The 54,532-nt window shown below is 71.9% G+C and carries 60 protein-coding genes and 4 tRNA genes; 32 read left to right on the top strand and 32 right to left on the bottom strand.

The features are described 5' to 3' along the window. Nucleotides 1–71: 71 nt before the first annotated feature. The 5 genes from rplA to IF73_RS0118690 form a co-directional block, all read right to left on the bottom strand. A complete protein-coding gene (rplA, locus tag IF73_RS0118710) occupies nucleotides 72–800 on the bottom strand; it encodes a 50S ribosomal protein L1 (protein WP_031009362.1) in 729 nt (242 codons plus the stop codon). Nucleotides 801–882: 82 nt separating this feature from the next. Beyond that, on the bottom strand, nucleotides 883–1,317 hold the full coding sequence (gene rplK / locus IF73_RS0118705) for a 50S ribosomal protein L11 (protein ID WP_030494213.1): 435 nt from the start codon (nucleotides 1,315–1,317) through the stop codon (nucleotides 883–885). A 173-nt stretch (nucleotides 1,318–1,490) separates the two neighbouring features. Then, a complete protein-coding gene (gene nusG / locus IF73_RS0118700) occupies nucleotides 1,491–2,381 on the bottom strand; it encodes a transcription termination/antitermination protein NusG (protein WP_031009359.1) in 891 nt (296 codons plus the stop codon). A gap of 44 nt (nucleotides 2,382–2,425) precedes the next feature. Continuing rightward, the gene (gene secE, locus IF73_RS0118695) at nucleotides 2,426–2,713 is read right to left on the bottom strand and encodes a preprotein translocase subunit SecE (RefSeq protein ID WP_031009357.1); all 288 of its coding nucleotides are present in this window, start codon (nucleotides 2,711–2,713) and stop codon (nucleotides 2,426–2,428) included. Between the two features lie 103 nt (nucleotides 2,714–2,816). Continuing rightward, nucleotides 2,817–2,889: transfer RNA gene (locus IF73_RS0118690), tRNA-Trp, on the bottom strand. A 203-nt stretch (nucleotides 2,890–3,092) separates the two neighbouring features. Between IF73_RS0118690 and IF73_RS0118685 the strand changes: the two genes are divergently transcribed. Both IF73_RS0118685 and IF73_RS0118680 read left to right on the top strand, forming a co-directional pair. Then, a complete protein-coding gene (locus IF73_RS0118685) occupies nucleotides 3,093–4,319 on the top strand; it encodes a pyridoxal phosphate-dependent aminotransferase (protein ID WP_031009354.1) in 1,227 nt (408 codons plus the stop codon). Nucleotides 4,320–4,436: 117 nt separating this feature from the next. Beyond that, entirely contained in the window at nucleotides 4,437–5,465 is a 1,029-nt protein-coding gene (locus tag IF73_RS0118680; protein ID WP_031009351.1) for an adenosine deaminase, read from the top strand. Here the strand turns inward: IF73_RS0118680 and IF73_RS0118675 are convergent, their stop codons facing one another. The 6 genes from IF73_RS0118675 to IF73_RS0118650 all read right to left on the bottom strand — a co-directional run bounded on the left by IF73_RS0118675 (nucleotide 5,466) and on the right by IF73_RS0118650 (nucleotide 8,013). Then, nucleotides 5,466–6,539: a UDP-N-acetylmuramate dehydrogenase gene (locus IF73_RS0118675; RefSeq protein ID WP_078868128.1), complete on the bottom strand. Its 1,074-nt coding sequence runs from the start codon at nucleotides 6,537–6,539 to the stop codon at nucleotides 5,466–5,468. 36 nt (nucleotides 6,540–6,575) lie between these two features. Beyond that, nucleotides 6,576–7,004 carry a MaoC family dehydratase gene (locus IF73_RS0118670; RefSeq protein ID WP_031009344.1) on the bottom strand — a complete coding sequence of 143 codons (429 nt, stop codon included), beginning with the start codon at nucleotides 7,002–7,004 and terminating at the stop codon, nucleotides 6,576–6,578. 2 nt (nucleotides 7,005–7,006) lie between these two features. Beyond that, the gene (locus IF73_RS0118665) at nucleotides 7,007–7,459 is read right to left on the bottom strand and encodes a MaoC family dehydratase N-terminal domain-containing protein (protein ID WP_031009341.1); all 453 of its coding nucleotides are present in this window, start codon (nucleotides 7,457–7,459) and stop codon (nucleotides 7,007–7,009) included. 83 nt (nucleotides 7,460–7,542) lie between these two features. After that, entirely contained in the window at nucleotides 7,543–7,707 is a 165-nt protein-coding gene (gene rpmG, locus IF73_RS41040) for a 50S ribosomal protein L33 (RefSeq protein WP_003956487.1), read from the bottom strand. A gap of 116 nt (nucleotides 7,708–7,823) precedes the next feature. Beyond that, a tRNA-Met gene (locus IF73_RS0118655) sits at nucleotides 7,824–7,896 on the bottom strand. Nucleotides 7,897–7,940: 44 nt separating this feature from the next. Then, a tRNA-Thr gene (locus IF73_RS0118650) sits at nucleotides 7,941–8,013 on the bottom strand. A gap of 207 nt (nucleotides 8,014–8,220) precedes the next feature. On the opposite strand from IF73_RS0118650, the gene IF73_RS0118645 reads away from it, so the two are divergent. After that, nucleotides 8,221–9,480, top strand: a complete 1,260-nt coding sequence (locus IF73_RS0118645; protein WP_031009338.1) for an amidohydrolase family protein — start codon at nucleotides 8,221–8,223, stop codon at nucleotides 9,478–9,480. A gap of 16 nt (nucleotides 9,481–9,496) precedes the next feature. Beyond that, complete coding sequence (locus IF73_RS0118640) at nucleotides 9,497–10,153, top strand: NAD(P)H-binding protein (protein WP_031009336.1); 657 nt, start codon at nucleotides 9,497–9,499, stop codon at nucleotides 10,151–10,153. Nucleotides 10,154–10,373: 220 nt separating this feature from the next. On the opposite strand, the gene IF73_RS41035 is transcribed toward IF73_RS0118640, so the two are convergent. Next, on the bottom strand, nucleotides 10,374–11,954 hold the full coding sequence (locus IF73_RS41035) for a HEPN domain-containing protein (RefSeq protein ID WP_158822042.1): 1,581 nt from the start codon (nucleotides 11,952–11,954) through the stop codon (nucleotides 10,374–10,376). A 140-nt stretch (nucleotides 11,955–12,094) separates the two neighbouring features. On the opposite strand from IF73_RS41035, the gene IF73_RS39580 reads away from it, so the two are divergent. Continuing rightward, nucleotides 12,095–12,541: a FadR/GntR family transcriptional regulator gene (locus tag IF73_RS39580; RefSeq protein ID WP_078868126.1), complete on the top strand. Its 447-nt coding sequence runs from the start codon at nucleotides 12,095–12,097 to the stop codon at nucleotides 12,539–12,541. Nucleotides 12,542–12,552: 11 nt separating this feature from the next. Continuing rightward, nucleotides 12,553–13,119 (top strand): HD domain-containing protein, encoded by a 567-nt coding sequence (locus IF73_RS0118635; RefSeq protein ID WP_031009334.1) that lies wholly within the window; start codon nucleotides 12,553–12,555, stop codon nucleotides 13,117–13,119. Here the strand turns inward: IF73_RS0118635 and IF73_RS0118630 are convergent. Together IF73_RS0118630 and IF73_RS0118625 are read right to left on the bottom strand one after the other, a co-directional pair. Further along, complete coding sequence (locus tag IF73_RS0118630) at nucleotides 13,107–13,580, bottom strand: NUDIX hydrolase (RefSeq protein WP_031009331.1); 474 nt, start codon at nucleotides 13,578–13,580, stop codon at nucleotides 13,107–13,109. The genes IF73_RS0118635 and IF73_RS0118630 overlap by 13 nt on opposite strands. Beyond that, on the bottom strand, nucleotides 13,577–14,347 hold the full coding sequence (locus IF73_RS0118625) for a helix-turn-helix domain-containing protein (protein WP_031009329.1): 771 nt from the start codon (nucleotides 14,345–14,347) through the stop codon (nucleotides 13,577–13,579). The genes IF73_RS0118630 and IF73_RS0118625 overlap by 4 nt, the downstream gene beginning before the upstream one ends. 738 nt (nucleotides 14,348–15,085) lie before the next feature. Here IF73_RS0118625 and IF73_RS0118620 point away from each other — a divergent pair. The 17 genes from IF73_RS0118620 to IF73_RS0118540 all read left to right on the top strand — a co-directional run bounded on the left by IF73_RS0118620 (nucleotide 15,086) and on the right by IF73_RS0118540 (nucleotide 26,553). Continuing rightward, nucleotides 15,086–15,352: a DUF6284 family protein gene (locus IF73_RS0118620; protein WP_031009326.1), complete on the top strand. Its 267-nt coding sequence runs from the start codon at nucleotides 15,086–15,088 to the stop codon at nucleotides 15,350–15,352. Then, a complete protein-coding gene (locus IF73_RS0118615) occupies nucleotides 15,349–15,633 on the top strand; it encodes a hypothetical protein (RefSeq protein ID WP_031009323.1) in 285 nt (94 codons plus the stop codon). The genes IF73_RS0118620 and IF73_RS0118615 overlap by 4 nt, the downstream gene beginning before the upstream one ends. Continuing rightward, nucleotides 15,630–16,769, top strand: coding sequence for a conjugal transfer protein (locus IF73_RS0118610; RefSeq protein ID WP_234338267.1), 1,140 nt, complete (start codon nucleotides 15,630–15,632; stop codon nucleotides 16,767–16,769). The genes IF73_RS0118615 and IF73_RS0118610 overlap by 4 nt, the downstream gene beginning before the upstream one ends. After that, a complete protein-coding gene (locus IF73_RS0118605) occupies nucleotides 16,766–17,101 on the top strand; it encodes an RRQRL motif-containing zinc-binding protein (protein ID WP_031009319.1) in 336 nt (111 codons plus the stop codon). The genes IF73_RS0118610 and IF73_RS0118605 overlap by 4 nt, the downstream gene beginning before the upstream one ends. A gap of 212 nt (nucleotides 17,102–17,313) precedes the next feature. Continuing rightward, on the top strand, nucleotides 17,314–17,700 hold the full coding sequence (locus IF73_RS0118600; RefSeq protein WP_031009317.1) for a DUF6251 family protein: 387 nt from the start codon (nucleotides 17,314–17,316) through the stop codon (nucleotides 17,698–17,700). Between the two features lie 4 nt (nucleotides 17,701–17,704). Then, nucleotides 17,705–17,896: a hypothetical protein gene (locus tag IF73_RS0118595; protein ID WP_031009315.1), complete on the top strand. Its 192-nt coding sequence runs from the start codon at nucleotides 17,705–17,707 to the stop codon at nucleotides 17,894–17,896. Between the two features lie 81 nt (nucleotides 17,897–17,977). Then, the gene (locus IF73_RS0118590; protein WP_031009313.1) at nucleotides 17,978–18,190 is read left to right on the top strand and encodes a DUF6257 family protein; all 213 of its coding nucleotides are present in this window, start codon (nucleotides 17,978–17,980) and stop codon (nucleotides 18,188–18,190) included. Between the two features lie 85 nt (nucleotides 18,191–18,275). Continuing rightward, complete coding sequence (locus IF73_RS0118585; RefSeq protein WP_031009311.1) at nucleotides 18,276–20,465, top strand: cell division protein FtsK; 2,190 nt, start codon at nucleotides 18,276–18,278, stop codon at nucleotides 20,463–20,465. Nucleotides 20,466–20,606: 141 nt separating this feature from the next. After that, on the top strand, nucleotides 20,607–20,858 hold the full coding sequence (locus IF73_RS0118580; protein ID WP_031009309.1) for a hypothetical protein: 252 nt from the start codon (nucleotides 20,607–20,609) through the stop codon (nucleotides 20,856–20,858). 158 nt (nucleotides 20,859–21,016) lie between these two features. After that, nucleotides 21,017–21,205: a hypothetical protein gene (locus IF73_RS0118575; RefSeq protein WP_031009307.1), complete on the top strand. Its 189-nt coding sequence runs from the start codon at nucleotides 21,017–21,019 to the stop codon at nucleotides 21,203–21,205. Between the two features lie 10 nt (nucleotides 21,206–21,215). Further along, nucleotides 21,216–21,497: a hypothetical protein gene (locus IF73_RS0118570; protein WP_031009304.1), complete on the top strand. Its 282-nt coding sequence runs from the start codon at nucleotides 21,216–21,218 to the stop codon at nucleotides 21,495–21,497. An 87-nt stretch (nucleotides 21,498–21,584) separates the two neighbouring features. Continuing rightward, nucleotides 21,585–22,310 (top strand): class I SAM-dependent methyltransferase, encoded by a 726-nt coding sequence (locus tag IF73_RS0118565; protein WP_031009302.1) that lies wholly within the window; start codon nucleotides 21,585–21,587, stop codon nucleotides 22,308–22,310. Next, nucleotides 22,307–23,170 (top strand): bifunctional DNA primase/polymerase, encoded by an 864-nt coding sequence (locus IF73_RS0118560; protein ID WP_031009300.1) that lies wholly within the window; start codon nucleotides 22,307–22,309, stop codon nucleotides 23,168–23,170. The genes IF73_RS0118565 and IF73_RS0118560 overlap by 4 nt, the downstream gene beginning before the upstream one ends. Next, the gene (locus tag IF73_RS42025; RefSeq protein ID WP_107049283.1) at nucleotides 23,167–23,457 is read left to right on the top strand and encodes a hypothetical protein; all 291 of its coding nucleotides are present in this window, start codon (nucleotides 23,167–23,169) and stop codon (nucleotides 23,455–23,457) included. The genes IF73_RS0118560 and IF73_RS42025 overlap by 4 nt, the downstream gene beginning before the upstream one ends. Further along, nucleotides 23,454–24,845 carry a DNA primase family protein gene (locus tag IF73_RS0118550; protein ID WP_037879649.1) on the top strand — a complete coding sequence of 464 codons (1,392 nt, stop codon included), beginning with the start codon at nucleotides 23,454–23,456 and terminating at the stop codon, nucleotides 24,843–24,845. The genes IF73_RS42025 and IF73_RS0118550 overlap by 4 nt, the downstream gene beginning before the upstream one ends. A gap of 119 nt (nucleotides 24,846–24,964) precedes the next feature. After that, the gene (locus IF73_RS0118545) at nucleotides 24,965–25,171 is read left to right on the top strand and encodes a helix-turn-helix transcriptional regulator (RefSeq protein ID WP_031009294.1); all 207 of its coding nucleotides are present in this window, start codon (nucleotides 24,965–24,967) and stop codon (nucleotides 25,169–25,171) included. After that, nucleotides 25,168–26,553, top strand: a complete 1,386-nt coding sequence (locus IF73_RS0118540) for a tyrosine-type recombinase/integrase (RefSeq protein ID WP_031009292.1) — start codon at nucleotides 25,168–25,170, stop codon at nucleotides 26,551–26,553. Before IF73_RS0118545 ends, IF73_RS0118540 begins: the two co-directional genes overlap by 4 nt. 152 nt (nucleotides 26,554–26,705) lie before the next feature. On the opposite strand, the gene IF73_RS0118535 is transcribed toward IF73_RS0118540, so the two are convergent. Then, nucleotides 26,706–26,787: transfer RNA gene (locus tag IF73_RS0118535), tRNA-Tyr, on the bottom strand. 182 nt (nucleotides 26,788–26,969) lie between these two features. Here IF73_RS0118535 and IF73_RS0118530 point away from each other — a divergent pair. The 4 genes from IF73_RS0118530 (at nucleotide 26,970) to IF73_RS0118515 (ending at nucleotide 29,900) form a co-directional block, all read left to right on the top strand. Continuing rightward, nucleotides 26,970–27,461, top strand: coding sequence for a YajQ family cyclic di-GMP-binding protein (locus IF73_RS0118530; protein ID WP_031009290.1), 492 nt, complete (start codon nucleotides 26,970–26,972; stop codon nucleotides 27,459–27,461). Between the two features lie 74 nt (nucleotides 27,462–27,535). Beyond that, the gene (locus IF73_RS0118525; RefSeq protein ID WP_199806667.1) at nucleotides 27,536–28,042 is read left to right on the top strand and encodes a methylated-DNA--[protein]-cysteine S-methyltransferase; all 507 of its coding nucleotides are present in this window, start codon (nucleotides 27,536–27,538) and stop codon (nucleotides 28,040–28,042) included. After that, nucleotides 28,039–28,665 (top strand): alpha-ketoglutarate-dependent dioxygenase AlkB family protein, encoded by a 627-nt coding sequence (locus IF73_RS0118520; RefSeq protein ID WP_031009286.1) that lies wholly within the window; start codon nucleotides 28,039–28,041, stop codon nucleotides 28,663–28,665. The genes IF73_RS0118525 and IF73_RS0118520 overlap by 4 nt, the downstream gene beginning before the upstream one ends. A gap of 8 nt (nucleotides 28,666–28,673) precedes the next feature. Continuing rightward, the gene (locus IF73_RS0118515) at nucleotides 28,674–29,900 is read left to right on the top strand and encodes an APC family permease (RefSeq protein WP_031009284.1); all 1,227 of its coding nucleotides are present in this window, start codon (nucleotides 28,674–28,676) and stop codon (nucleotides 29,898–29,900) included. Here the strand turns inward: IF73_RS0118515 and IF73_RS0118510 are convergent. From IF73_RS0118510 to IF73_RS0118445, 14 genes are all read right to left on the bottom strand, one after another. Beyond that, nucleotides 29,866–30,882, bottom strand: coding sequence for a hypothetical protein (locus IF73_RS0118510; RefSeq protein ID WP_031009282.1), 1,017 nt, complete (start codon nucleotides 30,880–30,882; stop codon nucleotides 29,866–29,868). The two genes, IF73_RS0118515 and IF73_RS0118510, sit on opposite strands and share 35 nt — an antisense overlap. A gap of 3 nt (nucleotides 30,883–30,885) precedes the next feature. Continuing rightward, complete coding sequence (locus IF73_RS0118505) at nucleotides 30,886–31,290, bottom strand: YccF domain-containing protein (protein ID WP_031009280.1); 405 nt, start codon at nucleotides 31,288–31,290, stop codon at nucleotides 30,886–30,888. Next, a complete protein-coding gene (htpX, locus tag IF73_RS0118500) occupies nucleotides 31,287–32,150 on the bottom strand; it encodes a zinc metalloprotease HtpX (protein ID WP_031009278.1) in 864 nt (287 codons plus the stop codon). The genes IF73_RS0118505 and htpX overlap by 4 nt, the downstream gene beginning before the upstream one ends. Nucleotides 32,151–32,305: 155 nt before the next feature. Beyond that, nucleotides 32,306–32,761 carry a large conductance mechanosensitive channel protein MscL gene (gene mscL / locus IF73_RS0118495; RefSeq protein ID WP_031009276.1) on the bottom strand — a complete coding sequence of 152 codons (456 nt, stop codon included), beginning with the start codon at nucleotides 32,759–32,761 and terminating at the stop codon, nucleotides 32,306–32,308. 34 nt (nucleotides 32,762–32,795) lie between these two features. Continuing rightward, the gene (locus tag IF73_RS0118490; protein WP_031009274.1) at nucleotides 32,796–34,328 is read right to left on the bottom strand and encodes an NADH-quinone oxidoreductase subunit N; all 1,533 of its coding nucleotides are present in this window, start codon (nucleotides 34,326–34,328) and stop codon (nucleotides 32,796–32,798) included. Continuing rightward, nucleotides 34,328–35,905: a complex I subunit 4 family protein gene (locus IF73_RS0118485; protein WP_078868124.1), complete on the bottom strand. Its 1,578-nt coding sequence runs from the start codon at nucleotides 35,903–35,905 to the stop codon at nucleotides 34,328–34,330. The genes IF73_RS0118490 and IF73_RS0118485 overlap by 1 nt, the downstream gene beginning before the upstream one ends. A 3-nt stretch (nucleotides 35,906–35,908) precedes the next feature. Beyond that, nucleotides 35,909–37,888, bottom strand: coding sequence for an NADH-quinone oxidoreductase subunit L (locus IF73_RS0118480; RefSeq protein ID WP_031009269.1), 1,980 nt, complete (start codon nucleotides 37,886–37,888; stop codon nucleotides 35,909–35,911). Continuing rightward, complete coding sequence (gene nuoK / locus IF73_RS0118475) at nucleotides 37,885–38,229, bottom strand: NADH-quinone oxidoreductase subunit NuoK (RefSeq protein WP_031009267.1); 345 nt, start codon at nucleotides 38,227–38,229, stop codon at nucleotides 37,885–37,887. The genes IF73_RS0118480 and nuoK overlap by 4 nt, the downstream gene beginning before the upstream one ends. After that, the gene (locus IF73_RS0118470) at nucleotides 38,229–38,780 is read right to left on the bottom strand and encodes an NADH-quinone oxidoreductase subunit J (protein ID WP_031009266.1); all 552 of its coding nucleotides are present in this window, start codon (nucleotides 38,778–38,780) and stop codon (nucleotides 38,229–38,231) included. Before IF73_RS0118470 ends, nuoK begins: the two co-directional genes overlap by 1 nt. Further along, nucleotides 38,777–39,358 carry a NuoI/complex I 23 kDa subunit family protein gene (locus IF73_RS0118465; RefSeq protein WP_031009263.1) on the bottom strand — a complete coding sequence of 194 codons (582 nt, stop codon included), beginning with the start codon at nucleotides 39,356–39,358 and terminating at the stop codon, nucleotides 38,777–38,779. Before IF73_RS0118465 ends, IF73_RS0118470 begins: the two co-directional genes overlap by 4 nt. Next, nucleotides 39,358–40,326, bottom strand: coding sequence for a complex I subunit 1/NuoH family protein (locus IF73_RS0118460; protein WP_031009261.1), 969 nt, complete (start codon nucleotides 40,324–40,326; stop codon nucleotides 39,358–39,360). Before IF73_RS0118460 ends, IF73_RS0118465 begins: the two co-directional genes overlap by 1 nt. Beyond that, the gene (locus tag IF73_RS0118455; RefSeq protein WP_037879642.1) at nucleotides 40,323–41,765 is read right to left on the bottom strand and encodes an NADH-quinone oxidoreductase subunit C; all 1,443 of its coding nucleotides are present in this window, start codon (nucleotides 41,763–41,765) and stop codon (nucleotides 40,323–40,325) included. Before IF73_RS0118455 ends, IF73_RS0118460 begins: the two co-directional genes overlap by 4 nt. Continuing rightward, a complete protein-coding gene (locus IF73_RS0118450; protein WP_031009256.1) occupies nucleotides 41,762–42,355 on the bottom strand; it encodes an NADH-quinone oxidoreductase subunit B in 594 nt (197 codons plus the stop codon). The genes IF73_RS0118455 and IF73_RS0118450 overlap by 4 nt, the downstream gene beginning before the upstream one ends. Beyond that, nucleotides 42,346–42,738 carry an NADH-quinone oxidoreductase subunit A gene (locus IF73_RS0118445; RefSeq protein ID WP_031009254.1) on the bottom strand — a complete coding sequence of 131 codons (393 nt, stop codon included), beginning with the start codon at nucleotides 42,736–42,738 and terminating at the stop codon, nucleotides 42,346–42,348. Before IF73_RS0118445 ends, IF73_RS0118450 begins: the two co-directional genes overlap by 10 nt. Nucleotides 42,739–42,893: 155 nt before the next feature. On the opposite strand from IF73_RS0118445, the gene IF73_RS0118440 reads away from it, so the two are divergent. Further along, entirely contained in the window at nucleotides 42,894–44,078 is a 1,185-nt protein-coding gene (locus IF73_RS0118440; protein WP_031009252.1) for a sensor histidine kinase, read from the top strand. Between the two features lie 168 nt (nucleotides 44,079–44,246). Then, nucleotides 44,247–45,533: a sensor histidine kinase gene (locus IF73_RS0118435; protein ID WP_031009250.1), complete on the top strand. Its 1,287-nt coding sequence runs from the start codon at nucleotides 44,247–44,249 to the stop codon at nucleotides 45,531–45,533. Between the two features lie 159 nt (nucleotides 45,534–45,692). Here the strand turns inward: IF73_RS0118435 and IF73_RS0118430 are convergent, their stop codons facing one another. Beyond that, nucleotides 45,693–46,037, bottom strand: coding sequence for a hypothetical protein (locus IF73_RS0118430; protein ID WP_199806666.1), 345 nt, complete (start codon nucleotides 46,035–46,037; stop codon nucleotides 45,693–45,695). Nucleotides 46,038–46,118: 81 nt separating this feature from the next. Between IF73_RS0118430 and IF73_RS0118425 the strand changes: the two genes are divergently transcribed. The 3 genes from IF73_RS0118425 (at nucleotide 46,119) to IF73_RS0118415 (ending at nucleotide 50,067) form a co-directional block, all read left to right on the top strand. Beyond that, nucleotides 46,119–46,778, top strand: a complete 660-nt coding sequence (locus tag IF73_RS0118425; RefSeq protein WP_031009246.1) for a response regulator transcription factor — start codon at nucleotides 46,119–46,121, stop codon at nucleotides 46,776–46,778. A gap of 306 nt (nucleotides 46,779–47,084) precedes the next feature. Further along, a complete protein-coding gene (locus IF73_RS0118420; protein WP_031009244.1) occupies nucleotides 47,085–49,022 on the top strand; it encodes a 2-oxoacid:acceptor oxidoreductase subunit alpha in 1,938 nt (645 codons plus the stop codon). After that, nucleotides 49,015–50,067: a 2-oxoacid:ferredoxin oxidoreductase subunit beta gene (locus tag IF73_RS0118415; protein ID WP_031009241.1), complete on the top strand. Its 1,053-nt coding sequence runs from the start codon at nucleotides 49,015–49,017 to the stop codon at nucleotides 50,065–50,067. The genes IF73_RS0118420 and IF73_RS0118415 overlap by 8 nt, the downstream gene beginning before the upstream one ends. A gap of 41 nt (nucleotides 50,068–50,108) precedes the next feature. Here the strand turns inward: IF73_RS0118415 and IF73_RS0118410 are convergent, their stop codons facing one another. Both IF73_RS0118410 and IF73_RS0118405 read right to left on the bottom strand, forming a co-directional pair. Beyond that, nucleotides 50,109–52,328 carry a bifunctional serine/threonine-protein kinase/ABC transporter substrate-binding protein gene (locus IF73_RS0118410; protein ID WP_031009239.1) on the bottom strand — a complete coding sequence of 740 codons (2,220 nt, stop codon included), beginning with the start codon at nucleotides 52,326–52,328 and terminating at the stop codon, nucleotides 50,109–50,111. Between the two features lie 3 nt (nucleotides 52,329–52,331). Beyond that, nucleotides 52,332–54,506: a bifunctional serine/threonine-protein kinase/ABC transporter substrate-binding protein gene (locus IF73_RS0118405; protein WP_031009237.1), complete on the bottom strand. Its 2,175-nt coding sequence runs from the start codon at nucleotides 54,504–54,506 to the stop codon at nucleotides 52,332–52,334. Nucleotides 54,507–54,532: the final 26 nt, after the last annotated feature.

The following is a 54,532-nucleotide window of genomic DNA, read 5'->3' as shown; positions in this document are numbered from 1 at the left end:
AGCCGCCCCCCGTTCCTCCGGAGAGGAAAGGGGGGCGGCTTCAGGACTGACTGCCTCTAAGCCGGAAGGGCTCAGACCGCGGCCGGGTCCTCCTCGACGAGGAGGTTACGGGTGCGGTTCGAGTCGACCGGGATGCCGGGGCCCATCGTGGTGCTGATGGCGGCCTTCTTGATGTAGCGGCCCTTGGCGGCGGACGGCTTCAGACGGAGGATCTCCTCCAGGGCCGCGCCGTAGTTCTCCACCAGCTGCGTGTCGTCGAAGGACGTCTTGCCGATGATGAAGTGCAGGTTCGAGTGCTTGTCGACGCGGAACTCGATCTTGCCGCCCTTGATGTCGTTGACAGCCTTGGCGACATCGGGGGTCACGGTGCCGGTCTTCGGGTTCGGCATGAGACCACGCGGACCGAGCACGCGGCCGAGGCGGCCGACCTTGCCCATGAGGTCCGGGGTGGCGACCACGGCGTCGAACTCGTTCAGGCGGTTGCCCTTGGCGATCTCGTCGATCAGCTCGTCGGAGCCGACGATGTCGGCGCCCGCGGCGACCGCGGCCTCGGCACGCTCACCGGTCGCGAAGACCAGGACCCGGGCGGTCTTGCCGGTGCCGTGCGGGAGGTTCACGGTGCCACGGACCATCTGGTCGGCCTTGCGCGGGTCGACACCCAGGCGGAAGGCGACCTCGACGGTGCCGTCGAACTTCGTGGTGGAGGTCTCCTTGGCAAGGCGGACGGCCTCGAGGGGAGCGTAGAGCTTCTCCCGGTCGACCTTGGCGTCCGCAGCGCGGAGGGACTTGCTGCGCTTCACTTCTGCTCCTGTGTGTTTCAGGTTGTGGAGTCGTGGTGCGGGCCAAGCGCTGGCCCTACCACTGAGGTCACGAGGGGGGTGATCAGCCCTCGACCGTGATGCCCATGGAACGGGCGGTGCCGGCGATGATCTTCGACGCGGCGTCCAGGTCGTTCGCGTTGAGGTCGGGCATCTTGGTGGTGGCGATCTCGCGGACCTGCGCCTCGGTGATCTTGGCGACCTTGGTCTTGTGCGGCTCGCCGGAGCCCTTCTCCACGCCCGCGGCCTTGAGGATCATCTTGGCGGCCGGCGGGGTCTTGGTGATGAAGGTGAAGGAACGGTCCTCGTAGACCGTGATCTCCACCGGGATCACCCAGCCACGCTGCGACTCGGTCGCGGCGTTGTAGGCCTTGCAGAACTCCATGATGTTGACGCCGTGCTGGCCGAGCGCGGGGCCGACCGGCGGGGCCGGGTTGGCCGCACCGGCGTTGATCTGGAGCTTGATAAGCCCCGTGACCTTCTTCTTCTTGGGAGGCATAGCTCTCTCCGGGTCCTAGTGAGAGTTTTCAGCCGATCCATCCGGTCATCCGGATGGAGGCATACCGCACAACGATAACGGGTATAGCTGCGCGTCCAAAAACCGAGCAGGTCAGAGGGGCTGTGGCAGCCCCTCTGACCTGTCCGGAAATCTGTGCTGGATCCCGAGAACGATCAGTTCTTCTGGATCTGGTCGAAGCTGAGCTCGACCGGGGTCTCGCGACCGAAGATCTCGACGAGACCCTTGACCTTCTTCGAGTCCGGGTTGATCTCGTTGATCGTGGCCTGGAGGGTGGCGAAGGGGCCGTCGGTGACGGTGACCGAGTCGCCGACCTCGAAGTCGAGGACCTGGACCTCCAGCTTGCGGGCCGGAGCCGGCTTGCCCTCGGCCTCGGCGGCCTCGCGGGCGGCCTTCTCCTCGGCCTCCGGGGCGAGCATCTTGACGATCTCGTCCAGGGTCAGCGGGTACGGGTCGTAGGCGTTGCCCACGAAGCCGGTGACGCCGGGGGTGTTGCGGACGACGCCCCAGGACTCGTTCGTCAGGTCCATGCGGACGAGGACGTAGCCGGGGAGCTTGTTCTGCTTGACGTTCTTCCGCTCGCCGCCCTTGATCTGGACGATCTCTTCCTCGGGCACCTCGGCCTGGTAGATGAAGTCCTCGACGTTGAGCGAGACGGCGCGCTGCTCCAGGTTGGCCTTCACGCGCTTCTCGTAGCCCGCGTAGGTGTGGATGACGTACCACTCGCCGGGCAGGGTGCGCAGTTCCTCGCGGAGCGCGGCGACGGGGTCGACCGGGGCGGCCGGCTCGGCCTCCTCCTCGGTCTCCTCGACGTCGGCCTCGGCCTCGGTCTCGGCGGCCTCGTCCTCGTCGGTCTCCTCGACCTCGTCGGCGGGCTCGGACTCGTCGTCCTCGGCGTCCTCGACGGCGGAGTCCTCGGCGGCCTCTTCCGCCGCGGCGTCCGCAGCCTCGGCCTGGTCCTCGTCCTCGTCGGCGGCCTCGATGGCGTCCAGCTCGTCCTCGACGGGCTCGGACTCGAAGGCGTCGTTCAGGTTCGCGTCAGACACGGTGGCTGCTTCTTCCTGCGATACAGATGGGGTGGAACAAAAAGTCAGCCGAAGACGTACTTGACTGCTTCCTGGAAGCCAAAGTCAATCACGGTGACCAGGCCGATCATCACGACCACGAAGACGATCACGACGGTGGTGTACGAGGTCAGCTGGCTGCGCGTGGGCCAGACGACCTTGCGGAGCTCCGCGACGATCTGGCGGTAGAAAACGGCGAGACGGCCCAGGGGGCCCTTCTTCCCGCGCTTGCCGCCCTTGCGGCCCTTCTTCTTCGACTCCGACGCGTCGTCTTCGGCATCAGGCATGTCGATGGAGCCTACGGCGTCCGTCACGATCTCTCACCTGATTCCGGGTCGGCCGTGCCGCGCCCGGGTGGAGCCGCACGGCGGTGCAATGAAGTACGTACATGCGCACAACACCTGGCGGTGTGTGTAGCAGGGCCGGAGGGACTTGAACCCCCAACCGCCGGTTTTGGAGACCGGTGCTCTACCAATTGAGCTACGACCCTTTGCGGTGTCCCCCAACCTACCCCATCAGTGATCGGGTCGGTGCGGGCCAACGAGGAGTGAGTGTACGTGGTCTTGGGGCCTCTCGTCGAACAGGAACCCCGACGACCTGCCGACGGGTCTGTTCCCGACCGCTGTCGACCGCTCCTGTCCGCTCCCTGAAACCTGTGTGCCGGGCCGGGAAACGGTCTGGGACGATGGCCGTATGAGCGCTGCTACCCCTCCCACCGAGCGTCGGGTCTCCGCCCGGATCGGTGCGATCTCCGAGTCCGCCACCCTCGCCGTCGACGCCAAGGCCAAGGCCCTCAAGGCCGCCGGGCGTCCGGTGATCGGTTTCGGCGCCGGTGAGCCCGATTTCCCGACCCCCGACTACATCGTCGACGCGGCCGTCGAGGCGTGCAAGGACCCGAAGTACCACCGCTACACGCCGGCCGGCGGCCTGCCCGAGCTGAAGGCCGCGATCGCCGCCAAGACGCTCCGCGACTCCGGCTACGAGGTCGACGCCTCGCAGGTCCTGGTGACCAACGGCGGCAAGCAGGCGATCTACGAGGCGTTCGCCGCGATCCTCGACCCGGGCGACGAGGTCATCGTCCCCGCCCCGTACTGGACCACCTACCCGGAGTCGATCCGCCTCGCCGGCGGTGTCCCGGTGGAGGTCGTCGCCGACGAGACCACCGGCTACCGCGTCTCGGTGGAGCAGCTGGAGGCGGCCCGCACGGAGCGGACGAAGGTCGTCCTCTTCGTCTCGCCGTCGAACCCGACCGGCGCCGTCTACAGCGAGGCCGAGACCGAGGCGATCGGCCGCTGGGCCGTCGAGCACGGCCTGTGGGTCCTCACCGACGAGATCTACGAGCACCTGGTCTACGGCGGTGCCACCGCCGCCTCGCTGCCGGCCGTCCTGCCGGAGCTGCGCGACAAGTGCATCGTGGTCAACGGCGTCGCCAAGACGTACGCGATGACGGGCTGGCGCGTGGGCTGGATCATCGGCCCGAAGGACGTCGTGAAGGCCGCGACCAACCTGCAGTCGCACGCCACCTCCAACGTCTCCAACGTGGCCCAGGTCGCCGCGCTGGCCGCCGTCTCCGGGAACCTGGACGCGGTGGAGGAGATGGGCCGGGCGTTCGACCGCCGCCGCCAGACCATCGTGCGGATGCTCAACGAGATCGAGGGCGTCGTCTGCCCGACCCCCGAGGGCGCGTTCTACGTGTACCCGTCGGTGAAGGGGCTGCTCGGCAAGGAGATCCGCGGCAAGCGCCCGGAGACCTCGGTCGAGCTGGCCGCGCTGATCCTGGACGAGGCCGAGGTCGCGGTCGTCCCCGGCGAGGCGTTCGGCACCCCCGGCTACCTGCGTCTTTCGTACGCGCTCGGTGACGAGGACCTGGTCGAGGGCGTGTCCCGGATCCAGAAGCTGCTGGCCGAGGCCCGCGACTGACCTTCCCCACGAGACGGGCCCCGGTTCCCCGGAACCGGGGCCCGTTTCTACGTTCGGTCGGGTATCGATCGGGGAATCGCCGTGCATACCGCCATTCGGGTAAGGCAGGATCGGCCAATGGAGCACCCCCGCGATCTCACCCTGCTGCCCAAGGCCCACCTGCACCTGCACTTCACCGGTTCGATGCGGCCCTCGACCCTCCTCGAACTGGCCGACAAGTACGGGGTGCACCTGCCCGAGGCGTTGAAGAGCGGTACGCCCCCGCAGCTGCGGGCGACCGACGAGCGCGGCTGGTTCCGCTTCCAGCGGCTGTACGACATCGCCCGCTCCTGCCTGCGGTCCCCGGAGGACATCCAGCGGCTGGTGCGGGAGGCGGCGCAGGAGGACGTGCGGGACGGCTCCGGGTGGCTGGAGATCCAGGTCGACCCGACCTCGTACGCGCCGCACCTGGGCGGTCTCATCCCGGCCCTGGAGATCATCCTGGACGCGGTCGACTCGGCCGCCCGGGAGACAGGGCTCGGGATGCGGGTGCTGGTCGCCGCCAACCGCATGAAGCACCCGCTGGAGGCGCGCACGCTGGCGCGGCTCGCGGTGCGGTACGCGGACCGGGGCGTGGTGGGCTTCGGGCTCTCCAACGACGAACGCCGGGGCATGGCCCGCGACTTCGACCGGGCCTTCGCGATCGCCCGCGAGGGCGGTCTGCTGGCGGCCCCGCACGGCGGCGAGCTGACCGGCCCGTCCTCGGTCCGGGACTGCCTGGACGACCTGCGGGCGGCCCGCGTCGGGCACGGCGTACGGGCGGCGGAGGACGAGCGGCTGCTGCGGAAGCTGGCCGAGCGGGGCGTGACCTGCGAGGTGTGCCCGGCGTCGAACGTGGCGCTGGGCGTGTACGAGAAGCACGAGGACGTCCCGCTGCGGACCCTCTTCGAGGCGGGCGTGCCGATGGCGCTGGGCGCCGACGACCCGCTGCTCTTCGGCTCCCGGCTGGCGGCCCAGTACGAGCTCGCCCGCCGCCATCACGGCTTCACGGACGCGGAGCTGGCGGAGCTGGCCCGCCAGTCGATCCGGGGTTCGGCGGCCCCGGAGGACGTCCGGGGGAAGCTGCTGTCCGGGGTGGACGACTGGCTGGCCGCGCCGGTGGCGTGACTAGAGGCTGACGCCGACGGTCACCGGCTCGTTGACGAGGGTGACGCCGAAGGCGGCGTGGACGCCGGCGACGACCTCGCGGGCGAGGGCCAGCAGGTCCTCCGTGGTCGCCTCGCCGCGGTTGGTGAGGGCGAGGGTGTGCTTGGTGGAGATCCGGGCGGGCCCGGAGCCGTACCCCTTGGTGAAGCCCGCCTTGTCGATGAGCCAGGCGGCCGAGGTCTTGGTGTGGCCGTCGCCGGCCGGGTAGGCGGGCGGGGCGACGTCGGGGCCGAGCCGGTCGGCGACGCGGGTGAGGAAGGTCTCGTACTCCGCCGCCGTGAGGATCGGGTTGGTGAAGAAGGAGCCGGCGGACCAGGTGTCGTGGTCCTCGGGGTCGAGGACCATGCCCTTGCCTGCGCGGAGCCTCAGCACGGTCTCGCGGGCGTGGGCGAGCGGCACCCGCTCGCCGGCCTCGACGCCGAGGGCGCGGGCGGTCTCCGGGTAGGCGATCGGCGCGGAGAGCCCTCCGGCGTCCTCCAGCACGAAGCGGACGCGCAGCACGACGTACCGGTCGGGGTGCTCCTTGAAGAGGCTGTGGCGGTACGAGAAGGCGCACTGGGCGTTGGTGAGGGTGACGGTCTCCTCGGCCCGGCGGTCGTAGGCGACGACCTCGGTGATGGTGGCGGAGACGTCCTGGCCGTAGGCGCCGACGTTCTGGATCGGGGTGGCGCCGGCCGAGCCGGGGATGCCGGCGAGGCACTCGACGCCGGCGAGCCCGGCCTCGACGGTGCGGGCGACGGCGTCCGTCCAGACCTCGCCGGCGGCGAGCTCCAGGCGGGTCCCGTCGAGGGAGAAGCCGGTGGTGGCGATGTGCAGGGCGGTGCCCTCGAAGCCCTTGTCGCCGATGACCAGGTTGGAGCCGCCGCCGATGACGAGCAGCGGGGTCCCGGTCGCGTCGGCCTCGCGGACCGCGGCGATCACCTCGTCGTCGGTGGTGGCCGTGACGAGCCGGGTGGCGGGGCCGCCGAGCCGGAAGGTGGTCAGGGGGGCGAGGGGGGCGTCCTTGAGCTGCTGCACGGGCTCAAGGGTACTCACGTGAGTACGTCGCCCCCCCCTGACCGAAGGCGTCGGTCAGGCCAGGCGTACGACGGCCCGGCTCATCCCCAGCACCTTCTGGCCCGCGCTGGTCGCGGTGAGGTCCACCCGGACCCGGCCGTCGTCCAGCTTCGCGGCCACCTTGGCGGAGACCTCGATCACGGCGCCGACGCCGTCGTTGGGGACGACGACGGGCTTGGTGAAGCGGACGCCGTACTCGACGACGGCGGCGGGGTCGCCGGCCCAGTCGGTGACGACGCGGATCGCCTCGGCCATGGTGAACATGCCGTGGGCGATGACGTCCGGAAGCCCGACCTCGACGGCGAACTTCTCGTTCCAGTGGATCGGGTTGAAGTCCCCGGAGGCGCCCGCGTACTGGACGAGGGTGGCGCGGGTCACGGGGAAGGTCTGCGCGGGCAGCTCGGTGCCGACCTCGACCTCGTCGTAGGCGATCTTCGCGGTCATGGTCATGCCTCCTCGGGGGCGCGGGAGACGAGCTTGGTCCAGGCGGTGACGACGTGCTCGCCGCTCTCGTCGTGGACCTCGCCGCGGATGTCCAGGATGTCGTTGCCGGCCAGCGACTTGATCGCCTCGATGGTGGAGGTGACCGAGAGGCGGTCGCCGGCGCGGACGGGCCGGGTGTAGGCGAACTTCTGGTCGCCGTGGACGACCCGGCTGTAGTCGAGACCGAGCTGCGGGTCCTCGATCACCTGGCCGGCGGCCTTGAAGGTGATGGCGAACACGAAGGTCGGCGGGGCGATCACGTCGGGGTGGCCGAGTTCCTTGGCCGCCTCGGAATCGGTGTAGGCGGGATTCGCGTCGCCGATCGCCTCGGCGAATTCGCGGATCTTCTCGCGGCCGACCTCGTAGGGCGCGGTGGGCGGATAGGTCCGGCCCACGAAGGACTGGTCGAGCGCCATGGACTCGATACCTCCTGTGATTTGTTGCCGACAAACGCCACGAGGCCGCCCCCGGGTGGGGACGGCCTCGTGAACGAGCCTGATTAGCGCGTCTCGCGGTGCGCGGTGTGCGAGTTGCAGCGGGGGCAGTGCTTCTTCATCTCAAGACGGTCCGGGTTGTTACGCCGGTTCTTCTTGGTGATGTAGTTCCGCTCCTTGCACTCCACGCAGGCCAGCGTGATCTTCGGGCGGACGTCGGTGGCAGCCACGTGAGTGCTCCTTGACGGACGGATGGATGGATGGTCGCACCCCCGCCCTCGAAAGTTTGGGGGAGCATGAAAGAGTAGCCGATCGCAGGACCGACCCCACAATCGGCTACCGTGTGTAGCGGTGACCGGACTTGAACCGGTGACACAGCGATTATGAGCCGCTTGCTCTACCGACTGAGCTACACCGCTTTGATGTCAGGAGGCCCGCCCGAAGGCGGGATTCCCGGCACCAGAGCCCCAATACGGAATCGAACCGTAGACCTTCTCCTTACCATGGAGACGCTCTGCCGACTGAGCTATTGGGGCGAGCGAGGAAGACATTACACGGTCTGCGGCCCATCACCCAAATCCGTTTCGCCCGGGCGACCTGGCAGGCCGCCACCCCCGCCCCGTACGCCACTCGTGGACTCATCGGTACGACTATTGCGCTCCTCCTCGAAGGCGGCGGCGCCCACCCCTAGGCTCTCCCCCACGCTGCGTGATCTCGATCTTGGTGACTTGGTGAGGAGCCCGATGTCGGCCGACAGCAAGCAGCCCCGTCAGCCCTCGGACGACGGGGGGCGCGCGGCCACCGAGGACGCGCACTCGCTCCTGCTGTCGAACGCGCGGCTGACCGACGGACGGACCGTGGACGTGCGGCTGGTCCGGGGCCGGATCGAGGCCGTCGGCACCGCGGGGAGCCTGAGCACCGCCGGCGCCCGGGTGGACCTGGCCGGCCATCTGCTGCTGCCGGCGCCGGCCGAGCCGCACGCCCACGCCGACACGGCCCTCTCCGCCGAGAGCCCGGGCCCGGTCTCGTACGCCCCCGAGGAGGTGCAGCGGCGGGCCACCGAGGCGGCGCTGCTCCAGCTCGGGCACGGGGCGACCGCGCTGCGGGCGCATGTGCGGATCGGCGGCGTGGACGCGCTCGGCCCGCTGGAGGCGGTCCTCCAGGCCCGGCGCTCGCTGCGCGGCCTGGCGGACCTGACGGCCGTGGCGGTGCCCCGGCTGCTCACCGGGGCGGCGGGCGCGGACGGGCTCGCGATGCTGCGGGACGCGGTGAAGATGGGCGCCGGGGTGGTCGGCGGCTGCCCGGACCTGGACCCGGACCCGGCGGGGTACGTGGAGGCGGTCCTGGAGGTCGCGGCCGAGCACGGGGTGCCGGTGGACCTGCACACGGACGGCGACGACCCGGCGCGGCTCGCCCGGTTCGCGGCGATGGCGGGCGGGCTGCGGCCCGGGGTGGCGATCGGCCCGTGCGCGGGGCTCGCCCGGCTGCCGGAGGACGTGGCGGGCCGGGCGGCGGACCGGCTGGCGGCGGCGGGCGTGACGGTGGTCTGTCTGCCGCAGGGCGGCTGCGCGGGGACGGAGCGGCGGGGTACGGCCCCGGTGCGGCTGCTGCGGTCGGCGGGGGTGCGGCTGGCGGCCGGCAGCGGCTCGCTGCGGGACACGGCGAACCCGGTGGGGCGCGGGGACCCGCTGGAGGCGGCGTTCCTGCTGGCCTCGCTGGGCGGGCTGGAACCGGCGGAGGCGTACGGGGCGGTGAGCTCCGCCGCGCGGCAGGCGATGGGCCTTCCGGAGGTGCGCGTGGAGGCCGGCTTCCCGGCGGAGCTGGTGGCGGTGCGGGGCGAGCGGCTCGCGGGCGTGCTGTCGCTGGCGTACAGCCGGATCGTGGTGCACCGGGGGCGGGTGGTGGCGCGGACGAGCGCGGTGCGGGAGTACTGCGACTCGGCGGCCGCCCTCGACCTGCCCCGCCAGGCCAGGACCGACCCGGGAGGCCCGGCGGCCCGCTGAGCCGTACGGTCGGACCATGCGCATCGTCATCGCTGGAGGACACGGTCAGATCGCCCTGCGCCTGGAGCGGCTGCTCTCGGCGGGCGGACACGAGGCGGTCGGGCTGATCCGCCGCCAGGAGCAGGCGGAGGCCCTGCGGGCGGCGGGCGCGGAGCCCGTCGTGCTGGATCTGGAGTCGGCGTCGGTGGAGGAGGTCGCGGAGGTCCTGCGGGGCGCGGACGCGGCTGTCTTCGCGGCGGGCGCGGGCCCGGACAGCGGGGCCGCCCGCAAGGAGACGGTGGACCGGGCGGCGGCGGTCCTGTTCGCGGACGCGGCGGAGCGGGCCGGGGTCCGGCGCTTCGTGGTCGTCTCGTCGATGGGCGCGGACGCCCACCACCCGGGCGACGGCGTCTTCGACGTCTACCTGCGGGCGAAGGGCGCGGCGGACGACGCCGTCCGGGCCCGCCCGGGCCTGGAGTGGACGATCCTGCGCCCCGGCATGCTCACGAACGACGCCGGCACGGGCCTGGTCCGCTTGGAGGCCGCCACGGGGCGCGGCCCCGTCCCCCGCGACGACGTGGCCGCGGTCCTCGCCGAACTGGTGGACTCCCCCGGCACCGCCGGCCTGACCCTGGAACTGGTCTCGGGCTCGACCCCGGTCACGGTCGCGGTCACGGACGTGGCCGGCAACTGACCGCGGGCCCGCCCCCGGAAACGAGTGAAGGTCCCCGGTGCGAACACCGGGGACCTTCTTCACGTGGCGACGCCAGGATTCGAACCTGGGTAGGCTAAGCCGACGGATTTACAGACCTCTGGCATTGAGTGCAGGCACAGCCGCCCCACCAGGCAGGATGCGAAACGTGTGGACCCTAGTCGCGTAATCCGTCCACACCTCGTCCACCAGGCAAGGCAATTCACCTCAGGATGAGCGTGGTTGCCCGCTCCGCGCTTGTCATGTCGATCAAGTCTGGACGGTCGCGCACCAGGGCACGCAGCGCCTGCCGCCCTACCCTGATGGCTTCACGGCTCGCGTCGGAAATCTGACCTGCATTCACCTCAGCTCCGTGAACGAGTCTGCTCCTCATGCTATAAATCTCCGCGGCTCTCTTCCTGAACTTGACACGCTCTTCCCCAGTGCTGCAAATCAACAGAGCAAGCGACGCAGAGATTTTGAACGAGATCTCTGTTTCACTCCCAAAGAGCGACTCCCAGGCAATTACCGCGTCAACGAGTGCATCTTGAGGATCCCTACGCTCCGCGGAGGCACGCAAGAGCCTTTGAGCCGCCAATGAGATTCTTCGAAAATTAACGCCACCAAGGCGATAGATCCATTCACCCCACTCGCTCATGAATTCTTGCGTAACTTCCGTAGGCGTTCTGAAAGCGAACTGGCTCAGATCGGTTATCCCCCACGAATCTCCGGGGCGAATCGGAACGACAATCCGCGACCACGCCGGCACCAGAACCGGCACGTCTTCGCCACCCCAAGCCAAGAGAAACGCCAGCCTCGCGACTTCAATCCGCTCGCTCAAGATCTCTGCAGCTTTCCTCCCTGGAGCAGGGATTTCAGCTTCTGAGCCCTCATCCACAGTGAAGTACCGGCATCCCACTGTAATGTCGGTCGAAAGTACTACGTCTCCGCGGTCATAGATCGATACTTCTCGACCATCCTCATGGTGAATCGTCCGGACAGAATTGAGACCGGTTTGCGGAGGCTGCCAAGGGTGTTCGCTCCCGTGGGCACTACGCAGCGTCCCCCAAGGGAGAGGGACTGAGACGCCAGGGGGGCCCACGATGCCGCTCAACGAAGCAACTCCCAGGCCAGGCATCTTGGATCGGGTGAACCCTTGCCGCGCTCCAGCGATAACTGATGGAATCTCCGCAACAAGATCCCCGAGGGTTGGAGCCTTCATCTTGAGGTTGACTAGACTCCAAGCCGCGTACATCAGACTTTCCGGAACGATGGCAAGCTGTAGCATTCCCACAGACCCGAGAGTCAGAGACATGTAGAGCGGATCCATCTCTGCCACGTCACCAGAGAAAGGAAGATCTGGATCTTCCCGAATCGCGGCGATTGCAGAACGATAAGCCTGGGATCCGAATTCCGTACTGAGTTTGAAACCAGTGTGCTCATAGATCAGAAGTTCACCGAACGACTGCACAGTCAGGCGGCAAAGCGCCCGCTGCAGAGCATCACCTTCTGAGCAGTCAAATTCATCGTCACCACCGCTGGATCCCATGAACTCCCGAAGCTGATGAACTATTGATGGGGCTTCCTCCGATGGGGCACGGAGCAGAGAACCCCACACCCAGAGAACTTCTTCACGCCGCTCGATCCACGCATTGGATCGAATCCACTCCATTACTGAAACCTGCTCCGGAGTAGGACCGTCGAAGTCCCCAAAGAACCACGACACGAATCGCTCCCCAAGCATGGATTGAAGGTACTCAATCCGCGCCCCGAAGGAGTCCTCTGCGTTCCGGCTTTCGCTCATCTAGGCATGGTATGCCTACATACCCTTCGATCGCGCCTGTTTACGCCCACTCAACAAGACCGTTCGGCACCTTCAACTCCGCGCCCCAGGGCAGGCCATGGGAGGCTTAGTCTGGGCACACAGCCTGAGAGGGGGTCCGCATGTCTCAACCCAGTCCTCGCGGAACATTTCTACTCATTGCCGACGCACTGCGTACGGCGATCAGTCAAGGAAGCGTGGAGGGGGTACTGCCGTCGGAGGCTGAGCTGATGCAGGCGCACGGAGTCTCGCGAAACACGATCCGCCGCGCACTCAAGACTCTCGAGGCAGAGAACATCGTCACGTCTGTCCCTGGTCTGGGGTGGCGCCTCGTCTCAGCAGGCAGCCAGCAGCCGCTCCTTGACCGCATGACCAACCTGATCTTCGAAGAGGACCTAGCGATCGGTAGCCGTTACCCTTCGGAGTCAAGTCTCTGCGAGCGGTTTGCAGTTTCACGCACTGCTGTACGCCGCGCGTTGGCGCAGATGGAAGGTCGCGGTCTTCTCGATACAGCGCACGGGAAGGGACGGACCGTGCGCGCCCTCCCCACCTCACACAAGCAGCCGTAGCCTTAGCACTCATGGGGCTTACTGAGTGGGCGTACTCGCTTTCCGAATCGCTGCTGTCCGAGCCGTTGCCGCGCCGCTGGGCACACTCTCTTGGGGTCGCCAAGCGGGCCCGGTCGTTGAGCCCAATCCTCGGGAAGGATGCCGAGTTGATGGAGGCCGCGGCCGTGCTGCACGACATCGGCTACTCCCCGTCCTTGGCCTCCACAGGGTTCCACCCGCTCGACGGGGCCCGGTACCTACGGGACCAGGAAGGGGCCGACGAGCGAGTCGTCCGGCTCGTCGCCCACCACTCGTGTGCGCTCCTGGAGGCCGAGGAGCGGGGGCTGCGGCAGGAGTTGGAGACCGAGTTCGCTCTGGAGCGGCCGGAGCTGGTGGACGCGCTCATCGTCTCCGACATGACGACCACGCCGGACGGCGAGCACACGACGCCGGCCGCGCGGCTGGACGAGATCGTGCAGCGGTACGGGCCGGACACCATCGTGGGCCGGTTCATTCAGCGGGCGGCACCGGAGATCTTCGCGGCCAACGAGCGGGTAGAGCTGCGGATGGCCGCGGTCGCCGGCGCTCAGCCGATGTAGGGGTCCCGGCGCGTCTCATCCAGACCGTGCTGGATGCGAAGGCGCATGGACGGGTGAATGTCGAGGTCGTTGAGGTCCGCTGGGTCTACCCAGCGGACCTCCTTCGATTCGCTGCTCGTACGGAGGGAACCGCCGACCGGCTTGGCCCGGAAGCAGATGGAGAACTGCTGGCGCACCTCGCCGTCGTCGTACGCGAGGACGTGCTCCGGGTCTGTGTAGAGCCCGACGATGCCCTCGACCTCGACCGCGACCCCGGTCTCCTCCTCGACCTCGCGCACGGCTGTGTCACCGATCCGCTCTCCGATGTCGTGCCCGCCGCCCGGTAGTGCCCACAGGCCGTTGTCGGTCCTGTGGATGAGCAGGAGCCGCCCGCCGCCGTCGCGGACGACGACGGTGACCGACGGGACCACCGAGTTCGCTTTCGGGGCTTTCGGGTCGCGGAAGTAGTCGATCCGGGTCATGCGTCTGTGCCTCCGAGGTCCGTCGGGGAGGAGATCGGTCGGGCGCTCTCCCAGACCCGTTCCACGCTCTCCGTGTAAGCGTCGAACAGCTCGCCGCCGGGAACGCGCTGGAGGTGCAGGACGGGGGCCATGTAGGCGCCGACGCCGTACAGGTGCCCGTTGGCGAGCATCGCGTCGTCGGACCGGTAGATGGAGTTGTAGAGCGTGGTCGAGTGGAGCCGGAACTCGACTCCGGGGAGCCCGAACAACGGCGCGTAGTTGACCAGCGCGTTGCGAATCTTGCTGGCCATGGCACCCCCGATCCCCTCGTCGGCCCCGCGCACTGCGACCGCGGCCGAGTCGGGGTCGCCGAGCATGAACCTGATCGGGACGCCGTCGGAGGACTTCTCCTTCACCACCTGGTGGAAGGCGGCGTCCTCGGTGAGCCAGAAGCCTGAGTAGACCAGGACGTCGAAGTGCCGCCGAGCGCCGGCGTAGAGCTGTGGCCACAGTCGGTTCGGCACAACGGAACGGTGCGGGTACAGCTGGACCAGTTCGGCGCTACCCGCCTCCGTGACCTCGGCTGACGTCCGCTCCTCCGGCCAGAGGTAGGACACCTCCCGCTGCAGGAGTGATGCCGTCGCGTACTTGAAGCGGCGGTACGGCTGGCGCTTGGGGTCGTTGATCCAGCGCTCCACCGTCTTCGCCGACACCCCGAGCCGTTCGGCCACCTCGTCCAGGGTCATGCCGCGCTCGATGATCGCGCCGCGTAAGCGTTCATTGGCCATGCCGTGGGCTCCCCCGGTGGGACGACTTGGGACGACTTCACCGTAGCCAAGACGTCCTGGAGCCGTACATGCGCGGAGTCCTACGTCTGCCCTGATCAAGCCAAGCTGGACTCATCAAGCGGGACGGACTCGCAACCACCAAAGAGCCAAGGGACTTGACGGTGCGAATCCTTCTCCGCATGATGAGGAACAGGTAGTACATGTACCTCATTGAGCTTCGGCTTGGTGAGTCGTGCTGCCCAGCGCCCGGAGAGGCCCGTGAAACGGCCGCGAAGGAAGCGCCCGTCACGGTTGAGAACTGAACAGTGGACACACAGAACGACAGGCATCTGCGACAAGCCGCAGGCCCTGCCGCACGAGCAGCAAGCACCTTGCTCCCGTCGCCCTCCGGGGCCGGCCGAGAGTCCTCGACGTGCGGTGAGACAAGGGCAGAGATCGCCACCTACGCCACGCACCATGTCCGCCCTTTGGAGGCCGACGTGAAGCGCTTAAGACCCTGGGCGCTGCTGCCGCTGGACCGGCGGAGTGGCCATGCCTAACGCGTCATCTGACTGCCGCGGCCGCTCGACGGCTGCGGCCGGTTGCCTCCTCCGCCCGTCCGGTCCCCTGCGTGGGGTGCCGTACGGGCGGGGTTGAGGGGAGCCGGTTGGTTCCAAACGGCGTGAGGCCCCGGTGCGGGAACACCGGGGCCTCGGTTCGGGCCGTTCCTACCCCCTGCTGTGAAGGGAGCACGACCCAATGAAGTCCATCGCTGCACTTCAGGCCGTTGTTACGGCCACCCCGTTCGACGGTGAGCCGTCGGATGCGGAGCTGGACGCGATCGAGCAGGAGATGCCGCTGATCCTGGCGGAGATCGACCTGCTCGACGTGGAGATCTGGATGCTGGACGGCCCCTCCACGGTGCTGGACGAGCGGCGGATCCGCCGGGCCCGTAACCGGGTCCTGGACGAGCGCCGCACCCTCACCAACCGCGCTGGCCTGACGCAGGCGGGTGGTGCCGCATGACCCGGCTCACCGACCTCCCGGGTGAGGTCACCACGCTGCTGACGGCGGTCGTGGAGGCCCTGGACATCCCGCTCCCGTCGAACGACGAGGACGACGAGGCCGCGCACTACGACGTCCTGGACGAGCGGGCGGCAGGCGTACGGATCGCTCTGTCGGTCCTGCTGGAGGGCGCCTACTACGGGGCCCTGAAGGACACCACCCGCTACATCCGGGAACGGACGGCCCAGCACCCCGTCACCTACACCCCCTTCCGCTCCGACCGGACGGGGGCCGAGGGGTGACCGCCGGCACGGGTAGGGAGCTGGGGACGCTCCAGCGGGTGGTGCTGGGTGCGGCGTTCGTGCCGATGCTGGTCACGGGCGGCGCCGGTGGGTTCGGCACCTACACCAACATCAAGGCCGCCTACGGTTCCGGTACCGCCGTCGGCGCCGTCGCGGCCGGTGAGGGTGCCACCGCCGTCCTCGCGATCGTCCTGCTCGGTCTGACGCTGCTGGGCCAGTCCTCGCCGAGGGTGATCCGGGCGGGGCTGTGGGCTCTTCCCGCAGCCGCGGCCGCCATGTCCGCCACCGCCGCCACCACCCTCGGCGAGGTCGTCATCTACGCCCTCACCCCGATGGGCATGACCGCCTCCGCCGAGGGCGCCGCGTTCCTGGCCCGTCGGATCGTCGTCTATCGCGACGGCCGCGACGCAGAGGCCGAAGCCCACGCCGCCGACCTGGTGCAGGCGATCGCCTACCAGCGGGCCATGGCCGAGCGGCACCCCGACCCCAAGGTCCGCAAGAAGGCGGAACTGGAGTACTGGAAGCTCGGCAAGAAGGTCGGCGCCGGTGACATCGTCCTCGGGACCCGGCTGGTCGACGTCCAGCGCGAGAAGGTCACCGCCGGCGCCCACGCCGCCCTCGCCGACATGTTCGGCGCCACCACCGCCGCCCCGGTCCTCACCGGACCGGTCGAGCCCGAGCAGACGGTGACGGTGGAGCTGGAGGTCGACCGGTCCACCCGACCGGTCGACCCCGTGAATGCGGAGGAATCGGAATGGGCCGGTACGGAACGGTCTACCTCTGACCAGCCGCTTCCCGCCCTCGCCCCCGCCCCGGCCGACCCCGGCCCGACGGACGAGGAAGAGTCCACCCCGCCCGCTGCGGTCGAGTCGACCGGTCGAGTGGCCGTGAAGGTCGTAGCGGCCGAGCAGTCGGCCCGACCCGAGCGGGTGACCCGCCGGGTGCCCGACGTGGCGAAGACGCCCGTCCCCCGCCGCACACGCGACGAACTCCTCGCCGAGACGCGGCGGTTGACGGAGTCGTGGCCGGTGGAGAACCTGACGGCCGACCGGATCCGGCGGGCGGTGCGTACGTCGCCGGAGAAGGGCCGGTGGCTGCGCGAGACCCTGCGCGCCGAACGGGGTGAGGCCGCGTGAGCGCGCTGCCGGTCTACCGGTGGCGGCTGGCGCCGGAGGGGCTGGCGACGTTCCGGCAGCTTCGGGCGATGGGGCTGCGGCCGGGCGGTTCGCCGGTCGTGGCCCAGCTCGAACGAGCCCGCCGCCGGCGCGAACCGCTCGTCGCCTACCTCTACCGCGTCGACACCGCCAAGCCCGTCCGACCGATGACCCCGGCCAAGCGAGCCGCCCTGGAGCGGGCAAACGCCGCCCGCCGAGTCTGCCCGGAGTGCGGGCGGGACGCCGGATACCGCATCCCCGCCTCGCTCGGCATGTGCACCCCCTGCGCCTACCCGGACACGGCCGCTGCCTGACCGGCAGGGGTCATGCGCCGGCTACCTCACCGAACAGTTCCAGGATCCGGGAGATCCATTTCCGGGTCTGGTGCCACCGGTTGCAGTACCGGCGTGAGCGCCACCACGACCGGTACGCGACCGGCCGCCGACACCACTTGCACGGCTTCGTACGACTTCCCTGATCCCCCATGGCCGTGACTCTAGCGGCCACTTTTGACCTGGGAGAACCCATGTCGAACCTCCCCGAACCCGCCCCCGTCGTCCGGCTCCCGGACGGCACCTACACCTACGCCGACCACCTCCCCACCCCCCTCCAGCCCGCCCCGGGGCCGCAGGTGGTCCACCAGCACATCCACCAGGCGCCCCCCGACCGCACGGTGCAGCGGATCGCGCTCGGCTCCGGGATCGGCGCCGGCACCGTCGCCGCCGGCGTCTACTTCGGCCCCCTCCTCGTCGGCGCGCTCACCGCGATCGCCGCCAACCTGGCCCTCCTCGCGTTCCTCGCCACCGTCCTGGTCTGGGGCGTCCACACCGTCATCAAGTCCGTCGGCGGCCCCGACGGACAGCAGGCCGCCAAGGCCATCGGCAAGGCCCGCCGGGCCCGAAAGGGGAAGTGAGCCCATGTTCCGAGGCGGACAGAAGGTCCTGATCGTCGCCTGCGAGGACGACCCCCGCGCCGTCGGCAAGACCGGCCGCGTCCTGGACGAGATCCCCCCGGGCCCCCTCACCGAGGGCCGGTGGACCGTCGACCGCATCAGCATCTGGATCGCCCCGGTCCTGTGCCACACCCACGAACTGCGCGCCCTCGACTGACGGCTGCCCGCCCACCCCGAACCGCGCCGGTCGGGGTGGAAGGGGAGTCGGGACAGCCCCGGCTTCAGAGAGGAACCCATCGTGGCCGGCAAGAAGAACGACGAGTACGACCCGAACCACCCGCCGCTGACCGTCGGCGAGGGCGTGAAGTTCGGCTGGTACATCGCCCGCATGGCCAAGCGCGGCATCGCCGGAGAGAACGTCTACCAGGGCGACCTGGAGAAGAAGGTCGACCGCCTCCTCGACCGCGCCCGCGACCGCGCCGAGAAGAACGCCCGCGGCAAGGGCAAGTAGCTGTGCCCCGGGGCGGCCGACAGCCGCCAAGCCTCACCGGCCGCCCCGGGTCCTTCGTGTTCCCTCACGTGGAGAGGACGTTTCAGTGAAGCACCCCGACGACGACCAGGAACTGTTCGCCCGGCTGGAAGCCGAGATGACCGCCGACCCGTCGACCGACGACAGCGGGGCCGAGGTGGTAGACCTCGGCAAGGCCCGCGCCGCCCGGCAGACCACCACCGAACCGGTCGAGCCGGAGGAGTCGGCTGGTCGGCTGGTAGTCGACCAGCCGACCCCGGCTGCGACCGGTCCGGGCTACCTCGGTCGGCTGGCGTCCGCGAAGCGCCGGGACGTGGTTCCGGTCTGGCTGCGGTCTACCTCTGAACTGCGAACGGCCGCCGGATGGGTGGCCCGCCACTACGCCCACACCGTCGGCTACCACGCGCTCCGCACCCCGGTTTACGCGCTGCGGCTCGCGCTCCAGTCGCCCGCCGGAGCCGCCCGGTTCATCGGCGGAGCGATCCGGTGGGTGGCAGACCGGGAGGGTGAACCGGTCCGGGCCGCCGCCGTCCGCAAGGAGGACGCGGTCGAGTACCTGCGGCTGTCCGCGCAGCGCGACGACCGGGTCAAGCTCCGCTCCCTGATCGCCGCCGTCGCCACGTTCATCGGCGCCACCGTCGCCCTCGCCATCTACGTCCTCGCGCCGGGCTGGCTCCAGACCGTCTCGGTCGGTCTGGTGCTGCTCGCGCTCGGCTGGGCCGGCCGCAAGGCAGACGCCCCCGTCGTCCACCGCGCGGTCGAGATCCCCAAGGCGTCCAAGCTCACCTCCGACATCGTCCTGCGGGCCCTCGGCGCCCTCGGCATCCCCGCGATCAACCAGGCGCAGGGCAAGGGGCGGGACGGGTTCGAGTTCACCGCCCCGATCACCCGCGACGGACCCGGCTGGCGCGCGCAGGGCAACCTCCCCTACGGCGTCACCGTCGCCGACGTCATCGAACGCCGCGAACGCCTCGCCTCCGGCCTGCGCCGCCCCCTCGGCTGCGTCTGGCCCGAGCCCGCCTCCGAGGAACACCCCGGGCACATGGTGCTCTGGGTCGGCGACCAGGACCTCACCAAGGCGAAGAAGCCCGCGTGGCCGCTGGCGAAGTCGGGCGGGGTAGACCTGTTCAGGCCGGTCGCCTACGGCACCGACCAGCGCGGACGCTGGGTCGAGGTGACGCTCATGTACATCGCCGGGGTGATCGGAGCGATCCCCCGCATGGGCAAGACCTTCCTCCTGCGCCTGCTCCTCCTGATCGCCGCGCTCGACCCGCGCGCGGAGCTGCACACGTACGACATGAAGGGCACCGGCGACCTCGACCCGGTCGGCAACGCCGTCTCCCACCGGCACGCCGCCGGCGACGACGACGAAGCCATCGCCTACGCGCTCGCCGACCTGCGCGCCGTCCGCGAGGAGCTGCGGCGCCGCACCAAGGCGATCCGGGCCCTGCCCCGCGACATCTGCCCCGAGTCGAAGGTGACCTCGCAGCTCGCCGACAAGCCCTCGCTCGGCCTGCACCCGATCGTCATCGGCGTGGACGAGTGCCAGGTGCTCTTCGAGCACGCCGAGCACGGCAAGGAGTTCGAGGAGATCTGCACCGACCTGGTCAAGCGCGGCCCCGCCACCGGCATCGTGCTCCTCCTCGCCACGCAGCGCCCGGACGCGAAGTCGCTGCCCACGGGCATCTCGGCGAACGCCGGCGCCCGCTGGTGCCTGAAGGTCATGGGCCAGACCGAGAACGACATGGTCCTGGGCACCTCCGCCTACAAGCGCGGGGTGCGGGCGACGATGTTCGCCTGGGGAGACAAGGGCATCCACTACTTCGTCGGTGAAGGAGCCGACGCCCGGATCGTCTCCTCCGTCTACGTCGACGCGCCCGGCGCCGAGGCCATCGCCGCCCGCGCCCGCACCGCCCGCGAGAAGGCCGGACTCCTCACCGGCTACGCCATGGGCGAGGAGCCGGAGGTCGTCACCGGCCCGGCGTACGACCTGCTCGCCGACATCCTCGCCGTCGTCCCCGCCGCCGAGACCAAGGTGTGGTCCGAGACCGTCGTGGCCCGCCTCGCCGAGCTGCGGCCCGACGTCTACGGCGGGTGGGAGACCGACGCGCTCGCCGCCGGCCTCAAGCCCCACGGCATCTCCACCGTGCAGGTGGGCCGCCGGGTGGACGGCAAGGTCGTCAACCGGCGCGGCATCGTCCGCGCCGACATCACCACGACGATCGCGGAGCGTGACGGAAAGCGGGACGCGGGATAACCCGCCGGAGCCGCTAGCGATAGCACCGACCCCCGCTAACGTTAGCGGCTCCGCTAGCGCCCCAAACACGCTCTGAGCTGGCCGCTAGCGGATAGCGGCCCACCTGCGAAAACCCCTGGAAACCGCCCGGGAGGGCCCGCCATGACCCCCGCCCTGCTCACTATCGCCTGCCTGTTCACCGTCACCCTCGGTTACGTCACGAAGTGCATGGCGTCGCCGTTCGGCGACTGCCGCAAATGCCACGGACGCGGCTACGCGATCAAGACCAACCGCAAGGGACAGCCCAAGCCCGGCAAGGACTGCCGCCGCTGCCACGCCACCGGCAAGCGCATACGCGTCGGCCGCTGGCTCTACAACCGGCTCTCCCGCACCTACCGCGCCGGCACCCGCTGACCCAGGACACGAAGCGGCCGACGGCACCCGTCATGAGACGTACCCCGCTCCGAGCAGGAGCTAGGCAGACGCGCCGTCGGCCATCCCCCGAGCTTGTCAGCACCCGAGGTGCCCACAGCCTCCCACCGCCCCAGAACCACCGTCAAAGGAGTAGTTCCGTGGCCATAACGATCTCCCTGGTCTTCCTCTTCGGACTCGTCCTGTTCTTCCTGCTCCGCTCCGGCTCCCTCGGCTACGGCTCCGCGTTCACCGCCGCCGGATTCGGCTTCTTCCTCGCCTCCACCGGAGCCGCCGGCCCCATCAACCAGCTCGCCAGCAGCGTCATCGACGCCCTCTCCAACCTCTGAGGAACCGCCCATGCATCGTCTGCGCCTCCGGCTGGCCCACTGGCCCCGCCGCACACTCATCCTGACCGACACCCCCCGCCCCGACTGCCCCGCCTGCGACGGCGCTGGCGGGCACAACCGGGACTACGGCGACTACGAGACCGGCGAGTACGCCGGGACCGAGTGGACCCCCTGCCCCTGCTGGGACGAGGACCGCCGCTGGCCCCTCCTCCCGCTCCCGCGGCTCCCGCGCCGCCGACGGCCCCACCTCGACCCGTGGGGCAACAGCCACAGCGACGAACCGCCCTTCTGACAACGCCGAGGGCGGCCCCCCATCTCGCCAAAGAACGGGACCGCCCTCGTGATCCAGACCGCTAGCTACGAACTGGAGACACCCAGCATGACGCATCTCTTCCCGATCCGGCGACGCGGCGACCGGCCGTGGCTGCTGGACCTGTACTGCTGCGCCGGCGGCGCAGGCACCGGCTACAACTGGGCCGGGTTCAAGGTCGTCGGGGTCGACATCGCCCCGCGCCCGAACTACCCCTTCACCTTCCACCAGGCCGACGCCCTCACCTTCCTCGCCGACCTGATCACGTCAGGGGAGATCGGACGGTTCTCGCTCATCCACACCTCGCCGCCGTGCCAGGCGAAGTGCAACCTGTCGGTCGGCACCAACGCCTCCCGCGGCTGGGGCGGCGACCACGTCGACCTGGTCGCCCCCACCCGGGAGCTGCTGGAGGCATCCGGCCTGCCGTACGTCATCGAGCAGCCCAACGGACGGGCGGAGATCCGCCGGGACGTGTGGCTGTGCGGGGAGATGTTCTCTCTCGGCGTCCTGCGCCACCGCAACTTCGAACTCGGCCGCTGGACCGCACCCCAGCTCACCCACCCCAAGCACCTCGGTCGGGTGCGCGGATGGCGGCACGGCGAGTACCACGACGGGCCCTACGTCGCCCCATACGGCAACGGCGGCGGCAAGCCGTCGATCCCCGAGTTGCAGGCGGCCATGAACATCACATGGACCGACGTCCGCGAGGAGCTGACCGAGGCCATCCCGCCCGCCTACTCCCGCTACCTCGGCGCCTGCTTCCTGGCCCAGACCCGCGCAAGGAGGGCAGCATGAACAGCCTCCCCACCACCGCCCTCGGCCTCGCTGAACACGGACTCCCGGTGCTGCCCCTGCTCGCCGACAAGCGGCCCTTCGGCCTCTGCCGGGCCTGTGAGGGCCTGGCGTGCGGCGGACGCCCCAACATGAAGATCCCCGGCCCCTGCGCTTGCCCGTGGCCCTGCCACGGCTGGGCAGCGGCCACCACCGACCGTCACACCCTCACCTCCCCGCAGTGGGCGGCTGCGTGGCGGCGTGCACGGGCCATCGGCTACCACCCCGGCGGCGCCGGCGTCACCGTGGTCGACCTCGACAACGCCCACGCTGTCACCTGGGCCCGCACCGCGCTCCCGCCCACCACGACCGTGCAGACGACGCGCGGGGAGCACTGGATCTACTCCGGGGCCATGCGGTCCGCGAACAAGGTCCGGCCCGGGGTCGACATCAAGTCCCTCATGGCCTACGCCCGCTGGCTCGGCCCCGGTATCGGCCCGATCACGGTCCTTCCGCCATCCGTCCTCGCCTTGGTGGAGAGGGAAGAGTCCACCCCCGCCCGCGCGGCCGTGGACTCTTCCGCCCCGACCCGGTGGGACCGCAGCGTCGCCACCGGCTGCCGCCACACCCCGGCGTTCGTCCAGACCGGTCTGGAGCGCGGTCTCGACAGCATCAGGGCCCACCCGGAACAGGGCGCCGGCACCGCCGCCTACGGCGCCGCCCGCTTCCTCGCCGCCCGACACACCGCCTGCCCCGGCCCCTGCGGACTCGACGGCATCGCCGAGGACCTGATGGCCGCCGCCATCGCCGTCGGCGTCCCCGCCCCGTACGCCCGCCGGTGCGTCACCAACGGCATGAACGCCGCCCTGGGAGCCGCCGCATGACCGCCCGACCGCCCCGGCCCACCCCGGCCGTGGGCGCCGAGAAGGTCGTCGCCGAAGGCGTCCGCTCTGGCTTGGACCCGCACCCGGCCGACGGCCCGCGGAAGGTGGGGTTCCTGCGGATCGCCGCACCCGCCCGGCGGGGTGGGGAGCCGCGGGCGGAGTGGTTCTGCTCCTGCGGGCGGTACGAGACCGTCCGGGGCGAGAGCCGCGTCCACGCCCTGATCGCTGCCCACGACGCCCACCGGGCCGTCTGCCCGCTGCTGAGCGACGGGAGGAGTGCCGCATGACCGAGGAACTGCCCTCGCCGTCCAACCCGCTCGCTGTCGCCCGCCGGATCATGCCCGACTGGCACACCGAGGACGGACACCTGCGGCTGCGCCGCTGGCGCGGGTCGTGGATGCGGTGGACCGGCACCTGCTGGCGGGAGTACGACGAGCAGCAGATGCGCGCCGGGCTCTACAAGCGCCTGGAGCACGCCACCTTCTTCGCCGGCGTCGACAAGAACGGCGAGCCGGAAGTGCGGGAATGGGCACCCACGAAAACGAAGATCAGTAATCTGCTCGACGCGCTCGGGGCCATCACGCTCCTGCCCACCGAGACCGACGCGCCGTCCTGGATCGACGGCGAGCGGGGCAAGCACGACACGAGCCCGATCGTCGCGTGCCAGAACGGGCTGCTACGCATTCGGGACCGGAAGCTGCTGCCGCACGGTCCCGGCTTCTTCAACCTCGTGTCCGTCCCGTACGACTACGACCCGACGGCGACCGCCCCGGCCTGGGAGGCATTCCTCCGGGGCATCTGGCCCGACGACCCCGACTCCATCGCCGCGCTGCAGGAGTGGTTCGGGTACGTGCTCTCCGGACGGACCGACCAACAGAAGATCCTGCTCATGAAGGGCCCGTCCCGCTCCGGGAAGGGCACCATCGCCCGCGTTCTGAAGGAGCTGGTGGGCAAGGAGAACCTCGCCGGCCCCACGCTCGCGGGGCTCGGCTCCAACTTCGGGCTGTCCACCCTGCTCGGCAAGCCGCTCGCCGTCATCTCCGACGCCCGGCTGTCCGGGAAGGACAACGGCCAGGTGGTCGAGCGGCTGCTCACCATCTCCGGTGAGGACACCATCGACATCGACCGGAAGTTCCGCGACCCGTGGACCGGGAAGCTGCCCACCCGGCTGATGATCCTGACCAACGAGCTGCCGAACTTCGGCGACTCCTCCGGCGTCATCGCCCGCCGCTTCGTCGTGCTCAACATGACGGTCTCCTGGCTCGGCAAGGAGGACACCGGGCTCACCGGCAAGCTCGCCGCCGAGATGCCCGGGATCCTGAACTGGGCTCTCGACGGCCTCGCCCGCCTGGAGCGCGCCGGCCGGATCACCGAGCCCGCGTCCTCGCAAGAAGCCGTCATCACCATGCAGGACACCGCCTCACCGACCAGCGCGTTCGTCCGCGAGCGCTGCACCACCGGCCCCGACAGGCAAGTCCCCGTGGACACCCTGTGGGCCGCCTGGCGGGAGTGGGCCGAGGACAACGGCATCCGGGCCATCGGCACGAAGCAGATGTTCGGCCGCAACCTCCTGTCCGTCGTCCCCCAGCTCCATCGATCCCGGCCCCGCGACGCCTACGGCCAGCAGGTGCCCACCTACCTCGGAATCACCCTCAACCTCACCGCCCCGCAATAGCCGGAGTCGCGACTCAAGCGACTCAAGCACCTCTCCGGAGCCGTCCCGAGCCGCTCTGAGTCGTTTGAGTCGCGACACACAGCAATGCGAACCCAACTTCGCCCCGTGGAGGAGACCCGATGGCCCGCACCGCCCGCCGCCGTCAGCCCGCCGACGAGTGGCTTCCCCTGACCGACGTTCTCGCCGAGATCGGCATCACCCGAGCCACCTACTACCGCTGGCGCAACCGCGGCTACGGCCCCGTGGTGAAGCGCCTGCCCAACGGGCACCTGCGGGTCCGCCGCAGCGCGCTCGACGCCTTTCTGAACGAACTGGAGACCGCGTGACCGAGTGGAGCTACACCGTACGAATCTGGAGCATCAGGAAGCGGCCGTACCGCAAGCCGTACCAGCTCCGCTGGCAGGTCGGCACGCGGCCGCACTCCGAGTCCTTCCTGACGCTCGGGCTCGCGGAGAGCCGGCGGGCGCAGTTCATCACCGCTACCCGCGAGGGTGAGCCGTGGGACGTCGACAGTGGCCTGCCGAAGTCGATGGTCCAGAAGACGAAGGACATCTCCTGGTACCAGCACGCCAGGAACTACGTGGAGATGAAGTGGGACCACTCCCCCGCATCCACCCGGCGGAACCTCGCCGAGGCCATGGCGACCGTCACGCTCGCCCTGGTGAAGGACACCAAGGGCATGGGTGACCAGAAGGCCGTGCGCCGCGCGCTCTACACCTGGGGCTTCAACGTGAACCGGTGGAAGGAGGAGACGCCGGCGGACATCGCCGCACTCCTCGCGTGGGTCGAGCGGAAGTCCGTCCCCACCTCCCAGCTCTCCGACCGGATGCTCGTCCGCCGTGCGCTGGACGCCTGCGCGCGGCGGCTGGACGGGGAGACGTCGTCCGGGTCGGTCATCGCCCGGAAGCGGGCCATCTTCCACCAGGCCCTCGGCATCGCCGTGGACGCCGAGCTGCTGGGCGAGAACCCCATGGCAGCCCTGAAGTGGAAGGCGCCGGAGCGGGTCGAGGAAGAAGTCGACCCCGAGGCCGTGCCGGATCCGGCGCAGGCCGCCGCGCTCCTCTCCGCCGTCGGCCGGCAGGGGGACCGCGGGCGACACCTGGAGGCGTTCTTCGGGTGCCTGTATTACGCGGGCGCCCGGCCTGGGGAGCTGGTCGGGATCCGGCTCCAGGACTTCGACCTGCCCCGACGCGGGTGGGGGCTCGTACGGCTCCGGGAGAGCCGGGCCCGGTCCGGCAGCTCCTGGACGGACAGCGGCGAGGCCCACGACCGGCGCGGCCTGAAGCACCGGACCCGGAAGGCCGTGCGGCACGTCCCGATCCCGCCCGAGCTGGTGGCGAAGCTCCGGTGGCACGTCACGTTGTACGGCACTCACGAAGACGGGCGGATCTTCCGGACCGCCCGCGGCGGGATGGTCCAGGAGAGCGGGTACGGCGAGGTCTGGGCGAATGCCAGGCAGGAAGCGCTCAGCCCGTCCGAACAGGAATCGAAGCTCGCCAAGAGGCCGTATGACCTTCGTCACGCCGCCGTCTCCACGTGGCTCAGCTCCGGCGTCGAGCCTCAGCTCGTCGCCCAGCGGGCGGGCCACTCGGTCGCGGTCCTCTTCCGGGTCTACGCGAAGTTCCTGAAGGGCGGCGACGAGGCCGCGAACGCCAAGATCTCCGCCCGGCTGAACCAGCACCGCGCCGGCGTCCCCGCGGGGGTCTGATCGGCCCGTACGGCCGTCCACGCGCCGTCCACACAGGCTGGTAGAGGGCGGTATCGAGCGGCACTGAGTGAGACAGTCGCGCCCTGGTCCAATGTTTACACGCAAACGGCCCCTGATCGCGTTTCCGCAGATCAGGGGCCGTTCATGAAGCGTGGCGACGCCAGGATTCGAACCTGGGTAGGCTAAGCCGACGGATTTACAGTCCGCTCCCATTGGCCACTCGGGCACATCGCCATGGGTTGCTGCCTTGGTTCACCGCTGTTCTGCGGTGTTCCCCGGCAACGACGTAAACAATACCTGATCCCGGGGGGTGGTTCGCCACCGGATTGATCGACGGGTGATCAGAGGTTCGGGCGGTGGCTCACCCCCTAGGCTTTGGGGGTACCCCACAGCACCCGAGCAAGGAGCCACTAGTCATGGCCGACTCCAGTTTCGACATCGTCTCCAAGGTCGAGCGGCAGGAGGTCGACAACGCCCTCAACCAGGCCGTGAAGGAGATCTCGCAGCGCTACGACTTCAAGGGAACCAACGCCTCGATCTCGTGGTCGGGCGAGAAGATCCTGATGCAGGCGAACGGCGAGGAGCGCGTGATGGCGATCCTCGACATCTTCCAGTCCAAGCTGATCAAGCGCGGGATCTCGCTGAAGTCGCTGGACGTCGAGGGTGAGCCGCAGCTGTCCGGCAAGGAGTACAAGCTCTTCGCGTCGGTCACCGAGGGCATCTCGCAGGAGAACGCCAAGAAGGTCGCGAAGACCATCCGGGACGAGGGCCCCAAGGGCGTCAAGGCGCAGGTGCAGGGCGACGAGCTGCGGGTCAGCTCGAAGAGCCGGGACGACCTGCAGGCCGTGCAGGCGCTGCTCAAGGGCAAGGACTTCGACTTCGCGATCCAGTTCGTGAACTACCGCTGACCCCGCGTCCGGCCGGTCAGGGTCGTGTCCGAAAGCCGCCAGCCGTGCGGCGGCGGGGCTCGCACACTGGAGGCATGGACGACATCACCGTGTACGCGTACGCCGACGGCCCCCTGGGCGAGATGCTGCTGACCGGGCAGGTCTCGACGGGGGGTCGCGCCGTGCTGCGGTCGCTCTCGCTGCCGGGGCAGAAGGGGGCCGTGGCGGTCGGGGACGGCTGGGTCCGTGACCAGGCGGCCTTCGCCGGGGTCGTGGGGCAGCTGGAGGAGTACTTCGCGGGGCGGCGGGAGCGGTTCGACGTGCCGCTGGCCGCGGACGCCGGGACGGAGTTCCAGCGGCGGGTCTGGGCGGCGCTGGAGGAGATCCCGTACGGGACGACCGTGAGCTACGGCGAGATCGGGCGGCGGGTCGGGGCCGGCGGGGCCGGGGTCCGGGCCGTGGGGACGGCGATCGGGCGGAATCCGCTGCTGGTGGTGCGGCCCTGCCACCGGGTGATCGGCGCGGACGGGAGTCTGCGCGGGTACGCGGCCGGGCTCGAGCGCAAGCGGTCGCTGCTGGATCTGGAGGGAGCCCTCGCGTGACCGAGGGGCTGTTCCCGCGCGGGCGGGCCGAGCCGGCGCCGGGCGCGGTGCACGTGCCGGGGTGGCTGCCGGTCGAGCGGCAGCGGGACCTGGTCGCGGCCTGCCGGGAGTTCGGGCGCGGGCCGCTGGCGTACCGGCACACCGTGCTGCCCGGCGGGGGCGTGATGTCGGTGCGGTCGCTCTGTCTGGGGCGGCAGTGGGTCCCGTACCGCTACCTCGACTCGGTCGCGGTCGAACTGCCGGACTGGCTGGTCGCGCTGGGGCGGGCCGCGGTGGCCGAGGCGTACGGGGACGACGGCGGTTTCGCGCCGGACACGGCGCTGGTGAACTTCTACGGGGACGGCGCCCGGATGGGCATGCACCAGGACCGGGAGGAGCGGTCCGGGGCGCCGGTGGTGTCGCTGAGCCTCGGCGACCGGTGCGTCTTCCGGCTGGGCAACGCCGAGGGGCGGGGGCGGCCCTGGAGCGATGTGGAGCTGGGCTCGGGGGACCTGTTCGTCTTCGGCCGGGAGTCGCGGTGGGTGTACCACGGCGTGCCGAAGGTGTTTCCTGGGACCGCCGATCCGTCGCTCGGGCTCACCGGGCGGCTCAACATCACTCTGCGGGAGACAGGTCGATCGTGACCACGGAAATGCGCCGGTCCCTCGGCCTCTTCGACGCCGTCGTCATCGGGCTCGGCGCCATGGTGGGCGCCGGGATCTTCGTCGCCCTCGGGCCGGCGGCCGGCGCCGCCGGGACCTCGGCCGGGCTGCTGACGGCGCTGGGGCTGGCCGCGGTGGTGGCGTACTGCAACGCGATGGCCTCGGCCCGGCTGGCCGCCCTCTATCCGGAGAGCGGCGGTACCTATGTGTACGGTCGCGAACGGCTGGGTCCCTTCTGGGGGTATCTGGCGGGCTGGGCCTTCGTGGTGGGCAAGACGGCCTCCTGCGCGGCGATGGCGCTGACCGTGGGGGCCTATCTGTGGCCGGACCAGGCGCACGCGGTCGCGGTGGCCGCCGTGGTGGCCCTGACGGCCGTCAACTACGGGGGTGTGCAGAAGTCGGCGCTGCTCGCGCGGGTGATCGTGGCGGGGGTGCTGGCGGTGCTCGCGGCGGTCGTCACGGCCTCGTTCGCGGGTGCCCCGGGCGGCCGGTTCGGGCTCGGCGGGGAGGTCACGGCGGGCGGGGTGCTGCAGGCCGCGGGTTTGCTCTTCTTCGCGTTCGCGGGGTACGCGCGGATCGCCACGCTCGGCGAGGAGGTGCGCGATCCGACACGGACGATCCTTCGGGCGGTGCCGATCGCGCTGGGACTCGCGCTGGGTGTCTACGCCCTGGTCGCGGTGGGGGTGCTGGTCGCGGTCGGGCCGGTCGCGCTGGCCGACTCCGCCGCGCCGCTCGCCGACGCCGTCCGGGCGGCGGACGCCTCCTGGCTGGTGCCGGTGGTGACCGCGGGGGCGGCGGTGGCGGCGCTGGGCTCGCTGCTGTCGCTGATCCTCGGGGTGTCCCGTACGACGCTGGCGATGGCCCGGGACGGGTATCTTCCCGGCGGGCTGGCCGCGGTGCACCCGCGGTTCCGGGTGCCGCACCGGGCGGAGCTGGCGGTGGGCGCGGTGGTGGCCGTGGTGGCGGCGACGGCGGACGTGCGGGGCGCGATCGGCTTCTCCTCCTTCGGCGTCCTGGTCTACTACGGCGTCGCCAACGCCTCGGCGTGGACGCTGGGCGGCCGGAACCGGGTCCTGGCGGCGGTGGGCCTCGCCGGGTGCGCGGCGCTGGCCGGGGCGCTGCCGCTGGGGTCGGTGCTGGCCGGGGCGGGGGTGCTGGCGGCGGGCGTGGTGGCGTACGCGATCAGTCGAGGACGACCTGGACACCCTCGGCCCTGAGGCCGTCGACCCACTCCCGGAAGGTGGCCGGGCGGGGCTCGGTGCGGAGCGGGGTGACGCCGAGGCAGGCGCGGGCGATGTCGGCGTGGTGCCAGACCAGGGTGCAGCCGGCGAGCTCGGCGCCGAGGGCGCGCGGGGAGCTGAAGGGGTAGGCGAGGCCGGGGCCGTGGACGGCCTCGGTGAGGGCGCAGACGAGGCCGTCCTCGTCGGTGATCCCCCGGCCGTCGAGCGGGTACGTGGCGCCGGGGACGGGTTCCGGGAGGTCGTAGGAGCGGAGGCCGGCCTCGTGCCGCCAGACGGCGCGGGCGGCTCCGGTGAAGCGGCGCCAGGTGCCGGGTTCGGCGGGGCCGCGGTGGTCGCGGAAGAGGTCCCAGACCTCGCGGGTCTGCCGCGGTATCAGGCCGGTGCGGGGGAAGGCCACGGTGAGGTCGAGCAGGCCGTGGTGGCCGCGGGCGGCGTCCCAGCCGGTGACGGGGCCGGCCGCGCCCTCGTGCTGGAGGTTCCCGCTGCGGCGGAGGACCTGGTAGCGGACCTCCTCGAAGCCCGGGGCGCCGGCGGCGAGGGCGTCGCGGAGGGCGCCGCGCGGGGAGCAGCCGAGGAAGGTGACCTCGGTGGGGAGGGGGTCCGGGCCGGGGAGCGGGATGAGGTGGGCGCAGGGGATCGCGCCGGTGGCGCCGCCGTGGAGGCGGCGGGGCGGGCCGGCCGCCTCGATGGTGACGACGTCGCCGCGGGCGTCGAGGACGCGGACGGCGGTGAACCGCCAGGGGCCGTCGGGGGTCTCGACGTCGAGGGTGCCGAGCGGGGCGGAGCCCTCGACGATGGCCTGGGTGACGGCCCGGGCGAGCTCGCCGCGGGGTTCGCAGCCGCGGAGTTCGTGGCGGAGGCGGGGGTGCGGGGCGGGGTCGCCGTAGAGGCCGTCGACGTCGTGGCAGAGGGCGAGGACGTGACGGCCGGAGAGCAGGGCGTAGCGCGGTTGGTGCACGGGTCAGAAACCGGCGCGGACGGGGCCGTACGCCTGGTCGGTGGGGACGATGTCCTTGCCGAGGGGGAGCAGGGAGACGGGGATGAGCTTGAAGTTCGCGATGCCGAGCGGGATGCCGATGATCGTGACGCACAGCGCGATGCCGGTGACGACGTGGCCGATGGCGAGCCACCAGCCGGCGAGGATCAGCCAGAGCACGTTGCCGACGCAGGAGGCGGCGCCGGCGTCGGGCTTGTCGACGACGGTGCGGCCGAAGGGCCAGAGGGCGTAGAGGCCGATGCGGAAGGCCGCGAGGCCGAAGGGGATGCCGATGATCGTGATGCAGAGCAGGAGGCCCGCGGCGAGGTAGGCGAGGAACAGCCAGAAGCCGGAGAGCACGAGCCATATGACGTTGAGGATGGTCTTCACGGACGGCGACCTGCCATCTCTTCGAGGCGAGCGATCCGCTCGGCCATGGGCGGGTGGGTCGAGAACATCTTGGACAGCCCCTGCCCCGGGCGGAAGGGGTTCGCGATCATCATGTGGCTGGCGGTCTCGATCCGCGGCTCGGGCGGCAGCGGGAGCTGCCTGGTGCCGGCTTCGAGTTTCCGGAGGGCGTCGGCGAGGGCGAGCGGGTCGCCGGTGAGGGAGGCGCCGGAGGCGTCGGCCTCGTACTCGCGGGAGCGGGAGATGGCGAGCTGGATGATCGAGGCGGCGATGGGGCCGAGGACGAGGATCATCAGGTAGCCGAGGAGGCCGGGTCCGTCGTCGTCGCTGGAGCGGCCGACGGGGATCAGCCAGGCGAAGTTGACCAGGAACATCACCACGGAGGCGAGCGCGCCGGCGACCGAGGAGATGAGGATGTCCCGGTTGTAGACGTGGCTGAGCTCGTGTCCGATGACGCCGCGGAGCTCGCGCTCGTCGAGGAGGTGGAGGATGCCCTCGGTGCAGCAGACGGCGGCGTTGCGCGGGTTGCGGCCGGTGGCGAAGGCGTTGGGCGCCTGGGTCGGGGAGATGTACAGGCGGGGCATCGGCTGGCGGGCCTGGGTGGAGAGCTCCCGGACCATCCGGTAGAGGGCGGGGGCCTCGAACTCGCTGACGGGGCGGGCGCGCATGGCGCGCAGGGCCAGCTTGTCGCTGTTCCAGTACGCGTACGCGTTGGTGCCGATCGCGACGACGAGTCCGACGATCAGGCCCGTACGGCCGAAGAAGCTGCCGATGACGATGATGAGGGCGGAGAGCCCTCCGAGGAGTACGGCGGTCCTCAGCCCGTTGTGCCGGCGGTGCACGGTACGCCCTCCAAGTGGTGCGGCAGGGGAACCCTTTGCTTCGTGGTCCACGCGTCCAGTGGACCCTCACGTACTGGTCAACGCCAGGCGGGAGGCTGCGGTTCCCCCGGCCGCACCGGGGGCGTGTTGCGCCGTTCGGGTGATCCCGGCCGGGGTCAGCGGGCGGCGGGGATCTTCTCCAGGCCCGTGAGGTCGAGGGTGGGCTCGACCTCGCTGGTGCAGTGGGCGCAGCGGGTGGCGATGGCCGGGATCTCGGTGAAGCAGCGGGGGCAGTCGCGCTTCTCGGACTTGGGGTCGGCGGCCTCCTCCTTGGCGAACCTCTCCTGGACCTTCGCCATGGGGACGACGAAGAGGAAGTAGAGGACGAGCGCCGTGATGGCGAAGGCGATGGTGGCGGAGATCGCGAGGCCGTAGGGGAAGACGGTCTTGCCGACCTGGAACCTCGCCTCGCTGAAGTCGCCGACGGAGCCGGTGGCGAGGCCGATGAGCGGGGTGATGAACGCCTTGCTGAAGCCGGTGACGACGGCCGTGAACGCCGAGCCGACGGCGAGGCCGATCGCCATCGAGACGACGTTCCCGCGCAGTATGAAGTCCTTGAATCCGTTCAGCACGGCGTGTTGCTCCTCGGGGGTTACGTGAGGGGGGTCAGAAGAGGCCGGCCGTGGCGAAGCGGAGGGCGAACTGCGGGTAACCCGACAGGACGACTCCGACGACGGCGGTCAGCGCGATCGCCAGGGTGACGGGCGCGGGGGCCCGGTGCGTGGTCCCCTCGACGGCGTTCTCCGGCGTGCGGAACAGCAGGGCCGTCCACCGCAGGTAGTACGCGAGGCCGATGACGACGTTGACGCCCATGACCACGGCCAGCCAGCCGAGGCCCGCGTCGACGGCCGACGAGAACACGGTCACCTTGGCGAAGAGGCCGATGATACCCGGGGGCAAACCGGCCAGATTCAGGAGGAAGAAGGCGAGCGCGAGGGCGGCGGCGGGGCTGGCGGCGTACAGCCCGGCGTGGTCGGCGATCCGCTTGCCGGGGTGCGTACGGGCGACGAGGGCGACGACGGCGAAGGCGCCGAGGTTCACGACGGCGTACATGAGGGCGTACGCGACGGTGGCGCCGATCTGGTCGTCGCCGGAGTACGCGGCGGCGGCGATCGGCACCAGGAGGTAGCCGGCCTGGGCGACGGAGGACCAGGCGAGCAGCCGGATCGCGCTGCCCGCGCGCGTGGGGTCCTGCCGGAGCGCGGCGACGTTGCCGGCGGTCATGGTGAGGGCGGCGAGGACGGCGAGGGCGGGGCCCCAGACGTCGGCGTACGCGGGGAAGGCGACGACCGTCACCAGGATGAGGCCGGTGAAGCCGACGGCCTTGCCGACGACCGACAGGTAGGCGGCGACGGGCAGCGGAGCGCCGCTGTAGGTGTCGGGGACCCAGAAGTGGAAGGGGACGGCGGCGATCTTGAAGGCGAAGCCGACGAGGGTGAGGGCGACGCCGGTCTCGGCGAGGGTCTGGAGCTGTCCGGGGACCTCGTCGAGGCGGGCGGCGATCTCGGTGAGGTGGAGGGTGCCGGTGGCCGCGTAGACGAAGCTGACGCCGAGCAGGGTGACGGCGGTGGCGGTCACCGAGGAGAGGAAGAACTTGAGGGCGGCCTCGCTGGAGCGCCGGTCGCCGCGCTTGAGGCCGACGAGCGCGAAGGCGGGCAGCGAGGCGACCTCCAGGGCGACCACGAGGGTGGCGAGGTCGCGGGAGGCGGGCAGCAGGGCGGCTCCGGCGGCGGAGGAGAGCAGCAGGAACCAGTACTCGCCGGCCGGGAGCTTCGCGCGCGTGGCGGGCAGCGAGAGCAGCGCGGTGAGGAGGGCGCCGCCGAGCACCAGCAGCTGGATGACCAGGGTGAAGTCGTCGGCGGTGTAGCTGCAGCCGGCGGTCTGCGCGTGGCTGTCGGTCTGGGCGCCGGCGGTGAGGCAGAAGGTGGCCCGGTCGCCGGAGCGCAGCGGCAGGAGCAGGGCGAGGGCGGCGGTGAGGCCGGCGATCGAGGCCCAGCCGAGGAGCTGCTTGCGCTCGGCGGGGACGAACAGGTCGGCGACGAGGACGCCGAGCGCGACCAGGGCGGTGAGCGTCGGGGGTGCGATCGTCAGCCAGTCGACGGACTGGACGAGGGAGGCGTCGGCGGTGCTGGCGGACATCACTGGGTGCCTCCCGCGAGGAGCTGCTGGACGGCCGGGTCGGTGAGGCCGAGGAGGACCGCGGGCCAGAGTCCGGCGAGGACGGTGAGGGCGACGAGCGGGGTCCAGGCGGCCAGCTCGTACGGCTGGACGTCGGCGAGCTCCGGTTCGTCCGCGGGGCGCGGGCCGCCCATGCAGACGCGGCGGACCACGATCAGCAGGTAGGCGGCGGTGAGCAGGGTGCCGAGGCCGCCGAGGGCCATGAAGACGAGGTAGGCGGGGCGGCTCAGTCCCTCGGCCGGGTCGAAGGCGGCGAAGAGGGCGAGCATCTCGCCCCAGAAGCCGGCCAGGCCGGGGAGGCCGAGGGAGGCGACGGCGGCGAAGGCGAGGAGGGCGCCGAGGCGGGGGGCGCGGCCGTAGAGGGCGGCGCCGGTGGCTCCGGCGAGGGTGTCGAGGTCGGCGGTGCCGTACCGGTCCTTCACGGCGCCGACGAGGAAGAACAGCAGGCCGGTGATGAGGCCGTGGGCGATGTTGGCGAAGAGCGCGCCGTTGACGCCGGTGGGGGTCAGGGTGGCGATGCCGAGGAGGACGAAGCCCATGTGGCCGACGGAGGAGTACGCGATCAGCCGCTTGAGGTCGCCCTTGGCGCCGGGCCTCGCCAGGGCGAGGCAGGCCAGGGAGCCGTAGACGATGCCGGCGGCGGCGAAGGCGGCCAGGTAGGGGGCGAGGGTGTGCATGCCGTCGGGGGCGATCGGCAGCGCGATGCGGACGAACCCGTACGTGCCCATCTTCAGGAGCACGCCGGCGAGGAGGACCGAGCCGACCGTGGGGGCGGCGGTGTGGGCGTCCGGCAGCCAGGAGTGCAGCGGCCACATCGGGGTCTTCACGGCGAGCCCGAGGCCGATCGCGAGAACGGCGGTGACCTGCACCGACGTGGTGAGTCCGCGGCCGTTGTCGGTGGCGAGTGCCACCATGTCGAAGGTGCCCGCCTTGATCCCGATCAGGAGCAGGCCGAGCAGCATGACCACGGAGCCGAGCAGCGTGTAGAGGATGAACTTCCCGGCGGCGGCCCGCCGGCCCTCGCCGCCCCAGCGGGCGATGAGGAAGTACATCGGGACGAGGACCATCTCGAAGGCGAGGAAGAAGAGGACCAGGTCGAGGACGGCGAAGGTGGCGAGGGTGCCGGCCTCCAGGACGAGCAGCAGCGCGACGAACGCCTTCGGGGACGGGCCCGTGGGCGGCTTGGAGTAGGAGTACAGCGCGCAGAGGAAGGTCAGCAGCGCGGTGAGGAGCAGGAGGGGGAGCGAGATGCCGTCGACACCGAGGTGGATCCGCACGTCCAGTGCCCTGATCCAGCTGATGTCCGTGGTCGCCTGCATCCTCGACGGGTTGTCGTGGTCGAAGCCGAGGGTGAGGGCGAGCGCGGCGAGGAGGATCGCGCCGGTGACGGTGACGCCGTGGCGGAGCACCGCCTGGTCGGGCGACTTCCCCTTCAGTCCGGGCGGGGCGGGCAGGAGCGCGGCGACGGCGCCGAGGAGCGGCGCGACGACGATGAACGCGAGAAGGAACTGCATCACGGATTCGCTGATATCGATCACGGCTCACGCTCCGGCGAAGGCGTTGGCGAGGGCGACGGCGGCGATCGCCAGGACGACGGAGCCGGCGAGCAGGGCGCTGAGGTAGGTCTGCGTGTTGCCGGTCTGGGCGCGGCGGACGAGCCAGCCGAGGCCCTTGGCGGTGCCCGCGGCACCGCTCACGTAGGTGTCGACGACCTCGCGGTCCAGGAAGCGGACCAGGGAGGCGGCGCCGAGCACCGGGCGGACGAAGACCTTCCGGTAGAGGGCGTCCAGGTGGAAGCCGGCGGCGGCCGGACCGTACAGCGGGCCGAGGAGGGCGCGGCCGGGGTCGGCCGGGTCCTCGGCGGGGTGCGGAAGGTGCAGCGCCTCGGCCTCGACCAGACCCGCCTCGGCGTCCGGGTGGGCGACGTGCGGGGCGGCCGGCTGGGGGACCGCCCGGACGGCGAGGCTCCGCCAGACGGCGTAGGTGACGGCGCCGCCGGCGACGGCGAGGCCGGTGCCGAGGACGGCGGTGGTGAGGGTCGGGAGGAGGCTCTCGCCGTCGAACCAGTCGTCGAGGACGAGCGCGCTCAGGCCGAAGCCGAGGGAGGGGACGGCCAGGACCCACAGGACGGAGGTCATGGCGATCGGCTGGCGTCCGTGGTCCGGCGCCTCCGGGCCCCGGCCGCGGAAGGTGCGGAGCCAGAGGCGGAGGGCGTACGCGGCGGTGAGGAGGGCCGTCAGCAGGCCCGCGACGAGGACGGTCCAGCCGGCCCCGGCGGGGACGCCGGGCCGGTCGCCGAGCGCGGTGTGCTCGGCGGCGACCAGGACCGCCTCCTTGGAGAAGAAGCCCGCGAACGGCGGGATCGCGGCGAGCGCGAGGAGGGCGACGGTCATCGTCCAGTACGCGTCGGGGATCCGCTTCGCCAGGCCGCTCATCCGGGACATGGCGGTGAGCGAGTTGGTGCCGGCGGCGTGGATGACCGCGCCGGCGGCGAGGAAGAGCAGCGCCTTGAAGGCGGCGTGCGAGAGGAGGTGGAAGACGGCGGCGCCCCGGTCGCCGACGGCGAGCGCGCCGGCCATGTAGCCGAGCTGGCCGATCGTCGAGTAGGCGAGGACCCGCTTGATGTCGTCCTGGGCGAGCGCGGCGAGCGCCGAGCCGACCATGGTGACCGCGGCCATCACGGCGAGCACGGTCATCGCGGCGGCGGAGGCGGCGAAGACCGGGAGCAGCCGGGCGACGAAGTAGATGCCGGCGGCGACCATGGTGGCCGCGTGGATGAGCGCGGAGACCGGCGTCGGGCCGGCCATGGCGTCGGGGAGCCAGGTGTGCAGCGGGAACTGCGCGGACTTCCCGGCGACGCCGGCGAGCAGCAGCAGCGCCACGACGGTGGGGTGGTCGAGGTCGCCGCTCGCGACGGCGGACAGGACGCCGTCGATGCGGAAGGTGCCGGCGTCGGCGGCGAGGGCGAAGAGCCCGAAGAGGAAGGGGACGTCGCCGAGCTTGGTGACGAGGAACGCCTTCAGGGAGGCGGAGCGCGCCTCGGGGGTCTCCCAGTAGTGCCCGACGAGGAAGTACGAGCAGATGCCCATGATCTCCCAGCCGACCAGGAGCACCATCAGGTCGCCGGTGTAGACGACGAGGAGCATCGCGGCGGTGAAGAGGGAGACCAGCGCCGCGTACGAGGGGTAGCGCGGGTCCTCGCGGAGGTAGCCGGTGGAGTAGACCTGCACGCAGCTCGCGACCACGCCGACGAGGACGGCGACGAGGGCGGCGAAGCCGTCGACGTGGAGGCCCAGGGTGATCGGGACGGAGCCGGTGGGGGTCAGCTCGGTGGCCGCGTCGATGACCGTGTTCCCGCCCTGGCGGACGGCGACGAGGACGGCGAGGACGGCGGCGGCGAGCGTGGGGAGGACGGCGAGCGGCCGGACGAAGCCGGGCGCGGTGCGGCCGACGGCGAGCCCGGCGGCGGCGCCGAGGAAGGGCAGCAGGGGGACGAGGACGGCGAGGGTCGTGGTGGTCACGCGGCGGCCTCGGCCTTCTCGTCGGTGCTCTCCGGGGTCTCCGCGGTGTCGCGGAGGCGGTCGACGTCGGCCGTGCCCCGGTTGCGGTAGACCATCAGGACGATGGCGAGGCCGATGCCGATCTCGGCCGCCGCGATGGCGATGGTGAAGAGGGTGAGGGCCTGGCCGGCGTGGAGGGCGTCGCGGAGCCAGACGTCGAAGGCGACCAGGTTGAGGTTGACGGCGTTGAGCATCAGCTCGACCGACATCAGGACCAGGATCGCGTTGCGGCGGGCGAGGACGCCGTACAGGCCGACGCAGAAGAGGAGCGCGGCGAGGACGGCGGGGTAGGCGAGGTGCATCAGTCCCGCTCCCCTTCCGGCTTCTTGCGGGACAGGACGATGGCGCCGACCAGGGCGGCGAGCAGCAGCACCGAGAGCGCCTCGAAGGGCAGCACCCAGTGCCGGAACAGGATCTCGCCGGTCACACCGGTGGAGCCCTGTGCGGGCCCGTCCAGCTCGATCCAGGTGGTGCGGAAGGCGTCGGCGACCACCCAGACGAGGGCCGCCGCGGCGGCGACCGCGACGGCGAGGGCGACCGGCCGGTTGCCGGAGTCGGCGTCCGGGGAGCGGCCGATCGGCGCCCTGGTCAGCATGAGCCCGAAGAGGAGGAGGACGACGACCGAGCCGACGTAGATGAGGACCTGCACCCAGGCGATGAACTCGGCGGTCAGCAGGAGGTACTCGACGGCGAGGCCGCCGAGCGCGACGACCAGCCAGAGCGCGGCGTGCACGAGCTGCTTCGTGGTGACGGAGACGATCGCGGCGCCGAGGGTGACGAGGCCGACGAGGAGGAAGGCGATCTCGACGCCGGAGGGCGAGAGGAAACCGTGACTCTGTGCTGCCAGGTTCACTGCGGGCCCTCCTGCTGCTGGGCATCGGCGGCCGGCGCCTCGGCGGCGGCCTGGGCCGCGGCGGCCTTCTCGGCGGCCTTGCGGGCGGCGGCGATCTCCTTGGGCTCCTCGGCCGCCGGGTCGAGCGCGGGCGGCTCGGGGACGGTCCACATCCAGTCGCGGAGCTTGTCCCGCTCGTGGGTGAGCTCCAGGATGTCGGTCTCGGCGTACTCGAACTCCGGCGACCAGAAGAGGGCGTCGAAGGGGCACACCTCGATGCAGATCCCGCAGTACATGCAGAGGGAGAAGTCGATGGCGAAGCGGTCGAGGACGTTCCGGCTGCGCTCGCGGCCGCCGGGGGCGGCGGGCGGCACGGTCTCCTTGTGGGAGTCGATGTAGATGCACCAGTCGGGGCACTCGCGGGCGCACAGCATGCAGACCGTGCAGTTCTCCTCGAACAGCGCGATCACCCCGCGCGACCGGGGCGGCAGCTCGGGCTGCGCGTCCGGGTACTGGGCGGTGACGCTCCTGCGCGTCATGGTGCGGAGGGTGACGGCGAGGCCCTTGGCGAGGCCGGAGCCGGGGATCTTCGGGGACATCAGCTGATCGCCACCTTCACGATGCCGGTGAGCGCGATCTGCGCCAGGGCGAGCGGGACGAGGGTCGTCCAGGCCAGCTTCTGGAGCTGGTCCTCGCGCAGCCGGGGGTAGCTCACCCGCAGCCAGATGACGACGAAGGCCAGCACGGCGGTCTTGAGGAGCGTCCACAGCCAGCCGAGGCCGTCCGCGCCGCCGGGGCCGTGCCAGCCGCCGAGGAAGAGGACGGTGGTGAGGCCGCAGAGGACGACGATGCCGGCGTACTCGGCGAGCAGGAAGAGCGCGAAGCGCAGGCCGGTGTACTCGGTGTACGCGCCGAAGATGATCTCCGAGTCGGCGACCGGCATGTCGAAGGGCGGGCGCTGGAGCTCGGCGAGGCCGGCGACGAAGAAGACCAGCGCGCCGACGATCTGCCACGGCACCCACCACCACTCGAAGGCGTCGAGGACGCCGGTGAGGGAGACGGTGCCGGCCGCCATCGCGACGGACGCGGCGGCGAGCAGCATCGGCAGCTCGTACGCGAGCAGCTGGGCGGCGGTGCGGAGGCCGCCGAGGAGCGAGAACTTGTTGGCGGACGCCCAGCCGGCCATCAGGCTGCCGAGCACGCCGACGCCCATGACGGCCAGCACGAAGAAGATGCCGGCGTCGACGAGCGCGCCGACGGCGCCGTCGCCGGGGCCGACCGGGATCGCGACGAGGACGAGGAGGTACGGGAGGAGGGCGACGGCCGGCGCGAGCTGGAAGACGCGCCGGTCGGCGTCCTTCGGGACGACGTCCTCCTTCTGCGCGAACTTCACGCCGTCCGCGACGAGCTGGGCCCAGCCGTGGAAGCCGCCGGCGTACATGGGACCGAGCCGGCCCTGCATGTGGGCCATCACCTTGTGCTCGGTCTGCCCGACGACCAGCGGCAGCACGAGGAACGCGGCGAAGACGAGCAGCAGCCGGACGGCGACGTCGAGTGCGTCGTTCACGCGGGATCGCCTCCGGCGGGGTCGGGGTGGGTGTCGGTGTCGGGGTCGCGGTCGCGGTCGGGGTCGCGGTCGGGGTCGCCTGCGGCGGGCCTGGCCTCCGGCGCGGGACCGTCCGCGGCGGGCTCGACGTCGGGCTTCGCCTCCGGCGCGGGCTCGCCTGCCGCGGGGGTCGCGTCGGGGGTCGCCTCGGGCGCGGGCTCACCTGCGGCGGGCGTCGCGTCGGGGGTCGCCTCCGGCGCGGGCTCACCTGCCGCGGGCGTCGCGTCGGGGGTCGCCTCCAGCGCGGGCCCGCCTGCCGCGGGCGTCGCGTCGGGCTTCGCCTCGGGCCCGGGCTCACCTGCCGCGGGCGTCGCGTCGGGGGTCGCCGGCGCGGGTCCGCCTGCGGCGGGCGTCGCTTCGGGGGCCGGGGGTTCGTCGAAGGCCGGGCGGGCGTGGTGCCAGGGGGCGTCCGTGCTGCGGGTGCGGGGCGGCGGCGAGGGGGCGGCCGGGGGTTCCGCGGCCTGCTCCGCCTGCTGGCTCGCCGAGCCCTGGCTCGCGCTGCGCATGCGGCGCGGGGTGCCCGGGGCGGTCTGGCTCGCGGAACCCTCGGACGCGGAGCGCGTCCGGCGGGCAGCCGGAGGGGCCGCCGGGGCCTCGGGAGCGGCCGGGGGCGCACCGGTCGCCGGGGTCTCGGGGGCGGCCGGGGCCGCCGGGGGCGTCTGGCTTGCGGAGCCTGCCGCCGCGGAGCGGGTCCGGCGGGCCGGGGGTGCGCCGGCCTCCGGGGCCGCCGGGGGCGTCTGGGTCGCCGAGCCCGCCGCGGCCGTGCGGGTGCGGCGGGGGCGGTTGGCGGCGGCGGCTCGGGCGGGGCGTTCGGGGGCCGGGGGGAGCTGGCCCTTGAGGGGGCCCCATTCGTTGGGGTCGGGGACGCCCGGCGGGAGCATCTGGCGGCGCTTGGGGCCGCCGTCGTGCGCCTCGCCCGGCTCCTTCGCGCCCGGCCACGCCTTGGCGACGCGGGCCGCGAGCACGAAGTCCTTGCGCAGCGGGTGGCCCTCGAAGTTCTCGGGGAGGAGGAGCGGGGTGAGGTTCGGGTGGCCCTCGAAGACGACGCCGAACATCTCGTGGGTCTCGCGCTCGTGCCAGGCCGCGCCCGCGTACACGCCGACGGCCGTGGGGAGCGTGGGGGCCTCGTGGGGGACGGTGGTGCGCAGCAGCAGGCGGCGTACCCGGCCGCGCTCCAGGGCGACGACGTGCGCGCACACGCGGAAGCCGGTTCCGGGCTCGTCGACCGCGCTGAGCCAGTCGAAGTAGGTGCAGCCGAGCTCGTCGCGGGCGGTGCGCAGCGCGTCGAGCCAGTCCGTGACGGGGACGTCGACGGTCAGCAGGTCGTACGCCCGCTCCGCCGCCGCCTCGTCGCCGAACAGGTCCGTCACGGCTTCGGGAAGGGAGTCGTAGCGGTTCATCGGTCGTCGCCTCCCGGCGGCGGGGTGACCAGCGGGCTGGTGAGCTGGGAGACCGAGGCCGGCGCCGTCGTGCCGTACCGCTCGCCGAGGTTCTCGCGGGCGATCTTCTCCTGGAGCTTGAGGATGCCCTGGAGGAGCGCCTCGGGGCGGGGCGGGCAGCCGGGGACGTACACGTCGACGGGGATGATCTGGTCGACGCCCTTGGTGACGGAGTACGAGTCCCAGTAGGGGCCGCCGCAGTTCGAGCAGGCGCCGAAGGAGATGACGTACTTCGGCTCGGGCATCTGCTCGTACAGCCGCTTCACGGCGGGCGCCATCTTGTCCGTCACCGTGCCGGAGACGATCATCAGGTCGGCCTGGCGCGGGCCCGGCGCGAAGGGGATCACGCCGAGGCGGATGAAGTCGTGGCGGGCCATCGACGCGGCGATGAACTCGATCGCGCAGCAGGCGAGGCCGAAGTTGAAGACCCACAGGCTGTAGCGGCGGCCCCAGTTCAGGACCACCTTCATGGGCTCGGGGGCCAGGCGGGAGAGCGTTCCCAGCTTCGGCGCGGGCAGGGGCACGGCGCCCCCTGCGGGTGTTACGTCCATGCCAGGACGCCCTTCTTGTACGCGTAGAGCAGGCCGACGGCCAGGAAGCCGAGGAAGACGAACATCTCGACGAGGGTGGTGGCGCCGTAGCCGGGCGCGGCGAAGACCGTGGCCCACGGGAAGAGGAAGATCGAGTCGACGGCGAAGATCACGTAGAGGAAGGCGTAGACGTAGTAGCGGACCTGGGTGTGGGCCCAGCCCTCCCCCACCGGGTCGACGCCGCACTCGTAGGTGAGCAGTTTCTCCGGGGTCGGCACGACGGGCCGGAGCAGCCGGCCGGCGCCGAAGGCGACCGCGACGAAGAGCACGCCGACGACGGCGAGCAGGCCGACGACGGAGTACGTATCGAAATAGTCCGCCGCGACTACGGTCGGTTCCCGCACGTCCGCCGCCCCTCAGTCCCTCGCCGCCGTCTTCACGGACGCGAGTCTAGGCCCTGCTAAAAGCAGCGTAAGCAGGTGCGGGTGGGGATATCCCCCGGGACCGACACCCACCTCCCCCATGGTCCGGAGGGGGCGGGGGACGGCAGGCTGGGGGCATGACCGCTGATCACCCGAGCCCTTCCTCCTCCGCCGTCGCGGCCGGAGACCCGCCCGCGCGGCGGCGGACCGCGTACGGGAAGGAGACCTGGAGGGAGATCTCCTTCCTCCTCCTGAACCTGCCCGCCGCCCTCGTGGGCTTCGTCTACGCCGTCACCTCCGTGCTCGTCGGCATCGCCCTGTCGGTCACCGTGATCGGTCTGCCGCTGCTGGCGGCGGGCCTGGCGGGGGCGCGCGGGATCGGGCGGTCGGAGCGGGCGCGGGCCCGGGGGCTGCTGGACGTGGAGGTGGCCGAGCCGTCGCCGCTGCCGCCGGCCGGCGGCGCGCTGCCGTGGCTGTGGACGCGGCTGAAGGACCCGGTGGCGTGGCGGACCCAGCTGTACGGGCTGATCCGGCTGCCGTGGGGCGTCGTCACCTTCTCCGTCACCCTGGTGTCGCTGGTGGCGCTGTGGCCGGTGCTGCCGTTCATCGCGCGCGGCCTGGCGGCGGCGGACCGGGGCATGGTGCGGGGGCTGCTCTCGCCGTCGGACGAGCTGGAGCGGCGGATCGCCGAGCTGGAGTCGGACCGGGGCGTGGTGGTGGACACGGCGGCGGCGGACCTGCGGCGGATCGAGCGGGACCTGCACGACGGCGCGCAGGCGCGGCTGGTGGCGCTGGCGATGGGGCTGGGCCTGGCGAAGGAGAAGCTGCACGAGGATCCGGACGCGGCGGCGGCGATGGTCGCGGAGGCGCACGGCGAGGTGAAGCTGGCCCTGCAGGAGCTGCGGGACCTGGCGCGGGGCATCCACCCGGCGGTGCTGACCGACCGGGGTCTGGGGGCGGCGCTGTCGTCGCTGGCCGGGCGGTGCACGGTGCCGGCGACGGTGGCCGTCGATCTGGACGAGCGGCCCGCGGAGGCGATCGAGGGGATCGCCTACTTCACGGTCTCGGAGCTGCTGCAGAACGTGTCCAAGCACGCCCGGGCCCGGACGGCCTCGGTGGAGGTGTGGCGGGCGAAGGACCGGCTGCTGCTCCAGGTGCGGGACGACGGTGTCGGCGGCGCCCGGCTCGACGGCGGCGGCACGGGTCTGGCCGGGCTCGCGGAGCGGCTGGGCGCGGTGGACGGCGTGCTGGTGGTGGAGTCGCCCGAGGGCGGTCCGACGACGGTGACGGCGGAGCTGCCCTGGCGGGCGCGCCGGGGCTGATCCCGCGCGCCCTCCCGGGGGGTGGGGTTATCCCCCCTGGCGAGACGCCGACCCGCCTCATGGTGCGGAGGGGGTGCCGGACGGAAGCCTGGAGTCGTACTCACCGATCTCACCGTTCCCCCTCTCTCTCCCGCTCCCCTTCCCCTCCTCCCAGTGAAGGACGTCCTGATGGCCTCGCCGCTCGTTCCCTCCGCCCTTCGGGCCCCCTTCCAGGGGCGGACCTGGCGGGCCTTCCTGTTCACCCTGGTCGGGCTGCCGCTGAGCGTGGTGGCGTTCTCGCTGGCGGTCTCGCTGACCGCGGCGGGCGCCGGGCTGCTGATCACCTTCCTGGGGGTCCCGGTGCTGGCGGCGTCGCTGGTCGCGTGCCGGGCGTTCGGGGCGGTGGAGCGGGCCCGGGTGCGGGGGCTGCTCGGGGCGGACGTGCCGGCGCCGGAGCCGGTGCGCGGGCGGACCGGCGGGCCGTTCTCGTGGATGGCGGCGATGCTGCGGAGCGGGGCCTCGTGGCGGCACCTGCTGTACGCGCTGGTGCACTTCCCGTGGGCGGTGTTCTCGTTCACCGTGTCGGTGACGGTCTTCTCGCTCGGCTGGGGCCTGTTCACGTATCCGCTGTGGCGGTGGGTCTTCCCGGCGTACCTGAGCCAGGACGGGATCCAGCTGTACGGGGACGAGCACCGCGCCCTGTACGTCGACTCGCCCTTCGAGGTCGGCGTCGCCTTCGCGGTCGGGCTGCTCGTGGTGCTGGCGTGGCCGCCGCTGCTGCGGGGGCTGACGGCGGTGGACCGGGTCCTGGCGGCGGGGCTGCTGGGCCGGGGGCGGCTGGCGGAGCGGGTGACGGAGCTGGAGTCGGACCGGGGCGCGGCCGTGGACACGGCGGCGGCGGACCTGCGGCGGATCGAGCGGGACCTGCACGACGGGCCGCAGGCGCGGCTGGCGTCGCTGGCGCTGGACCTGGGGATGGCGAAGGAGACGCTGTCCCGGGACCCGGAGGCGGCGGCGGTGCTGGTGGACGAGGCGCACGGCGAGGTGAAGCTGGCGCTGAAGGAGCTGCGGGACCTGGCGCGGGGCATCCACCCGGCGGTGCTGACCGACCGGGGCCTGGACGCGGCGCTGTCGGCGGTGGCGGCGCGCTGCCCGGTGCCGGTGTCGGTGACGGTGGAGCTGCCGGGGCGGCCGGTGCCGGCGATCGAGGGCCTGGCCTACTTCACGGTCTCGGAGCTGCTGCGGAACGTGGAGCGGCACTCCGGGGCGCGGCGGGCCTCGGTGGACGTGTGGCGGTCGGAGGAGCGGCTGATGCTCCAGGTGCGGGACGACGGCGCGGGCGGCGCGGACCCGGCGCGCGGCGGCGGTCTCGCGGGGCTGGCGGAGCGGCTGCGGTCGGTGGACGGCGTGCTGGCGGTGGACTCGCCGGAGGGCGGTCCGACGACGGTGACGGCGGAGCTGCCCTGGCGCGCCTGACGCGCGCAAACGGCGCCGGGGGCCCTTCACGGGCCTCCGGCGCCGTTTCCCGCGCTGTTCCGGCGCCGTCTCCGACGCTGCTTCCGGCGCCGTTTCCGATGCTTCCGGCGCCGTTTCCGATGCTTCCGGCGCCGTTTCCGACGTACTTTCCTGCGCCGGTCAGCGGGCGAGTCGGTCCGTGGAGACCAGCCACCGCCGGCGTGGGCGCTCCGTGACGAGGGTGGCGGCGGCCAGCAGGGTCACGGGGACCGCCGCCCAGGCGGGCCGGGCCGGCCAGGACGCGACCACGGCGGCGACGAGCTGGAGCAGTACCAGCAGGATCGTGGCCCACCCCGGCACGGCGACGATCACATGGGCCGTGTCCCCCGGGGTGGCGAACACCGTCGGGAGCCCGACGAGGACCAGCACCGACAGGACGGCGAGCAGCCCCGGGGCCCTGGCTGGTCCCTTGATGTTTCTTTCCGGCGTCCCCCTTCGCGGGGCCTTTCCTGCGATGCTGATCACGCGACGCCGACCGGGTCGCACGGAGCCGAGACAGGGGACATGGGGGCAGCGGGCGTGGGTGTGGGTGAGGTGGCGGGCCGGGTGCGCGTGGTGATCGCCGAGGACTCGGTGTTGTTGCGCGAGGGACTGACCCGCCTGCTGACGGACCGGGGCCACGAGGTCGTCGCGGGGGTCGGGGACGGCGACGCGCTGGTGAAGACGGTGGCGGAGCTGGCGGACGCGGGCGCGCTGCCGGACGTGGTGGTGGCCGACGTACGGATGCCGCCGACCCACACGGACGAGGGGGTACGGGCGGCGGTGCGGCTGCGCGCGGAGTATCCGGACCTCGGGGTGCTGGTGCTGTCGCAGTACGTGGAGGAGCAGTACGCCACCGAACTGCTGGCCGGTTCGACGCGGGGTGTGGGCTATCTGCTGAAGGACCGGGTCGCGGAGGTGCGCGAGTTCACCGAGGCCGTGGTGCGGGTGGCCGAGGGGGGTACGGCCCTGGACCCGGAGGTCGTGCAGCAGCTGCTGGGGCGGAGCCGGCAGCAGGACGTGCTGGCGCATCTGACGCCGCGCGAGCGGGAGGTCCTGGGTCTGATGGCCGAGGGCCGGACGAACTCGGCGATCGCGAAGCAGCTGGTGGTGAGCGACGGCGCGGTGGAGAAGCACATCGGGAACATCTTCCTGAAGCTGGGCCTGTCGCCGAGCGAGGGCGACCACCGCCGGGTCCTGGCGGTGCTGACGTACCTCAGGTCCTGAGCGGGCCGGCGTCGGGCCTGGTCGGGCCCTCGCCGGGGCCTCGCCGGGCCGGGGACGGGCCTGCCCGCAGCCTTGATCTTCTGACACTCTGTCAGATACGACCGCTTCCGGACCTGGAGGTCCTAGGACGGAAGAACGAGTCGGAATGCCACCTTCCGGAGCAATCCGGGTAGGCGCAGAACGGGACAACGCAGGACACATGGGCATCTCAGGCAGAGGCCCATCATGTGAGAATCCCCGGGACCGCCCACCCCGCAGTCGTAGGGTGGGCGAAGAGTCCCGCTTGCCGCTAGGGAGGTCCAGTAAGTGACCAGCCAGGTCAGTAGCGAGGCCGGCGAGGCCCTGCTCGGGGAGCAGCGCAGCGCCCCGGCGGAGGCCCGCCACGGCACCGAGAAGGAAGTCCGCCGACTCGACCGGGTGATCATCCGGTTCGCGGGCGACTCCGGTGACGGCATGCAGCTCACGGGTGACCGTTTCACCTCGGAGACGGCGTCCTTCGGGAACGACCTGTCGACGCTGCCGAACTTCCCCGCCGAGATCCGCGCCCCCGCAGGCACCCTGCCCGGCGTCTCGTCCTTCCAGCTCCACTTCGCCGACCACGACATCCTGACCCCCGGCGACGCGCCGAACGTGCTGGTCGCGATGAACCCGGCCGCGCTGAAGGCGAACATCGGGGACGTGCCGCGCGGTGGCGAGATCATCGTGAACACCGACGAGTTCGCCAAGCGTGCGATGGCCAAGGTCGGATACGCGACCTCGCCGCTGGAGGACGGCTCGCTGGACGGCTACCGGGTCCACCCGGTGCCGCTGACGACCCTCACGATCGAGGCGCTGAAGGGGTTCGGCCTGTCCCGGAAGGAGGCCGAGCGCTCCAAGAACATGTTCGCGCTCGGGCTGCTCTCCTGGATGTACCACCGCCCCACCGAGGGCACCGAAGCCTTCCTGCGGTCCAAGTTCGCGAAGAAGCCGCAGATCGCCGAGGCGAACGTGGCCGCCTTCCGGGCCGGCTGGAACTTCGGCGAGACCACCGAGGACTTCGCCGTCTCCTACGAGGTCGCCCCCGCGACCCGCGCCTTCCCCACCGGCACGTACCGGAACATCTCCGGGAACCTGGCCCTGTCGTACGGGCTGATCGCCGCGAGCCGGCAGGCGGAGCTGCCGCTCTACCTGGGCTCGTACCCGATCACCCCGGCCTCCGACATCCTCCACGAGCTGTCGAAGCACAAGAACTTCGGCGTGCGGACCTTCCAGGCCGAGGACGAGATCGCCGGCGTCGGCGCCGCGCTCGGCGCGGCCTTCGGCGGCTCCCTCGCCGTCACCACGACCTCCGGCCCCGGTGTGGCGCTGAAGTCCGAGACGATCGGCCTCGCGGTCTCCCTGGAGCTGCCGCTCCTCGTCGTCGACATCCAGCGCGGCGGCCCCTCCACCGGCCTGCCGACCAAGACCGAGCAGGCCGACCTCCTCCAGGCCATGTACGGCCGCAACGGCGAGGCCCCCGTCCCGGTCGTCGCCCCGAAGACCCCGGCCGACTGCTTCGACGCGGCCCTGGAGGCGGCCCGGATCGCGCTCACCTACCGCACCCCCGTCTTCCTGCTCTCCGACGGCTACCTCGCCAACGGCTCCGAGCCCTGGCGGATCCCCGAGGTCGCCGACCTGCCCGACCTGCGCACCCCCTTCGCCACCGGCCCGAACCACACCGAGGCCGACGGCACCGAGGTCTTCTGGCCGTACAAGCGCGACCCCGAGACCCTCGCCCGCCCCTGGGCCGTGCCCGGCACGCCCGGCCTGGAGCACCGCATCGGCGGCATCGAGAAGCAGGACGGCACCGGCAACATCTCGTACGACCCCGCCAACCACGACCTCATGGTCCGCACCCGGCAGGCCAAGGTCGACGGCATCACGGTGCCCGACCTGGAGGTCGACGACCCGGACGGCGCCCGCACCCTGGTCCTCGGCTGGGGCTCCACCTACGGCCCGATCACCGCCGCCGTACGCCGCATCCGCCGCGAGGGCGGCCACATCGCCCAGGCCCACCTCCGCCACCTCAACCCCTTCCCGAAGAACCTCGGCGAGGTCCTGAAGGGGTACGAGAAGGTCGTGATCCCCGAGATGAACCTCGGCCAGCTCGCCACCCTCGTCCGGGCGAAGTACCTCGTCGACGCCCGCAGCCACACCCAGGTCAACGGCATGCCGTTCAAGGCCGAGCAGCTCGCCGCCGCCCTCAAGGAGGCCATCGATGCCTGAGAACCTGCTGCGCCTGGTGCCCAAGGCCGAGGCCGCCCAGACGATGAAGGACTTCAAGTCGGACCAGGAGGTCCGCTGGTGCCCGGGCTGCGGCGACTACGCCGTCCTCGCCGCCGTCCAGGGCTTCATGCCCGAGCTGGGCCTGGCGAAGGAGAACATCGTCTTCGTCTCCGGCATCGGCTGCTCCTCCCGCTTCCCGTACTACATGAACACCTACGGGATGCACTCCATCCACGGCCGCGCCCCGGCCATCGCCACCGGCCTGGCGACCTCCCGGCGCGACCTGTCGGTGTGGGTGGTGACCGGTGACGGCGACGCGCTGTCGATCGGCGGCAACCACCTGATCCACGCCCTGCGCCGCAACGTGAACCTCAAGATCCTGCTCTTCAACAACCGGATCTACGGCCTCACCAAGGGCCAGTACTCCCCCACCTCCGAGGTCGGCAAGATCACCAAGTCGACCCCGATGGGCTCCCTCGACGCCCCCTTCAACCCGGTGTCGCTCGCCCTCGGCGCGGAGGCCACCTTCGTCGCCCGCACGGTCGACTCCGACCGCAAGCACCTCACCGAGGTGCTGCGCCAGGCCGCCGACCACGACGGCACCGCGCTGGTGGAGATCTACCAGAACTGCAACATCTTCAACGACGGCGCCTTCGAGGTCCTCAAGGACAAGGACCAGGCCAAGGAGGCCGTCATCCGCCTGGAGCACGGGCAGCCGATCCGCTTCGGCGCCGAGCTCGACAAGGGCGTCGTCCGCGACCCGGCCACCGGCGACCTGGAGGTCGTCACGGTCACACCGGAGAACGAGAACCGGATCCTCGTCCACGACGCGCACGCCGCCTCCCCCACGACGGCCTTCGCGCTCTCCCGCCTGGCCGACCCGGACACCCTCCACCAGACCCCCATCGGCGTCTTCCGCTCGGTGGAACGCCCGGTCTACGACACCCTCATGGCCGAACAGCTCGACAGGGCCGTCACCCAGCAGGGCGAGGGCGACCTCACCCGCCTGCTGGCGGGCAACGACACGTGGACGGTGGTCGGCTGACGCGCCGGCCCACCACGGACGAGGGCGTCCCGGCCTCCGGGTCAGGACGCCCTCGTCCGTTTCTCCTGCTCGGCGACCTCCTCGTAGTGGCCGAGGCAGCGGACCCTCCCCGCCTCGACGCGGTGGACGTACACCTGGTGCCGGAAGAGGAAGCCGTTCGAGGTGTCGAAGCCGTACTTCTTCGTCACCCCCTCGTACGTGAGCTCCCGCAGCCGGCGGGTGAGCGCGCCCCGCTCCACGGCGAGCCCGTTCGCCCTCACTCCCCGCATCGTCTCCGCGATCGCGAGGGTGACGTCGTACGCCTCCGCCGCGTACCGCTCGACGGGATCCGCGGCGGCCGTCCCCCAGCGCGCCCGGTAGGCGGCGGTGAACTCCTTCGCGGACGGCGTCGCGCGCGTGGCCGGATCGACGTACGAGGTCCCGAAGTACCAGCCCTCGGCGGCGGGGCCGGCGCCGCTCAGGAAGTCCGGTTCGAGGGCGCTCTCGACGGCGCCGCAGACGCCGGTGAAGCCCGCCGCCGCCAGGGCGCGGGCGCACCGGGCGGCGCGCACGGGTGACAGGCCCGCGTAGAGGACGGCCTCGGCCCCCGCCGCCTTGACGGCGCGCGCCGCCGGGCCGAAGTCGTCGGTCCCGGCGTCGACCTGATGGCGGGTCACGGTGCTGCCGACCCCGGTGAGACTGCCCTTCATGTGGCTGCCCATGACCCAGGCGATGTTGCCCGCGGCGGCGTCCTCCACGACCGCGACCCTGCGCAGCTTGCGCGAGATGGTGACGGTGGAGAAGCCGAGCTGGAGGATCTCGACCGGGGTGCGCATCTCGAAGTAGGAGGGCTCGCCGATGAGATCGGGCATCACCGTGAAGTCGACGCCGGTCGCCACGCTCGCGTACACCAGGGAGTTGCTCTGGTAGGTCTCGGCGGCGGCCGCGACGACCTGGGGCGAGGTCGGCCCGATGACGGCCAGGACGGCGCGGTCCTTCCCGACGGCGGCGGCGGTCCGGGCGGCGCGGGCCGGGTCGCCGGCGTCGTCGTGGACCTTCACGGCGAGGTCGAAGGCGCGGTCGGGGCGGGCGTTGAACCGCTCGACGGCGAGCCGGACGCCCCGCTCCTGGGCGCGGCCGTCGGCCTTCCGGGGGCCGCTGAGGTCGGTCTGGACGCCGATCGTGTACGTGGGGAGGTTCCCGGCCGTGGCGCTCGTGCCGCCCTGCACGCCGCCGTCCGTGCCGCTGCCGGTGCCGCCGCCGATCAGGCCGCCGAGGCGGGCGGCGAGGGCGCCCGCGGCGACGACGAGGGCGGCCGAGCCGCCGGCCAGCAGGGCCCGCCGGGACGGCCCGCGCGGGGGCGGCGCGGGCACGACGGCGGTCGGTTCGGGGACGGGCAGGTCGAGGACGCGGGCGGAGCGTTCGGCGATCAGGGCGGGCAGGCCGGGCGGCAGCAGCTCCCCGACGGGCCCCTCGGTGCCGCCGAGCGCGTCCCGTACGGCCTCGGCGGTGGGCCGGGCGGCCGGGTCCTTGGCGAGGCAGGCCGCCAGCAGGGGCTTCAAGGAGGCCGGTACGGCGCCGAGTTCGGGCTCCTCGTGGACCGTGCGGTAGACGACGGCGGCCACCGTGCCGGTGCCGAAGGGGCGTTCGCCGGTGAGGACGTAGGCGAGGACGCAGCCGAGGGCGAACACGTCGGCGGGCGGGCCGACGTCGCCCGCCCCGGCGGCCCGGGCCTGTTCGGGGGCGAGGTAGCCGGGCGTGCCGATCATGGCGTCGGTGGCGGTGAGGGCGGTCGCCCCGGCGGCGCGGGCGATGCCGAAGTCGATGAGCCGCGGCCCGTCGACGGCCAGCAGGACGTTGGCGGGCTTCACGTCCCGGTGGACGAGCCCGCCCGCGTGGAGGCCGGCGAGGGCGTCGGCGAGCCGGGCGCCGAGGGCCCGTACGGCCGGCTCGGAAAGCGGACCGTACAGGGCGAGGGTCTCGGCGAGGGAGGGCCCGGGCACGTACTCGGTGGCGAGCCAGGGCTCGCGGGCCTCCGGGTCGGCGCCGAGCACCCGGACCGTCCAGCGGCCGGTGATCCGCTCGGCGGTGCGGGCCTCGCGGCGGAAGCGCTCGCGGAAGGCGGGGTCGGCGGCGTGCTCGGCGCGGATCACCTTGACCGCGGCGAGCGCGCCGCCGGGGGTGCGGGCCAGGTAGACGACGCCCATGCCGCCGGCGCCGAGCCGGCCGAGGAGGCGGTGGCCGGCGACGGCGGAGGGGTCGGACCGGTGCAGGGGGCGCACCGGTCACATCCCCTTGGCCTTGGGCGGGGTGCTGGAGGCCCAGCCCAGCGGTGCGTAGCGGCCGTCCCTGACGGTGTACAGGTAGGTGCCGACGCCGCTGAGGTTGCCGTCCTCGACGAAGCCGTACTCCCCCATGACGCCCTTGAAGGCGGCCTTCCGCACGAGCGGGGCGAGGGTGGTGCGGTCCGGGCGCCGCCCACCCTTGTACGCCTTCTCGACCTCGGAGGCGAACATCAGGGTGACGTCGTACGCCTCGCCCGTGTAGTACGCGGGATCGGAGCCGTACCGGGCGCGGTGGGCGGCGACGAAGGCCGCGGCCTGCTTGCGGCTGCCGGGCGGGACGACGGGCGCGCCGACGATCCAGCCCTCGGCGGCGGCGCCCGCGCCCTGCAGGAACTCGGTCCCGAAGACGTGCTGTCCGGTGATCCGCATGCCGGTGAAGCCGAGCCTGTCGAGGGTCCTGGCGGCGCGGACGGCGCTGGGGGCGAGACCGGCGTGGAAGTACGCGTCGATGCCCGCGTCCACCATCTCGCCGAGGACCCGCTCCAGGCGCTTGGCTCCGGCGGGGATCACCCGGGGGTGCGTGACGATCCCGCTCCCCTTGAAGCCGATGGTGGCGCCGACGGTGTACTGCCAGGAGTAGTTGTCGTCGGTGCGTTCCTGGAGGAGGCCGGGCCGGGTGACGGGCCGGGGGCTCTTCGCCAGGACGTAGTAGGCGAGGTAGAGGGCCGCGTAGTTGTGCCGGGTGCAGGCCCGGATGATGCTCACGCCCTGGTCGAGCTCCGGGTTGGTGAGCAGGTTGTAGCCGGCGGAGACGGTGATGACGGGGAGGCGGGCCTCGTCGTAGGCGGCGAGGGCGGCGTAGCCGGTGTAGTCGTGGCTGGGGCCGATGATGCCGAGGACGTCGGGGTCGGAGGTGAGGACGCGGGCGGCGGCGGCCCCGCGCGACGGCTCGCCGCGGTCGTCGGAGACCTTCACGTCGAGCGTGAAGGGCTTGTCCTTGCGGGAGTTGAAGGCGTCGACGGCGAGCCGGACGCCCCGCTCCTGGGCCTGGCCGACGGTCTTGCCGGGGCCGCTGAGGTCGGCCTGCACGCCGATGGTCCACTTGCGGGCCTTCGGTGCGGGACCGGGCCGGGGGCCCGTGCCCTCGTTCCCCCCGTCGTCGCGGAGGGCCAGCCAGCCCGCACCGCCGGCCGCGGCGACGGCCGCGCCGCCGGCCAGCAGGAGGAAGCGGCGCCGGCCGCCGCCCGCGGGCGCCGCCGGGGCCGGGGTGGTGGTCGGGTCGATGTCCGGGAGGGCGAGCATCCGGGCGGAGCGCTCGGCGATGGTCCGTACGACGGGCGCGGGCAGCCAGTCGGCGGCCGCGCCGGGGGTGTCCTCGGCGAGCCGGGCGGCGAGCGCGTCGGCGGCGGGCCGGGCGGCGGGGTCCTTGGCGAGGCAGTCCCGCAGCAGCGGCAGCAGTGCGGCCGGTACGCCGGCGAGGTCGGGCTCGTCGTGCACGGTCCGGTACATGAGGGCGTCGACGGCGCCGGTGCCGAAGGGCGGGCGGCCGGTGGCCGCGTAGGCGAGGAGGCAGCCGAAGGAGAAGACGTCGGAGGCGGGCCCGACGTCGCCGGTACGGGCCTCCGCCTGTTCGGGCGCGAGGAAGCCGGGGGTGCCGACGACCATGTCGGTGCCGGTGAGCGCGGTCTCGTCGGCGGGGTCGGCGGCGCGGGCGATGCCGAAGTCGATGAGCCGGGGCCCGTCGACGGCGAGCAGGACGTTGGCGGGCTTCACGTCCCGGTGGACGAGCCCGGCGGCGTGCACGGCGGCGAGCGCGCGGGCGACGGCGCCGCCGAGGATCCTGAGGCTCCGTTCGGGCAGGGGGCCGTGGGCGGCGATCGCCTCGCCGAGGGACGGGCCGGGGACGAAGGCGGTGGCGAGCCACGGCTCGGGGGCGTCGGGGTCGGCGCCGAGGACCGGCACGGCCCACGGGGACGCGACCCGCCGGGCCGCCTCGACCTCGCGCCGGAAGCGGCTGCGGAAGTCGGGCCGCTCGGCCCGGTCGGCGAGCGTGACCTTCACGGCGGCCAGCTCGCCCGCGTCCGTACGACCCAGGTAGACGACGCCCATGCCGCCGGCGCCGAGCCGCCCGAGGAGCCGGTAGCCGGCGAGGGTGGAGGGGTCGGCGGGGAGCAGCGGGGCGAGGTCGCCGGGGGCGGGGG

This window comes from Streptomyces sp. NRRL F-5727, assembly GCF_000719555.1.
GTDB lineage: Bacteria > Actinomycetota > Actinomycetes > Streptomycetales > Streptomycetaceae > Streptomyces.
The sequence above is the reverse complement of the archived record's forward strand: the minus strand, read 5'-3'. Positions and strand labels throughout refer to the sequence as shown.

Coding starts and splice junctions, on each gene's coding strand:
- IF73_RS0118570 (WP_031009304.1), top strand. CDS start 21,216: ATGCATCGTCTGCGCCTCCGGCTGGCCCACTGGCCCCGCCGCACACTC.
- IF73_RS0118600 (WP_031009317.1), top strand. CDS start 17,314: ATGTCGAACCTCCCCGAACCCGCCCCCGTCGTCCGGCTCCCGGACGGC.
- IF73_RS0118455 (WP_037879642.1), bottom strand. CDS start 41,765: ATGAACCGCTACGACTCCCTTCCCGAAGCCGTGACGGACCTGTTCGGC.
- IF73_RS0118685 (WP_031009354.1), top strand. CDS start 3,093: ATGAGCGCTGCTACCCCTCCCACCGAGCGTCGGGTCTCCGCCCGGATC.
- IF73_RS0118645 (WP_031009338.1), top strand. CDS start 8,221: ATGTCGGCCGACAGCAAGCAGCCCCGTCAGCCCTCGGACGACGGGGGG.
- IF73_RS0118545 (WP_031009294.1), top strand. CDS start 24,965: ATGGCCCGCACCGCCCGCCGCCGTCAGCCCGCCGACGAGTGGCTTCCC.
- IF73_RS0118490 (WP_031009274.1), bottom strand. CDS start 34,328: ATGTCCGCCAGCACCGCCGACGCCTCCCTCGTCCAGTCCGTCGACTGG.
- IF73_RS0118560 (WP_031009300.1), top strand. CDS start 22,307: ATGAACAGCCTCCCCACCACCGCCCTCGGCCTCGCTGAACACGGACTC.
- IF73_RS0118435 (WP_031009250.1), top strand. CDS start 44,247: ATGGCCTCGCCGCTCGTTCCCTCCGCCCTTCGGGCCCCCTTCCAGGGG.
- IF73_RS39580 (WP_078868126.1), top strand. CDS start 12,095: ATGTCTCAACCCAGTCCTCGCGGAACATTTCTACTCATTGCCGACGCA.
- IF73_RS0118635 (WP_031009334.1), top strand. CDS start 12,553: ATGGGGCTTACTGAGTGGGCGTACTCGCTTTCCGAATCGCTGCTGTCC.
- IF73_RS0118580 (WP_031009309.1), top strand. CDS start 20,607: ATGACCCCCGCCCTGCTCACTATCGCCTGCCTGTTCACCGTCACCCTC.
- IF73_RS0118515 (WP_031009284.1), top strand. CDS start 28,674: ATGCGCCGGTCCCTCGGCCTCTTCGACGCCGTCGTCATCGGGCTCGGC.
- IF73_RS0118465 (WP_031009263.1), bottom strand. CDS start 39,358: ATGTCCCCGAAGATCCCCGGCTCCGGCCTCGCCAAGGGCCTCGCCGTC.
- IF73_RS0118525 (WP_199806667.1), top strand. CDS start 27,536: ATGGACGACATCACCGTGTACGCGTACGCCGACGGCCCCCTGGGCGAG.
- IF73_RS0118550 (WP_037879649.1), top strand. CDS start 23,454: ATGACCGAGGAACTGCCCTCGCCGTCCAACCCGCTCGCTGTCGCCCGC.
- IF73_RS0118665 (WP_031009341.1), bottom strand. CDS start 7,459: ATGGCGCTCGACCAGTCCTTCGTGGGCCGGACCTATCCGCCCACCGCG.
- IF73_RS41035 (WP_158822042.1), bottom strand. CDS start 11,954: ATGAGCGAAAGCCGGAACGCAGAGGACTCCTTCGGGGCGCGGATTGAG.
- IF73_RS42025 (WP_107049283.1), top strand. CDS start 23,167: ATGACCGCCCGACCGCCCCGGCCCACCCCGGCCGTGGGCGCCGAGAAG.
- IF73_RS0118670 (WP_031009344.1), bottom strand. CDS start 7,004: ATGACCGCGAAGATCGCCTACGACGAGGTCGAGGTCGGCACCGAGCTG.
- IF73_RS0118450 (WP_031009256.1), bottom strand. CDS start 42,355: ATGGACGTAACACCCGCAGGGGGCGCCGTGCCCCTGCCCGCGCCGAAG.
- IF73_RS0118595 (WP_031009315.1), top strand. CDS start 17,705: ATGTTCCGAGGCGGACAGAAGGTCCTGATCGTCGCCTGCGAGGACGAC.
- rplK (WP_030494213.1), bottom strand. CDS start 1,317: ATGCCTCCCAAGAAGAAGAAGGTCACGGGGCTTATCAAGCTCCAGATC.
- IF73_RS0118565 (WP_031009302.1), top strand. CDS start 21,585: ATGACGCATCTCTTCCCGATCCGGCGACGCGGCGACCGGCCGTGGCTG.
- IF73_RS0118440 (WP_031009252.1), top strand. CDS start 42,894: ATGACCGCTGATCACCCGAGCCCTTCCTCCTCCGCCGTCGCGGCCGGA.
- IF73_RS0118415 (WP_031009241.1), top strand. CDS start 49,015: ATGCCTGAGAACCTGCTGCGCCTGGTGCCCAAGGCCGAGGCCGCCCAG.
- IF73_RS0118615 (WP_031009323.1), top strand. CDS start 15,349: ATGACCCGGCTCACCGACCTCCCGGGTGAGGTCACCACGCTGCTGACG.
- IF73_RS0118625 (WP_031009329.1), bottom strand. CDS start 14,347: ATGGCCAATGAACGCTTACGCGGCGCGATCATCGAGCGCGGCATGACC.
- IF73_RS0118640 (WP_031009336.1), top strand. CDS start 9,497: ATGCGCATCGTCATCGCTGGAGGACACGGTCAGATCGCCCTGCGCCTG.
- IF73_RS0118680 (WP_031009351.1), top strand. CDS start 4,437: ATGGAGCACCCCCGCGATCTCACCCTGCTGCCCAAGGCCCACCTGCAC.
- nuoK (WP_031009267.1), bottom strand. CDS start 38,229: ATGCACCTCGCCTACCCCGCCGTCCTCGCCGCGCTCCTCTTCTGCGTC.
- IF73_RS0118630 (WP_031009331.1), bottom strand. CDS start 13,580: ATGACCCGGATCGACTACTTCCGCGACCCGAAAGCCCCGAAAGCGAAC.
- IF73_RS0118530 (WP_031009290.1), top strand. CDS start 26,970: ATGGCCGACTCCAGTTTCGACATCGTCTCCAAGGTCGAGCGGCAGGAG.
- IF73_RS0118620 (WP_031009326.1), top strand. CDS start 15,086: ATGAAGTCCATCGCTGCACTTCAGGCCGTTGTTACGGCCACCCCGTTC.